Source organism: Herbaspirillum sp. C7C8, assembly GCF_022627875.1.
GTDB lineage: Bacteria > Pseudomonadota > Gammaproteobacteria > Burkholderiales > Burkholderiaceae_D > Herbaspirillum.
Window position 1 is genome coordinate 115,344 of sequence record NZ_JABXGG010000011.1, and the last position, 57,671, is coordinate 173,014.

A 57,671-nucleotide genomic window follows, 5' to 3' on the forward strand; every position below is an offset into this window, starting at 1 on the left:
CCACCGATGGCGTCAAGGCCGCCGCCGATGCCTTGCGCAACCGCGATTTCCAGGGGGCCATCGAACTGTCTGGTGGCGCCATGCTCAAGCTCTATACCGATGCGCACGCCACACTGGCACAACTGATGGACTTGCAGCGCACCGTGGGCCGCGAGCTGCATGAACAGGCACAGCAGCGCTACCAGACCTTGCTGGTCGTGATGGGCGTGACGATGGGCGCCGGTCTGATCGTGGCACTGCTCATGGGCGTACTGCTGGTACGGGCCATTTCACGTCCCCTGCAGCGCGCCGTGAAGGTGGCGCAGGCGGTGGCAGCGGGCGATCTCACCCAGCAGATCGAGGTACACAGCCAGGATGAAACAGGCCAGCTGATGCAGGCGCTGCGACAGATGAACGAAAACCTGCAGGGCATCGTGGGCCAGGTGCGTCTGAGTACGGACACCATCGCCACGGCCTCCAGCGAGATCGCGCAGGGCAACCTCGACCTCTCCTCGCGCACCGAGCAGCAGGCTGGTGCGCTGGAAGAAACCGCCTCCGCCATGGAGCAGCTGACCTCCACCGTGCGCCACAACGCCGACAACGCCCAACAGGCCAAGGAACTGGCGCAGTCCGCCTCCGCAGTGGCGGTGCGCGGCGGGGAAGTGGTGCGTCAGGTGGTCGATACCATGAGTTCCATCAACCACTCGTCCAGCAAGATCGTCGACATCATCAGCGTGATCGATGGCATCGCCTTCCAGACCAACATCCTGGCCTTGAATGCCGCCGTGGAAGCGGCGCGCGCCGGTGAGCAGGGGCGCGGGTTTGCGGTAGTGGCCTCGGAAGTGCGCTCGCTGGCCCAGCGTTCGGCAGCGGCCGCCAAGGAGATCAAGGTCTTGATCGATGATTCGGTGACCCGCGTGGGCAGTGGCAGCGCGCTGGTGGCGCAGGCCGGCCAGACCATCGATGAGGTCGTCAGGAGCGTGCAGCGCGTGAGCGAAGTGGTCACCGACATCAGTGCGGCCGGACAGGAGCAGAGCCAGGGCATCGAGGAAGTCAACAACGCCATCACCCAGATGGATGAGACCACGCAGCAGAACGCCGCCTTGGTGGAGCAGGCCGCAGCGGCGGCCCAGTCGATGCAGGAACAGGCGGCACGGCTGACCGAGGCGGTCAGCGTGTTCCGCTTGGGAGGCGCGGTGGTGACCGGCGCAGCGGCATCGCCGGCGCTGGCATCACGCACGGCTGTCACGGGGGCGGCACCGGCAGCGGTCGCCTTGCCGGGTACGGGTGGCTTGCTGCTTCGCTGACAGACCTGTTACAGCGTCTTACCGTACCGGCAAGGTTTTCCAACCTTGCCGGTACAGTGATCAATTTCCAACCAGTACAGTCGTATCAACTGTCCAGGGCCACATCCTCGGACGCCGCCGAACGGGTGCCCGGCAAGGGCGGGTTGCTCTTGCCGTGATAGGCGAACACGGCCGAACACTTGACCTGTTCGCTATCGTTGCGCCCGGCGGCATGGAACAGGCCGCTATGGAACAGCACGACGTCACCGGGCTCCAGTGACAGCGCGATCCCTTGTGCAAACAGGGCCTGGTTGGCCGGCACGTCCGGGCGCAGGAAATCGAGTTCGTCCATCTGTTGCGGCTGCAGCTTGAGCTTGTGTGAACCGGGGATGAACTTGAGTGCGCCGTTTTCCGGTGTTTCCGCGCCTAGCGCCAGCCACACCGAAATCAGGTCATTGCGCGGGAAGGACCAGTAGCGGATGTCGCGATGCCAGCCGGTGGCGGTGCCGAAGGCCGGATGCTTGGTCATGATGCAGTTGTGATGCGCCAGGGTGAGGCACACCGGTTCCTCGAACAGTTGATGCAGCATGGCCACCAGTTGCGCATCGGCAGCCCATTCGCGGTACACCGGATCCCGCTGCCAGGCTGCGCGCAGACGGCGGGCGGTACGGCCTCCTTCGGCTTCCAGCGAAACGGGAGCGCCTTCGTAGCCGACCTCGGCCTCATACTCCAGCGGGGCGACGGCACGTTGCAGATGATCCTGGGTGACGGCGAGCAGGCGCTCGCGCAGGGCGTCAGGGACCATGCCCTTGAGCAGGAGATAGCCCTGTTCGCGGAAGAAGGCGACCTGGGCGGGTGACAGCGGGTTCGACATGATGGACTTTCGGGGTTGCACGGCCGCCCGTCCATGACGGACGGGCCAGCCTTCATTGTGCGCCGGATGGCGACCAGGTGCATGACTGTATGCCATGGCCGGCGCAGCGCAAGATACAGATGCGCGCCATTTCTGTATCGTTTGCGCGGGCGCAATTCCGGACTTCTTTTTTACTTCGACTTCTTCTTCAGCAGCGGGCCCAGGTACTTGCCGGTGACGCTGGCAGGATTCTTGGCCACGTCCTCAGGCGTGCCTGCGGCGACGATGCGGCCACCGCCGGCCCCCCCTTCGGGACCGAGGTCGATGATCCAGTCGGCGGTCTTGATGACGTCCAGATTGTGCTCGATGATGGTCACCGTATTGCCCTGGTCGCGCAGGCGATGGATCACCTTGAGCAGCAGGTCGATATCGTGGAAGTGCAGGCCGGTGGTCGGTTCATCCAGGATGTAGAGCGTGCGGCCGGTATCGCGCTTGGACAGTTCCAGCGACAGCTTCACGCGCTGCGCCTCGCCCCCCGAGAGGGTGGTCGCGCTCTGGCCCAGCTTGATGTAGCCCAGGCCCACATCGAGCAGGGTCTGCAGTTTGCGGGCGATCAGCGGCACGGGTTTGAAGAATTCGTGCGCGTCTTCCACCGTCATGTCGAGGATCTCGGTGATGTTCTTGCCCTTGTATTGCACTTCCAGTGTTTCGCGGTTGTAGCGCTTGCCGTGGCAGACATCGCAGGGCACGTACACGTCCGGCAGGAAGTGCATTTCCACCTTGATCACGCCATCGCCCTGGCAGGCTTCGCAGCGGCCACCCTTGACGTTGAAGGAGAAGCGCCCGGCGCTGTAGCCGCGTTCCTTGGCCATGGGCACGGTGGCGAACAGGTCGCGGATCGGCGTGAACAGGCCCGTGTAGGTGGCCGGGTTGGAGCGCGGCGTGCGGCCGATCGGTGCCTGGTCCACGGCGATCACCTTGTCGAAGTGTTCCAGTCCGCCGATGGCTTCGTGCTCGGCCGGTTCGGTCTGCGAACCGTACAGGTGGCGTGCTGCCGACAGGTACAGCGTGTCATTGACCAGCGTCGACTTGCCTGAACCGGATACCCCGGTCACGCAGGTCAAGAGACCCACCGGCAGTTCCAGATCGACATTCTTGAGGTTGTTGCCGGTGGCACCGGTGATGGTCAGCATGCGCGATTCATCGCAGGGCGTGCGCTTCTTGGGCACGGCGATTTCCAGCGAGCCGTTGAGGTACTTGGCGGTCAGCGACTTCTTGTTCTTGAGGATGTCCGGCAGCGAACCATGGGCGATCACGTCGCCGCCATGCACGCCCGCGCCGATGCCCATGTCGACCACGTAGTCGGCGGTGCGGATGGCGTCTTCGTCGTGCTCCACCACCAGCACGGTATTGCCGATGTCGCGCAGGTGCTTGAGGGTTTCGATCAAGCGATCATTGTCGCGCTGGTGCAGGCCGATGGAGGGTTCATCGAGCACATACATCACGCCGGTCAGGCCCGAGCCGATCTGCGAGGCCAGGCGGATACGCTGGGCTTCGCCGCCCGAGAGCGTGTCGGCGCTGCGTTCCAGCGAGAGGTAATCGAGACCGACGTTGTTGAGGAAGGTCAGGCGCGAGACGATTTCCTTGATGATGCGATCGGCGATTTCCTTCTTGGCGCCGGTCAGCTTCAGGGTCTCGAAGAAGGACAGGGTCTCGCGCAGCGGCGTGGCGGCGACTTCGTAGATGGCACGCTGCTGCTTGCCGCTGCCCACCTTCACATAGCGCGCTTCCACCCGCAGGCGGGCGCCGTGGCAGGACGGGCACTGCTTCTCGTTGATGAACTTGGCCAGCTCTTCCTTGACCGCCATCGAATCGGTTTCGCGATAGCGACGCTGCAGGTTGTTGACCACGCCTTCGAAGGTATGCTCCTTGACCACGGTGCGGCCACGCTCGTTGACGTAGGCGAACGGAATGGTCTGGCGGCCCGAGCCGTACAGCACCACTTGCTGTGCCTTGTCGTCGAGCTGCTCGAAGGGCACATCGAGGTCGAAATCATAGAAGGCGGCGATGCTGGTGAGCATCTGGAAGTAGAACTGGTTGCGGCGGTCCCAGCCCTTGATGGCGCCCGAGGCCAGCGACAGGTTGGGGAAGGCGACGATGCGCTTGGGATCGAAGAACTCGATATGGCCCAGGCCATCGCATTCGGGGCAGGCACCCATGGGGTTGTTGAAGGAGAACAGGCGCGGCTCCAGCTCCTGCAGCGAATAGCCGCAGATGGGGCAGGCGAACTTGTTGGAATACAGGTGTTCCTTGCCGCTGTCCATTTCCAGCGCAATGGCCCGGCCATCGGCCAGGCGCAGCGCGGTTTCGAAGCTTTCGGCCAGGCGCTGCTTGATCTCCGCCTTGACCTTGACGCGGTCGATGACGACGTCGATGGTGTGCTTCTCGGTCTTCTTCAGCTTGGGCAGCTCGTCGACTTCATAGACCTTGGCCGTGCCGGTGCCGCTCTGGATGCGGAAGCGCACGAAGCCCTGGGCCTGCATCTCTTCGAACAGGTCGGCATGCTCGCCCTTGCGGTTGGCCACCACCGGGGCCATGATCATCAGCTTGGTGTCTTCCGGCAGGGCCAGCACGGCATCGACCATCTGCGAGACCGACTGCGCCTCCAGGGGATGCTCGGGGTGGTCGGGGCAGTAGGGCGTACCGACGCGGGCGTACAGCAGGCGCAGGTAGTCGTGGATCTCGGTGACGGTGCCCACGGTGGAGCGCGGGTTGTGCGAGGTCGCCTTCTGTTCGATGGAGATGGCCGGGGACAGACCTTCGATCATGTCCACATCGGGTTTTTCCATCAGTTGCAGGAACTGGCGCGCATAGGCTGACAGCGACTCCACGTAGCGGCGTTGCCCCTCGGCATACAGCGTATCGAAGGCCAGCGAGGACTTGCCCGAACCGGACAGACCGGTGATGACGATGAGCTTGTTGCGGGGGAGGTCTAGGTTGATATTCTTGAGATTGTGCGTGCGCGCGCCGCGAATGCGAATTTCTTCCATGGATGCCTTCAGCTAGGGGTTGCCTGCCCCCGCATGCGATGACGCCTTGTGCGGAGCAGCGATGGGACAACATGTAACTATAACAGGACTGCGAAGGGCCGGCAGGCAGGGCTGCAGCGGCAGAAAACGCATGTGGGCATGGATCGGCAGATTCAAAGCGCGACAGTGCAACAAGCCCGGACGTGTAGCGCCAATGCCGCAGGAAATCGCAAGCGGCAGGTTTTCGGCGATGGATGCAGGACATGAAAGCACATCAATCCCGCCAGCCGGGAATGAATCGGCCTTGCGCTGCTGCCGGTGGGCGGGACTATCCTGTTACCATAATGCTTTTGCCTCGCAGTCCGGCTCCCATGTCGAGCCGGGCGCCGCCAACGCCAGCCACGAACCGTATGTCCCACCACACCCGTTCCACCGCACAGCCCGAAAAATCCGGCATGTCGCGCGCCGAGGTGCGCGCCAGCGTTTCTCTTGCCTCCATTTTTTCCTTGCGCATGCTTGGCCTGTTCCTGGTCCTTCCGGTGTTTGCGGTGCACGCACACAGCCTGCCCGGCGGCGACAGCGACACCCTGGTCGGCATCGCCCTGGGCATCTATGGCCTGGCCCAGGCCTGCGGGCAGATTCCCTACGGCATCGCCTCCGACCGCTACGGACGCAAGCGCATCATCGTCATCGGCCTGCTGCTGTTCGCCCTGGGCTCCTTCGTGGCCGCTGGTGCGCACAATGTGCTGTGGTTGCTGATTGGCCGTGCGTTGCAGGGCTCGGGGGCGATTTCGGCGGCCATCACTGCCTTCATCGCCGATTCCACCCGGGAGGAACATCGCACCAAGGCCATGGCGATGGTGGGCGCTTCCATCGGGGTGACCTTTGCCGTCTCGATGGTGGCCTCGCCGCTGCTCTACAAGTCCATCGGCATGGGCGGCATCTTCGGCCTGACCGGCATCCTGTCGCTGATCGCCATCGTGGTGGTGATCTGGGTGGTCCCGGCCGCGCCGATGGTGCAGGCGCGTCGCGTTCCCCTGGCCGAGGTCTTGCGCCATGCCGAACTGCTGCGGCTCAATTTCGGCGTCTTCACGCTGCACCTGACCCAGGTCGCCATGTTCATGGTGGTGCCGGCGGCCCTGGTGCAACTGGCCGGCATACCGCTGGGGGAACACTGGAAGATCTATCTGCCGGTGGTCCTGGCCTCCTTCGTGCTGATGCTGCCCCCCATCATCGTGGCCGAGAAATATGGCCGCATGAAGCCAGTTTTCGTCGGCGCCATCAGCCTGATGCTGCTGGTGCAGCTGGGCTTCTGGGCGGTGCTCTCGCATCCCCTGGCGCGGGTGTGGATGCTGGTGGCGCTGCTGTTCCTGTTCTTCGTGGCCTTCAATATTCTGGAGGCGGCCCAGCCTTCGCTGGTGTCGCGCATTGCGCCGCCGGCAGCCAAGGGCGCGGCGCTGGGCGTCTACAACACCTTGCAGGCGCTGGGACTGTCCTGCGGCGGGGCGCTGGGCGGCTGGCTCAAACAAAATGTGGGGAATTCCGCCGTATTCCTTCTCTCAGCCGCCCTCACGCTGACCTGGCTTATAATCGCGGCTAACATGAAAAACCTGCCGCGCCGCGCTGCGCAGGCGGCGGGTGCAACAGCCTAAACGTATTCAGGAGAAACAATGGCATCGGTCAACAAAGTCATCATCGTCGGCAATCTCGGGCGCGATCCGGAAACGCGCTACATGCCCAACGGCGAAGCCGTCACCAACATCGCCGTCGCCACGACCGAAAGCTGGAAGGACAAGAACACCGGCGAAAAGAAGGAGCTCACCGAATGGCACCGCATCACCTTCTACCGCAAGCTGGCTGAAATCGCCGGCCAGTACCTGAAGAAAGGTTCGCAGATCTACGTCGAAGGCCGCCTGCAGACCCGCAAGTGGCAGGACAAGGAAGGCGTGGAGCGCTATACCACCGAAATCATCGCGGACACCATGCAGATGCTGGGCGGCCGTCAGGGTGCCGGCGGCGGCAGTGGCGGCATGGATGAAGGTGGTTATGGCGGCGGTGGCGGCAGCTACGGCGGCGCTGCGCCGCGCCAGAGCGCCGGCGGTGGCGCAGCAGCTGGCGGCGCACCGCGCCAGCAGCCGGCCCAGCGCCCGGCAGCGAACTTCTCGGATATGGATGACGATATCCCGTTCTGAACGGACCTCGTTTTCTGGCACCCGACAGTCGACAGGCTCGCTTCCCTTGGGAGCGGGCCTTTTACTTTGCAGGTCCCGCTCACTGACATTTCTCGTTGAGCCCCGCCCGGTGTGGAAATACGCTCACCTGGTGCCACTGTCCCTTGTTCTGATACTCATACCGATACAGCCGGAAGCGCGGCGCCGCCTTGGCGCCGCTGGCCGTAAAACTGATCGGCCCGCTCAGGCCCGCATGGCGCATGCCGCGCAAGCTGGCGGCGATCCGTTCGCCATCGGTCGAGTTGTTCTGCAGGATGGCTGCGGCCAGCATGCTGGCGGCGTCATAGGCATAGTAGGAGTAGGGACTGGGCGCCTCCCTGAACCGATTCACATACGTCTGGGTAAAGCGTTTCCAGCGCGGGCAATGTTCGGGCGCCAGTTCATATTCCAATACATACGCCTGTGGCAGGGCGGCCTGGCCGAATGACAGCGTGGATGCGCCGCCCACCAGCAGCATCCGGGCCTGCAGCCCGGCGCGCCGGACCTCCTCCACAAAAGCCGACGCCTGCGGAAACAGTGCCAGGAACACGATCACATCGGCCTGAAACTGGCTGGCCGCCTTGATGGCGGCGTTGAAGTCGGTGCTGCGGCGCCCGACCAGATAGCGGGTGGTCGTCAGTGCAGGCTGGTTGACCAGGCGGGTCGTCAGTTCATCGGTAAGTGCATTGCTGTAGGCCGAATCGTTGTGGATCACGAAGATCCGTTTCCCTTTCAGCGTGTTGACCACCACCTCGGCCATCGTCGCGCCCACGTCGGCGGTACCGCCGACCACCCGGAACGGCATGCGGTGGCCCTGGCTGGTCCACTGGCTGGTGCCGGCCGTAAAGCCGATCTGCGGGACGCGGGCCGCCTCGTAGAGTTCGGCCGCAGCCATGGCCGCATCGCTGCTCCATGGGCCGATGACGCCGGCGACTTTTTCCTTGATGAAGTAACGGGCGACGTTGACTCCGAAATTGGCGGTCCCCTGATCATCCTGGGCCAGCAGGCGGAAACGATAGGAAGATTTCTTCCTGGCCGCCAGGGCATTGGCATCCTCGATGGCCAGCTCAGCCCCATGCCAGGCACTCTGCACAATGGGTTGCGTCAGCCAGGCACTCAATCCCAGCGTCACCGGCCTGAGCTCTTCGGCGCCAGCGGGCGCAATCGTCCGCGGCAGCAGGAAGACGAGCAAGGCCGCCCTCCTCACGATGTTTCTCCACATCTCATCCCCCTTGGTCCGGCTGGACCGGTAGCGCCCCGTGTTCTTGTGGTGTTCTTGCCTGCCTGCGCAGGTACCAGATCAAAAATATACACATCCCTGTGCACTTGAACCATGCGCCAGCACAGCTTCCTTCCACTATTCCCCTCCGCGCCTTCTCTGGCAGGCCGGCCGCCCGGCTTTGTGGCGTCCCGTCACAGCGGCGTCAATCAGGAAAATCCTTGTTTTTTCAAGCAAAAAACGCCGAGCTCATCATTGAATTTTTCTGAGTCGCCAAATATATTTAAAAAACCGATTTAGGCATTTTGTTGTCATTTTTAATCAAATTAATTGAATTGGGATTTCGTGGCAGCCGACGGCAAGCCGCCGCGCCCCGACAGTAGCCGTAGCGTGCCCCTGCTGGACCTGATGCGCCAGGCCGGCTTCACCGAGGCCGAGCTGGCAAAGCTGGCCGAGGCCAAGGCCAATTCGGACGCCCTGGTCAAGACCGAGACCGTGGCCATGAACATGGTCAAGGGCCTCTACGAAGATGCGCAGGGCAACTTCACCAGGCGCGCTGAACCCGACCTGGCACAGGCGCGCCAGCTCATGCACGACCATGCCTATCACGTCAACAAGGCCAGGATCATGCGCCCGGTCGACCAGTTCTTTGCCATGCTCGATGCACGCACCCTGGCGCAGGTCGAGCAGGCCCAAGCCCATTCGGCAAGGATGGCCATGATCTTCTACACCCTCATCGGCGTGGCGCTGGTGGTGCTGGCCTGTACGCTCATGCTGGTCTACAAGGCCATCCGGGATCCGCTGGCGCATGCCGCCATGGTGGCGCGTCAGGTGGCGCAGGGCGACCTGACCGCCGAGATCCAGGACAACATCCGGGGCGAGACCGGCGAATTGCTGGACGCGCTGCGCAGCATGCAGGCCGGCCTGCAGACCATCGTCACCGATGTGCGCGACGGCGCCTACCGCATCGACAATTCGGCCACCGAGATCGCTGCCGGCACGCTGGACCTGTCCACCCGCACCGAGCAGCAAGCCAGTTCGCTGGAAGAGACCGCCTCCTCGATGGAAGAGATCACCTCGACCGTCAAGCAGAACGCCGGCAATGCCCGGCTGGCCAGTGAACTGGCCAGCGCCGCCTCAGCGGTGGCACAGCGCGGCGGGGTCGTGGTTTCCCAGGTGGTGGAGACGATGGGGGCCATCAATGCCTCGTCGAGGAAGATCGTCGACATCATCGGCGTGATCGATGGCATCGCCTTCCAGACCAACATCCTGGCCCTGAACGCGGCCGTCGAAGCGGCCCGTGCCGGCGAGCAGGGGCGCGGCTTTGCGGTGGTGGCCAGCGAGGTGCGCAGCCTGGCGCAACGCTCGGCGGCGGCCGCCAAGGAAATCAAGGAACTCATCGACAACTCGGTCAGCAAGGTCGATGCCGGCAGCACCCTGGTCAACCAGGCCGGCAGCACCATGGACGAAGTGGTCAGCAGCGTGCAGCGGGTCAACGAGATCATTGCCGACATCAGTTCGGCCAGCCAGGAGCAGTCTGCCGGCGTGGAGCAGGTGCAGCAGGCGATCAGCCAGATGGATGACGTGACCCAGCAGAATGCCGCCCTGGTGGAGCAGGCCTCGGCCGCCGCCGAGTCGATGCAGGGGCAGGCGCACAAGCTCAGCGAACTGGTCGGGGCGTTCAAGACCAGGGCGGTCCCAGGCGCGCTGGCGACGTACTAGCGGGGCCGCGCCCGTGCCCACCGGGAGGGGGCTGGAGGGCGATATGAAGCAGCGTTCAGGCGGGTGCCGACAATGCGGGCAGGTCAGGCGCCCGGTCTGCGCGAGGATGAAGCTTCTGGCGATTTTCCGCGACCGCTCGTTTCATCTCGGCCAGCGCAACCGGAAGCAGGCACCGCCCAGGGAGGAGGCCTGGCAATCGGCCGTGCCGCCATGTGCGCTGGCAATGGCGCGGACCACCGCCAGTCCCAGCCCGCTGCCTTTGGCGGCGACCTGTTCCTCGCGCGGCCCGCGCTGGAAGGCATCGAAGATGCGCTGGGCATCGGCGGCTGCCAGCCCCGGCCCGCTGTCTTCCACCTGCAGGCAGTGCTGGCCATCCAGATCCGAGGTGGTGATGCGCAGGGGGCCAGGGGTGGCATGTTGCAGGGCGTTTTCCAGCAACGCCAGCAGCGCCTGGCGAATGCGCACCGGGTCGCAGAGCGAGGCGTGCGCACGGAGGTCGAGGGTGAGGGTGAAGCCCTTTTCTTGCAGTGCCGACTCGCAGGCCTTGAGTACCGTCATGATTTCCTGGCGCAGATCGGTCTGCTGCAACTGGATGCGCAGGTGACCGCTCTCGGCCAGACCGACGATGCGCAGGTCCTCGATGAGCCGGCCCAGTCCTTCCACCTGCACCAGCAGGCTGGCAAAGAGTGCCGGATCGGGCTGGAACACGCCATCGGCCAGGCCCTGCAGACGACCGCGCAGAATCGTCACCGGGGTGCGCAGCTCGTGCGCGATGGCGGCGTTCCAGAAGATGCGTTCCTGCTGTACCCGCTCCAGGCGTTCGGCCATGGCATTGAAGTCGCTGATGAGTTGCGAGGCTTCATCCAGCGGTTGCCGGTCCGCCGCCGCGCGCGCGGCCAGGTCGCCCTGCGCCACCCGGCGCAGACTGGTGGCCACCGAGTTCAGGGGCGTGAGGATACGACGCGACAGGCGCATCGCTACCCACACTGCGATGGCCACGCCGATGAGCGTGGTCACCACGATCCAGCCCCATTCGACCGGCGAGGGCAGCCAGCTATCCGGCGCCGAAGCCGCCGTGGGCAGGAAGATGAACAGAGTCGAATAGAAGGCGTAGGAGCCCAGCAGCACCATGAGCATGATGCTCAGCGCCAGGATGGCGATGGAGCTGATGATCTGGCGCGCCAGGCCCTTGCCGCGCCAGAGCGTCAGGAGATCGATGCCGGGTTTCATGGCTGGCCTCGTTGCGATGTCACTCAACTGCCCTGCTGGAAGCGGTAGCCGACCCCGCGAATGCTCACCGGAATGCCGCCAATGTTCAGGTCTTCCAGTTTCTTGCGCAACTTGCTGACATGGCTGTCCACGGTGCGTTCCAGGGTATCGCCCTCGGGCAGGCAGGTGGCCAGCAGTTCAGCGCGGCTGAACACGCGGCGCGGGGCGCGCGCCAGTTGCGCCAGCAGCTTGAATTCGGTCAGCGTCAGCACCAGCGTGTGGCGCACACCATCGATCTCGGCCACCACCTCGTGCTGTTCGAAGTCGATCACGAACGGCGGCACCCGCAGGATGCGCCGGTCTTCCCTTTCCTCGCGCGGCAGGCTGCGTCGCAGCACCGCTTCCACGCGCGCCACCACCTCGGCCGGATTGAAGGGCTTGACCACGTAATCATCGGCGCCGATGCGCAGGCCGGTGAGCTTGTCCACGTCCTGGTCGAGCGCGGTGAGCAGGATGACCGGCGTGTTGTCGCGCTGCCGGATCTGCGCCAGCACCTGCCAGCCGTTGACCTGCGGCATCTGGATATCCAGCAGCACCAGGTCCGGCTTGAGCGAAAGATGCAGTTCCAGCGCCCGCGTGCCATCGGCGGCATGCACGCTGCGCATGCCGCTGCGGGCCAGGTAGGCGGCGAGGATGTCGGCGATCTCGGGTGCGTCCTCGGCGATGAGGATCAGCGCGCCCGTGGCCGGTGCGGCCTCGCTGGCTTTCGGTTGGATTGCCGCCATTCTTGCCTTCTCCATCAAAACTCCATCGTTGTACCGCGCAAACCTCACGCGCATGGCCCAGACTCCGCCTTCGCTCGCGATTGTACTGTCGGGCAGCCCGCGCGGCAAAAATGCCAGGGGTGACCGACAGGTGCTGTCCTTCGCGTGTTTCCCCCGATGGAGTTCCTGCATGCCTCGCTTCTTTATCGACCGCCCCGTCTTTGCCTGGGTGGTCGCGCTGTTCATCGTGCTCTTCGGCGTCATCGCCATGAGCCAGTTGCCCATTGCCCGCTATCCCTCCGTGGCCCCGCCCAGCGTGACAATCAATGCCACCTATCCGGGCGCCACGCCGCAGACCATGAACGATGGCGTCATCAGCCTGATCGAGCGCGAGCTCTCGGGCGTGAAGAACCTGCTGTATTTCGAATCCTCGGCCGACACCTCGGGCAGTGCCCAGATCACCGTGACCTTCAAGCCCGGTACCGATCCGGAACTGGCCCAGGTCGACGTACAGAACAAGCTCAAGGCCATCGAAGCCCGCCTGCCACAGGCGGTGCGGCAGAACGGCGTGAGCGTGGAGTCGGCGGCCTCGGGCTTTCTGCTCATGGTCAGCCTGACCTCGACGGATGGCCGCTATGATGAAATTCGTCTCAACGATTATCTGGCCCGCAACATCGTCGAAGAACTGCGCCGCGTGGATGGCGTGGGGCGTGTGCAACTGTTCGGTGCCGAGCAGGCCATGCGCATCTGGATCGATCCCTTCAAGCTCAATGCCTACGGACTGTCCGTAACAGATATCAGTACAGCGATCAGCCAGCAGAACGCACAGATCGCTCCCGGACGCCTGGGCGATACGCCAACTGTACCGGGCCAGCAGATCGCCGTTCCCCTGACAGTACAAGGACAGTTGCAGTCACCGGACCAGTTCGCTGCCATCGTGCTCAAGGCCAAGCCCGATGGTTCGCGCGTACTGCTGGGGGATGTGGCCCGGGTCGAACTTGGGGCGCAATCCTATGCCTTCGCCAACCGTGAAGACGGCAAGCCTGCGGGCGTGGCCGCCGTACAGCTCTCGCCCGGTGCCAACGCGGTACGAACGGCCGCGGCGATCCAGGCACGCATGGAAGAACTGCGCCCCAGCCTGCCGCAGGGCATGCAGTTCTCGTTGCCTTACAACACGGCCCCCTTCGTCAAGATCTCGATCCAGAAAGTGGTGCAGACCCTGATCGAGGCCATGGTGCTGGTGTTCCTGGTGATGTACCTGTTCCTGCAGAACGTGCGCTATACCGTCATCCCGGCCATCGTCGCGCCCATCGCGCTATTGGGCACGCTGGCCGTGATGCTGGTGGCCGGCTACTCGGTCAACGTGCTGACCATGTTCGGCATGGTGCTGGCCATCGGCATCATCGTCGATGACGCCATCGTGGTGGTGGAAAACGTCGAGCGCATCATGGTCGAGGAGGGCCTGGGTCCGCGCGAGGCCACCATCAAGGCGATGGGGGAGATCACCGGTGCCATCATCGGCATCACGCTGGTGCTGACCGCCGTCTTCATTCCCATGGCGCTGGCCGGGGGATCGGTGGGCGTGATCTACCGGCAGTTCTCGCTGGCCATGGCGGTATCGATCCTGTTCTCGGCTTTCCTGGCGCTGAGCCTGACACCGGCCCTTTGCGCCACGCTGTTGAAACCGGTCGCCCCCGGCCATCACGACAAGCGCGGCTTCTTCGGAGCCTTCAACCGTGCCTTTGCACGCCTGACGCGCCGCTATGAATCGCTGCTGGGCCGCGTGATCGCGCGCGGGCTGCGCATGATGCTGCTCTATGGGGCGCTGTCGCTGTTGCTGGTGCTGGGTTTGCGGGCGCTGCCCTCGGCTTTCCTGCCGGAGGAAGATCAGGGCTATTTCATGACCAGCTTCCAACTGCCGGCCGATGCCACCACCGAGCGCACCGCGCGCGCAGTGGATCAGTTCGAACGCTATCTGAAAACGCGCCAGGATATCGGTGCCAACCTGTCAGTGCTGGGTTTCGGTTTCTCCGGTTCCGGTCCCAATGCGGCGATGGCCTTCACCGAACTGAAGGACTGGAAGGCGCGCAAGGGTTCCACCGCAGCGATCGAGGCCCAGCATGCGCAGGCGGCCATGGAGCAGGGCGTGGACGGCATGGTGATGAGCCTGCTGCCACCGGCCATCGAGGAACTGGGCAATTCTTCCGGCTTTGCCATGCGTCTGCAGGATCGTGCCAATCAGGGATATGCCGCGCTCAAGGCGGCCGAGGCGCAACTGCTGGCGCTGGCTGCAAACAGCGACAAGCTCACAGGCGTCTATTCGGATGGCCTGCCTTCGGGCGCCAGCCTGCATCTTGAGGTGGATCGCCAGAAGGCGGCCGCACTCGGGGTGTCGTTCGCCAGCATCAGCGACACGCTCTCGGCGGCGGTGGGTTCTCTTTATGTAAATGATTTCCCCAATGACGGTCGCATGCAGCAGGTCATCATCCAGGCCCAGGCCCGTTCCCGTATGCAGATCGAGGACGTGATGAAGCTGCATGTGCGCAACCAGAGCGGCGGCATGGTGCCGCTGTCCGAGCTGGTGCAGGCGTCCTGGCAGGTGGTGCCTACGCAATTGCAGCGCTACCAGGGCTTCCCGGCGGTGCGCATTTCCGGCAGTGCCGCAGCGGGCGTGGCCAGTGGTGATGCCATGGCCGAAATGGAGCATCTGGCCCGCCAGTTGCCGCCCGGCTTTGCCGTGGCATGGACCGGGCAGTCGCTGCAGGAACGCCTGTCGGCGGCGCAGGCGCCGATGCTCATGGCCTTGTCGATGCTGGTGGTGTTTCTGGTGCTGGCGGCCTTGTATGAGAGCTGGCGCATTCCCCTGTCGGTGATGCTGGCGGTGCCGCTGGGCCTGGTCGGCGCGGTGGCGGCCGTGATGTTGCGGGAGATGCCCGATGACGTCTTCTTCAAGGTCGGCATGATTACCGTCATCGGGCTCTCGGCGAAGAATGCCATCCTGATCGTCGAGTTCGCGCGCCAGCTGCATGTCGAAGGCGCCGGCCTGGTGGAGGCGGCGGTCAAGGCTGCGGTGCTGCGGCTGCGTCCCATCCTCATGACCTCGCTGGCCTTTGCCCTGGGCGTGGTACCGCTGATGCTGGCCTCCGGCGCCAGCGCCGAGACGCAGCGTGCCATCGGCACGGGCGTCTTCGGCGGCATGATCAGCGCCACGCTGCTGGCGGTGCTGTTCGTGCCCTTGCTGTTCGTGCTGGTGGTGGGGGCTGGGCGCCGCCGTAGCGGCTGCGTGTTTCGTGGATGAGCTGCGGAGCCGGTCTGCGTTGCTCGCTCCGTTTCCGACAGCAGAAAACAAAAAAGGGCCCATCTTGCGATGGACCCTTTTTTTACTACATATGGTGCGGCTGGCAGGAATCGAACCCACGACCCCTTGGTTCGTAGCCAAGTACTCTATCCAGCTGAGCTACAGCCGCGAAAGAACGAGATTATAAGGAGCTTTTCAAAAAAGTACAAACATTTTTTCCTCGCCCTGCAAAAAATCTTTTCCGCCGCACTTCAATAGACTTCCCGTGCGGCAAACGGATGGTATTGGAACAACCAGGTTTCACTCAGCGCCTGGCCCTGATGGCGCAGGAACAGGCGCAGTTCGACCGGCTCCTCGCCGCTGGCCGCAAGATCGAATTGCGCGCGCCAGTGGCCGGGCACGCCATTGGGCAGGGCTTCGGTATAGACATAGGAAATGCTGCCGCGCGAGGCCGTGATGACCGCTTCCGGCTTCACGCCAAAGGGCAGGGCAGCCAGCGGCGGGCCCTTGAACTCGACCATGAACTTGCGTACCTGCGGCGGGCGCGGTTGGCCCGGCTGGCCGCCGCGTCCCAGGCGCGTGGCCACGCAGCGCGCCAGCGGGGTCGGGAAGGGTTCGTCGTGCTGCCAGTAGAGACGATAGCGCAGGCGATACGCGTCCCCCGCCCGCGCTGGCGCCTTGGGCACCCACATGGCGACGATGTTGTCGTGGATTTCGTCATCGGTGCGCAGCTCGATCAACTGGACTTCGCCCTCGCCCCAGTCGCCCAGGGGTTCCACCCACAGGCTGGGGCGGCGTTCGTAGTGCACGCCGTCGAGGTAATGATCAAAGTCGCGGTCCCGCTGCAGCAGGCCGAAGCCGCGCAGGTGCCGGTCGCTGAAGGCCGATGACACCGTGCGCGGCGGATTGTTGAGCGGTCGCCACAGGTGTTCGCCCGCGCCATTCCAGATCGCCAGTCCGTCCGAGTCATGCACCTCCGGCCGCCAGTCCGCGCCGGTACCCTTCACGGTCTCCGAAAACCAGTACATCGAGGTGGCCGGTGCCAGGCCCAGTCGCGCCACGTCACGGCGCAGGAACAGGGACTTGTCGATGTCCATGTTCACGCCGCCGCCCTGCTTGCGCTGCATGGCGAAGCGATAGGCGCCGGTGATGCTGGGGCCATCGAGCAGGGCGTACACCACCACCGTATCACTGCCGGCGGTGCCGGGCTCAAAGAAGAATTGCGTGAAGTCGGGAAATTGCTCGGGCCGGTCAGCCTGGGCCACATCGATGGCGATGCCGCGCGCCGACAGACCGTACTGGTACAGATCCCCGATGGCACGGAAATAAGAGGCGCCGAGGAAGGCCACCCAGTCATTGCTGCGCCAGTCCTTGAGCTGCTGGTCGGCCAGGCGACTCTCCTGGAAACGGAAACCGGCAAAGCCGCTGTCGGGCGGCAACTGGTGGGCGGGGCTGTCGGCGGGCATGTCGAAGTAGTCATCGCGGTAAGACACTTCACGGGACTGGACCGGTACAGTGCCATCGCCCTGACCAGCAAGGATGAACATCCGTACCGGTACACGGAAGAACTTGCCGAGATGGAAGAAGGTCACCGGAAACGCGCCGGGCCCCTGGGCGAAGAGCGCATCTGCGGTCTTGAAACGGATCTGGCCATGCGCCTCGTAGTCAATGCGGTCCAGCACCGCAGCCGGTGCGGCGGGCGGGGCTTGATAGGGGGTGCGGGCCATGTCGCGTGCGCGGGCGATGAGCGTGTCGAAGGAAAACGGCTGCGCGCGACCCAGGCGCAAGCCCTGCGCCGCCAGCGCGCGCGGTGAGAGGCCGAGGGCGGCCAGCGCCGAGGCGGCACTGGCGGCGGCGAGGAAATGACGGCGGCTGGGCATGCGGTGTTCTCCTGTGAGGCGCTCGCGGGGTGGGGCGAACTCTACAGAGTCGGTGCGAACCGGCTTGGTTCCGCCCATGAAAAAGCCCGCTGCAGGTGCAGCGGGCTTGAAGGGATACAGGAATACAGGGATACAGGGATACGCATTGCGGCGGGCAGGATCTGCCCGTCCGCGCCGATCAGTATTCCCAGAACATCTTCTGGATTTCCTTGGTGTCGGTGGTCTTGGTCAGGGCCAGCATCAGCAGGATGCGCGCCTTCTGCGGGTTGAGCGTGTCGGAGACCACGAAGTCCAGCTTGTCGTCGTCGGCTTCGCCGTTGCGCGCCACGATGCCCTGGCCGACGCGGCTGGAACGTACGATCACCACGCCCTTCTTGCGGGCTTCGGTCAGCGACGGCACCACGGTGTTGTTCAGGCTGCCGTCACCCACGCCGGCGTGGATGATGCCCTGTGCGCCAGCGGCCACGAAGGCGTTGAGCGCGATCGGATTCATGTTGGCGTAGCCGTAGACGATGTCCACTTGCGGCAGCTTGTCCAGGTTCATGATGTCGAAGGGCGTGTCGACCGTGTTCTTGCGGGTGGACTGGCGATAGAAGTAAGGCTTGCTGCCCTGGATGTAGCCCAGGAAGCCCAGTTCCGGCGTCTTGAAGGTGTCCATGGTGGAGGTGTTGGTCTTGGTCACTTCACGGCCAGCGTTGATCTGGTCGTTCAGGGTCACCAGCACGCCCTTGCCGACGGCTTCCTTGGAGCCGGCCAGCAGCACGGCGTTGTACAGGTTGATCGGGCCGTCGGCGCTGATGGCGGTGGAGGGACGCATCGCGCCCACGATCACCACCGGCTTGCGGCTCTTGACCACCAGGTCCAGGAAGTAGGCGGTCTCTTCGATGGTGTCGGTGCCGTGGGTGATGACGATGCCGTCCACGTCACTCTGCGCCAGCAGGGTGTTGACGCGCTTGGCCAGCTTGAGCCAGGCGTCGTTGTTCATGTTCTCGCTGGCGATCTGCATGACCTGCTCGCCGCGCACATTGGCGACCTTCTTCAGTTCGGGAACGGCGGCGATGAGCGCATCCACGCCGACCTTGGCCGCGGTGTAGCCGACGGTAGTGGTGCTGGTGGCGCCAGTGCCGGCGATGGTGCCGCCGGTGGCCAGGATGACGACGTTGGGGAGTTGTTGTGCTTGCGCGGCAGCGGCTGCGGCCAGGCAGAGCAGGACCAGCATTTGCTGGAAGATTTTTTTGATGAACATGTGTGCCTCTGAACGAGTAGTTGAATTATTTTTTTATTAGTTTTATGGGATGCCCTGCAAAGATGTCTCACGTCTTGCCGCGCGATGTCATCCCCGCAAAAGCGCCGACACGATAGCACCAGCTCGCGTGGCAATCAAAGGTTTTTTTATCGGATGAGAAAGCCGCATGGCTAGCGGCTTTGCGGCAGTGTTTTACGCACATTTGGTGCGTTTTTATGACTTGACAGCAAGCGAAAGAAGAAAATCGACTCGCAACTGACGGCGCGCTGACACCCCTGCCGGGGCGGCGCGGGAAGCAGGCGCGAAGGGCGGCCAGTGCAGAGGAAAAAATAAGTAAATCGCGCGGAAGAAGCTGGACGATATCACCGAATCCGCGAGCGGCAAAGCCGGACAAGCGCGACATTGTCCTGCCTGATCCCGGGATGGGAAGGCCGCATGGAATCCTGCGCTCTCAGGTAAGATGGTGCTGCGCACAAGCAGAACCCATTTCGATGAATGACCGGCCCAACCGGCCGCGCCGCTGCCGCGCATTGGCTTTCAGACCGTTGCGGCGCGCGGCAATGATGGAGAATCATGATGTTTGCCACAGAAAAATTCACCAACCCCGAAGCCGCCTATGCGCGCGTGCTGGCAATCTACGAGCACAACACGGCCATCCTGCGCGATGCCTTCCGCCAGTTTTCCAGTGGCCAGGCAATGCCGCAGCGGGTCCGTGCCTGTTATCCCTTCGTGCGCATCACCACCGAGAAATCCACCCACACCGATACCCGCCAGTCCTTCGGTTTCGTGGCCGGCCCCGGCTGCTACGAGACCACGCTCACGCGCCCCCAGCTGTTTCATCAGTACCTGCTCGCGCAGTTCAAGCTGGTGCTGCAGAACCATGACGTACCGCTGGAAGTGGGCGTAAGCGAGCTGCCGATCCCGGTGCACTTTGCCTTCCCCGAGGGGATCCACGTGGAGGGCAGTCTCGATCCGGAACATCTGCGCACGCTGCCCGACTGGTTCGATCTGCCCGATCTGGCAACCATGGATGACCGCATCGCCAATGGCACCTATGAAGTGGACAACGGCGCCTGGCGCGAAGGACCGCATCCGCTGGCGCTGTTCACCGGTCCGCGCATCGATTACTCGCTGCATCGCCTGCGCCACTATACGGCGACCTCGCCGGATCAGTTCCAGCGCTACGTGCTCTTCACCAACTATGCCTTCTATGTCGATGAATTCGTGCGCCTGGGCCGACGCCTGATGGAGCCGACCGACGATCCGGACGAGCTGGCCTATCGCCGCCAGTACACTGCCTTCGTCGAGCCCGGTAATGTCACCACCTGGAGTGCCAACCAGACCGGTACAGTGACCAGGCCAGTTTCCGGGGTGGCACCGGCACGGCAGCCGCAGATGCCGGCCTATCACCTGCAGCGCGCCGATGGCAGCGGCATCACCCTGGTCAACATCGGCGTGGGTCCGTCCAATGCCAAGACGGTTACCGACCACGTGGCGGTGCTGCGTCCGCATGGCTGGCTGATGCTGGGTCACTGCGCCGGGCTGTCGGCTTCGCAGCGCATGGGCGATTACGTGCTGGCCCATGCTTATGTGCGCGATGATCACGTGCTCGATGATGACCTGCCGCTGTGGGTGCCCATCCCCGCCCTGGCCGAAGTGCAGCTGGCCTTGCAGGATGCGGTGGCCAGCATCACGCGGCTGGATGGCTATGAGTTGAAGCGCATCATGCGCACCGGGACGGTGGCTTCGGTCGATGACCGCAACTGGGAGCTGCGCGACCATCGCATGCCGCTGCTGCGCTTCTCGCAGAGCCGCGCCATCGCGCTGGACATGGAAAGCGCCACGGTGGCGGCCAACGGCTTCCGCTTCCGGGTGCCCTATGGCACGCTGCTGTGCGTCTCCGACAAGCCGCTGCATGGCGAAATCAAGTTGCCCGGCATGGCCAATACCTTCTACGAGCAGCGGGTGGCGCAGCACTTGCAGATCGGCATACGGGCACTGGAGCTCTTGCGCAACAACGGCATCGAACAGCTGCATAGCCGCAAGCTGCGCAGTTTTGCGGAGCCGGCGTTCCGCTGATCGCCACGCCGTCGCCAGCGCTTGCGTTACCAGCGACAACGCCCGCGACAGAAGATGTCGCGGGCGTTTTTGCCTGGCGGTACAGGAAGATCAGCGCGGCAGCCGATGCGTGATCGTCAGGCGATAGTAGAGTCCGGCGCCGATCAGCAGGGTCAGCGCCGCCACGCACAGCGAGGGCGTGAAGGAGCCGCTGCCGTGTACCAGAGCCGTAGCCAGTGGCGGACCTGCGATCTGGCCGATGCCATAGGCGGCGGTCATCAGGGCCATCAGGCTGCTGGCCTGCTCGCGGCGCAGGCGGCGTGCCTCGCGCATGCCAAACAGCGTGATGGCCGTGAAGGGCAGGCCCAGCAGCAGGCAGCTCAGCGCAAAGCCGGGTGCGCTGGGGAAGAGGATGGAGACCAGTACCCCTGCGGCCTGCATCAGGTAGGCTCCGGTCAGCAGCAGGCGCTGGTCACCCTGCACCGATAGCCGGGTGGCGCTGAAGGCCCCGGCGGCGACCGACAGCCCGAAGATGGGCCAGAAGTAATCCGGCCACACCGAGCCCGGCAGCGCGTGGCGCGCGATCACCGGCAGGAAGGTCGCGGTGATGATGTAGCCGAATCCGGCGATGCCGTAGGCAATCACCTGGATCAGCACTTCACGCTTCTGGCTGGGCGATTCGGGCGCCGACGCATGGGCCGCAGGGCCGTCATGGGGATGCACATTGAGTCCATGCCCGGCATCGAAGCTGAAGGACTTCCACACCAGTGCCGTGAGACCCAGCGCGATTACGCCGAAGGCGATCCAGCCACCGGCGGCCAGCCAGCCGGCAGCGATCATCGGGCCCGAGAGCAGGCCGGTCAGTGCAATGCCCAGGCCGGGGCCGCAGAAGATCACGCCGCCCAGTTCGGGGCGGCCCAGTTGCGTGAGCTGTTGCAGGCACCAGCCGGCGGTGTAGACGAACACATAGGCGCTGGCCACGCCCGAGAGAAAACGCATCCACAGCCAGGCCCAGTCCTGATGCAGTACACCCATGCCCAGCGTGAGCAGGATGGTCACCACCAGACCGGCACGCAGCATGGCCACGCCGCGCTTGCTGCGATGGAAGGCACACAGCATGGCACCGGCGAAGTAGCCCAGATAGTTGGCCGTGGCCAGCCAGCCGCCCATCTGCAGCGAAAGACTGCCCTCATGCAGCATCATCGGCAGCAGGGGCGTGAAGGCGAAGCGGCCGATGCCCATCGCCACCGATAGCGCCACCATGCCGGACAGGCAGACTTTCCAGGCCAGCGCATGGAGGGAGGTGGCGGGGCGGGTGGCGGCGGGCTGGGTCATGGGCAGGTGCAAAGACATGGAGGTGAACAGGGGTCTATGCTATCGTCTTTCGGTCATTCCAAAAAATGAATAATCGGGATGACTTCATCTTGATTCAAGAACATCCATCGAGAACCTCGCCCGGAGCATCCCATGGAACTGGCCGAACTGGAAATCTTTCGCACCGTCGTCGCCGAGGGCGGCGTGACCCGTGCCGCCGAGCGGCTCAATCGCGTGCAATCCAATGTCACCACGCGCATCAAGCAGCTGGAAGAGTCCGTCGGGGTGCCGCTGTTCGTGCGGGACCGCCGCCGCCTGGTGCTCACGGCGGCCGGGGAAGCATTGCTGGACTACGCCGAACGCATCCTGGGCCTGGTGCAGGAGGCGCGCGAGGTGGTAGCGCCCCAGAATCCGCGCGGACGCCTGCGCATCGGTTCCATGGAAAGCACGGCGGCCAGCCGCCTGCCGGCACCCCTAGCCGAGTTTCACCAGCGCTGGCCGGAGGTGCGGCTGGAGCTCTCCACCGGTCCGACCGATGTGCTCATCGCCGGGGTGCGCGCCTGCAAGCTCGATGCCGCGCTGGTGGCCGGGCCCATCGATGATCCGGCCTTCTCGGCCACCCCGCTCTACAAGGAAGAACTGCTGCTGGTGACGCCGCGCAGCCATCGGCGGGTGCGCTCGCCAGAGGATGTGATGCTCGATACCCTCATCGTCTTCGAGCAAGGCTGCGCCTACCGCCGCCATGCCGAAACCTGGTTCGCCAGCCATGGCCGCAGCCGTGATCTGGCACCGGTGCGCACGCTGGAACTGGCGTCCTATCACGCCATTCTGGCCTGCGTGGCGGCAGGCGCCGGGGTGGCCGTGGTGCCGCGCTCGGTGATCGCCATGCAGATGGAGCCGCACGGTTTTGCCACGCATTCGCTGGGCCGCGATGGTCGCGTCACCACTTACCTGGTCAGTCGGCGGGAACGCGGCTCTGCCGCCTTTCTGGCCTTGCGGGCTTTACTTGCGGCAAGTGTTTGATATATTGGATTCATGCCGCATTGATCTAACATGTAGTTCCTAGCACCAAATATGTTCGCTGATGCAGCATATGAAGAGGGTGTAACGATTTGTAAAAACGGCTGCGACGGCTGGGCTATTTCCCTATATTGAAGTTCCCCCTCCATTCTCCCCCCCGAGAATGGGATTTACCCCACGGCTCGCAAGGGACGTGGGGTTTTTCTTTTGTCCCGGCGCTTTTTCTCCCATTCCGAACACTGCATTTCTCGTCATTTACGACATCGCCAGCCTGAACTTTAGCTCGGCAAGCGGGAGGGTTTTGATATGCACCATGGTGCATATATTTTGCTCTCTGTCCGTCGTCGTATCGTCCGCGATACCGGGCGACATCATGGATCGTTCTTGTGCCTGCCGGTGGGGCGAGGCGGGGTGCTGCCCACGATCAGGTTGCCGCGTGCGGCCGACTGGATCGCCAGCACGGCGGGATGGCTCAGCCTGCGCTCGACCGAGATCGCATAGAACTGTTCGCGGATGGCCTCGGTCTTGCCGATTTCCAGCAGTCCGTACTGCTTGCGGATCTGCCCGGCGATGGCCGTGGGGGCGGCGAAGATGCCCGCACCGGCGTCGCCGAAGGCCAGCAGCAGGGCGCCATCGTCAAATTCACCCGTGATCTGGGGGCGTATGCCTTCCTTTTCGAACCAGCGCAGCAGGCGTGGCCGTACCGCTGCATCTTCGCCCGGCATCAGGAAGGGCGCACCCTCCAGGCTGCGCGGAAAGCCCTTGCGGTAGCGCCGCGCCAGCTCGGGTGTGGCGAAGAAGCTGGTATCGCATTCGCCCAGCAGGTGATGGTAGCCGCGCACGTCCACATTGGGCGGCATGGGACTGTCGGCGATGATGATGTCCAGCTTGTGGATGGCCAGGTCGGCCAGCAGGACGTCGAGCTTGCCTTCGCGGCAGATGATGCGGATCGGATCCTGCATCGCCAGCGCACTTTCCAGCAGCAGGTAGGCGATCGCCTTGGGGACCGCATCGGCCACGCCCACGCGCAATTGCAGGGTGCGTCCACCGGGGCGCAGGCGCAGCGCTTCTTCCAGCTCCTCGCCCAGGCTGAAGATGCGTTCGGCGTAATCGAACACCATGCGGCCTTCGTCATTGAGTTCCAGCCGCCGTCCGACCCGCTTGAAGAGCTTGTAGCCCAGCGATTGCTCGAACAGGCTGATCTGGCCGCTGATGGTCTGCGCCGTCAGGTGCAGGCGCTCGCTGGCGCGCGCTACACCGCCGGTCTTGGCGACGGTCCAGAAGTAGTGGAGATGCTTGTAGTTGAGGCTGGCCATGGGATGCGTCCTGGTTCCGGGGTGTTGTCGATACTTCGGTTTTCCCGAAGGATTATCTCAAAATATTCGAATTTTCATTCATTCCGGTTTGGCCTAAAGTAGCGCCTTGTCAGGTGCGGTTGGGAGTTGTCGCCGTGCCGGGCATCGTTGCCAACACTGGAAGAAGGAGAAGCCTGATGAAATGTCCCGTCTGTACATCTCACAACCTGCTGATTTCGGAACGTCAGGGCATCGAGATCGATTACTGCCCGCAATGCCGGGGCGTGTGGCTGGACCGCGGCGAGCTGGACAAGCTGATCGAGCGTTCCGCTGCCAGCCAGGCCGGCGCAGCGCTTGCCCAGTCGGCTGCGCGGGCGCCGATGCACACGCCGCCGCCCGCCCACGATGCCCGCTTCGGGCACGGCGGGCATGGATATGAATACAAGCGCAAGAAAAAGGGCTTCCTGGGCGAAATCTTCGACTTTGATTGAAGATTTTTTCCCGAAACCGATAACCGAAGCCGCTATCGGGCGGTGAACAAGAAGAGAGAGGTCTGACGTGAACGGTGTAGAAAGTTTCGCAAGCCTGCCCATGTGGATAGGTTTCATCGTCTTCGTGCTGGGGATGCTGGCGGTGGACATGTTCGCCCTGGGCGGGCGCAATGCCCACCGGGTTTCCCCCAGGGAGGCGCTGGGCTGGTCGGTGGTATGGGTGTCGCTGGCCTTCATCTTCGCCGGCCTGATGTGGTGGTATCTCGATGCCAACGTGGGCCGCGAGTTTGCCAACCAGAAGGGCGCCGAGTTCCTCTCCGGCTACCTGATCGAGAAGGCGCTGTCGGTGGACAACATCTTCGTGTTCCTGATGATCTTCAGCTATTTCGCCGTGCCGCCTGAAATGCAGCGTCGCGTGCTGCTCTACGGTGTGATCGGTGCCATCGTCATGCGCGCCGTGATGATCCTGCTGGGTGCCTGGATGATCGCGCAGTTCAGCTGGATCCTGTATGTGTTCGGTGCCTTCCTGGTCTTTACCGGCGTGAAGATGCTCATCTTTGCCGACAAGGAAGCCGACCTGGGCGACAACCCCTTGCTGCGCTGGCTGCGCGGCCACATGAAGATCAGCAACGATTATGACGGCGAGAAGTTCACCACCCGCATCAATGGCGTGCGCTATTTCACCCCGCTGATGCTGGTGCTGCTGCTGATCGAGATTTCCGATGTGATCTTTGCTGTCGACAGTATCCCGGCCATCTTCGCCATCACCAAGGATCCGTTCATCGTCTTCACCTCGAACATGTTCGCCATCATGGGCTTGCGGGCGCTGTACTTCCTGCTGGCCGATTCGGCAGAGCGCTTCCACCTGCTCAAGTACGGCCTGGCCCTGGTGCTGTTGTTCGTCGGCGGCAAGATGCTGGCCTCCTACTGGTTCCACGTGCCGGTGCTGGTGTCGCTGTCCATCGTCGGTGCCATCCTGGTGGTTTCCATCATCGCCAGCCTGGTCCTGAGCAAGGACAAGGGCAAGGAAAAGATCGCGAACTGATTGCGTCTTGCAAGAAATTCAACGTGGGGCTTGACCGGCTGGAGCAATCTGGCCGGTTTTTTTATGCGCGCATGAAGCATTCTTCCATCGATGCCAATTGAGCATCATGCGTTTATTGGGGACGGAGTGAATTAGAATGTCTGCTCCATTCACCGGTTTGCAGCGTCTGCCATGGCCCGCCTTCCCCGACTCGTCGTTCCGCACCAACCCCATCACATCATCCAGCGCGGCCATGATGGCCTGGTGGTCTTCCGCGATGCGGATGACCATGTGGCCTTCCTGGGCTGGCTCAAGGAGGCCGCCAGGCAATTCAAGGTGGCGGTGCACGCCTATGTGCTCATGCCCGACCACCTGCACCTGCTGGCGACGCCCTCCGATGACCAGGGGCTGGCACGGATGATGCAATGGATAGGGCGCCACTACGTCCCGTATTTCAACCAGAAGCATGGACGCAGCGGCACGCTGTGGCAGGGGCGTTACCGCGCCACCGTCATCGATGCCGAGCTCTACCTGCTGGCGGTCTGCCGCTACATCGAGCTCAACCCCGTGCGCAAGGGCCTGGTGGCCAGTCCCGGGGAGTATCCGTGGTCCAGCTACATGCACCATATCGGCGCCAGGCAGGATGGGTTGATCACCGATCATCCTCAGTATTGGTCGATTGGCAATACCCCCTTCGATCGCGAGATCGCCTATCGCCAGCTCACCGAAGAGGGACTGGCGCGCGCCGAAGTGGAGCGCATCACCGATGCCACGCTCAAGGGTTGGGCGCTGGGATCGGAGGATTTCAAGCAGTCCCTGGAGCGCCAGACACACCGGCGCGTCAGCCCGGCCAAGCGGGGACGTCCCGCCACTGTTCGTATTGCGGGTGAGACAGATGAAGTATCCGCACAGCAAGAATCGTGAATTTTAAAAAATAAGTCTTTTAAATCAATGACTTGAATTCGCTTTCCTTTACTATGTCCCCAATTTAAAAATCCTGAAAATATTGTGGATTTAAATTGCACTCAGACCCTAATTATTTTCATTGAACTATTGGGTGCAGTGCACTATTCTTCAAATCCTTACTGTCAATGTGGTGGAGTTCCGTTATGCACGCGCAAGGCCTTTACGACCCAGCAAATGAACATGACGCCTGTGGCGTCGGTTTCATCGCCCACATCAAGGGCAAGAAAACCCATTCCATCGTTGACCAGGGTTTGCTCATTCTGAAGAACCTGGACCACCGGGGTGCTGTCGGTGCCGACCCGTTGATGGGTGACGGTGCCGGTATCCTGATCCAGATCCCCGACCAGTATTACCGTGAAGAGATGGCCAGGCAGGGCGTGGACCTGCCGCCGCCCGGTGAATACGGCGTGGGCATGATCTTCCTGCCCAAGGAAAACGCTTCCCGCATTGCCTGTGAACAGGAAATCGAACGCGCGGTGCTGGCCGAAGGCCAGATCGTGCTGGGCTGGCGCGACGTGCCGGTGGACCGCGACATGCCGATGTCGCCCACCGTGCGTGAAAAAGAACCGGTGATCCGCCAGATCTTCATCGGTCGTGGTCCGGACGTGATGGTCACCGATGCGCTGGAACGCAAGCTCTATGTGATCCGCAAGTCCTCCGGCCACGCCATCCAGGCGCTGAACCTCTTGCACGGCAAGGAATTCTTCGTGCCCTCGATGTCGGCACGCACCGTGGTCTACAAGGGCCTGCTGCTGGCCGACCAGGTCGGCGTGTACTACAAGGACCTGCAGGACGAGCGCTGCGTCTCGGCCCTGGCCCTGGTGCACCAGCGCTTCTCCACCAACACCTTCCCGGAATGGCCGCTGGCCCACCCGTACCGCCTGATCGCCCACAACGGTGAAATCAACACCGTCAAGGGCAACTTCAACTGGATGCGCGCCCGCGAAGGCGTGATGCAGTCGGCCGTGCTGGGTTCGGACCTGAAAAAGCTGTTCCCGCTGATCTATGAAGGCCAGTCCGATACCGCCAGCTTCGACAACGCGTTGGAACTGCTGGTCATGGCCGGCTATCCGCTGCCGCAGGCGATGATGATGATGGTCCCCGAAGCCTGGGAAAATCACACTTCGATGGACGACAACCGCCGCGCCTTCTACGAATACCACGCCGCCATGATGGAGCCGTGGGACGGCCCCGCTGCGCTGGCCTTCACCGACGGCCGCCACATCGGCGGCACGCTGGACCGCAACGGCCTGCGTCCGGCACGCTACATCGTCACCGATGACGACCTGGTGGTGATGGCTTCCGAATCCGGCGTGCTGCCGATTCCCGAATCCAAGATCATCCAGAAGTGGCGCCTGCAGCCGGGCAAGATGTTCCTGATCGACCTGGACGCCGGCCGCATCATCGACGACAAGGAACTGAAGGACACCTACGCCAACGCCAAGCCCTACAAGCAGTGGATCAACTCGGTGCGCGTCAAGCTGGACGAGTTGAAGGAAGAGCCGCGTCAGCCTTCTTCGCCGTTGAAGCTGCTGGACCTGCAGCAGGTCTTCGGCTACACCCAGGAAGACGTCAAGTTCCTGATGGCCCCCATGGCCAGCGGTGGCGAGGAAGCCATCGGCTCCATGGGCAATGACTCGCCGCTGGCGGTCATGTCCAACAAGAACAAGCCGCTCTACAACTACTTCCGCCAGCTGTTCGCGCAAGTGACCAACCCGCCCATCGATCCGATCCGCGAAGCGCTGGTCATGTCGCTGGTGTCCTTCATCGGTCCCAAGCCCAACCTGCTGGACACCAACAACATCAACCCGCCGATGCGCCTGGAAGTGTCGCAGCCGGTGCTGGACTATGACGACATCGCCAAGCTGCGCAACATCAGCGCGCACAGCGGCGGCAAGTTCAAGTCCTACGAACTGAACATCTGCTACCCCGTCGCCTGGGGCAAGGAAGGCATCGAAGCCCGCCTGGCCTCGCTGTGCGCCAAGGCCGTCGATGCGGTCAAGTCGGGCCACAACATCCTGATCATCTCGGACCGCAAGGTCGATGCCGACCAGTTGCCGATCCCGGCACTGCTGGCCACTTCGGCCATCCACCAGCACCTGGTCAGCAAGGGCCTGCGCACCTCCACCGGCCTGGTGGTGGAAACCGGCTCGGCCCGCGAAACGCACCACTTCGCCCTGCTGGCAGGCTATGGCGCCGAAGCGATCCACCCGTACCTGGCGATGGATACGCTGGCCGATCTGGCCAAGGGTCTGCCGGGCGACCTCTCGCCCGAGAAGGCCATCTACAACTTCCAGAAGGCAGTCGGCAAGGGCTTGCTGAAGGTCATGTCCAAGATGGGCATCTCGACCTACATGTCCTACTGCGGCGCGCAGATCTTCGAAGCCATCGGCCTGTCCAAGGCCCTGGTGGACAAGTACTTCAAGGGTACCGCCTCCAACGTCGAAGGCATCGGCGTGTTCGAAGTGGCCGAAGAAGCGCTGCGCCTGCATACCGCTGCCTTCAGCGCCGACCCGGTGCTGGCCAACGCACTGGATGCCGGTGGCGAATACGCCTTCCGTATCCGTGGCGAAGAGCACATGTGGACGCCGGACGCGATCGCCAAACTGCAGCACTCGACCCGTTCGAACAGCTACAACACCTACAAGGAATACGCCCAGATCATCAACGACCAGTCCAAGCGCCACATGACGCTGCGCGGCCTGTTCGAGTTCAAGATCGACCCGTCCAAGGCGATCTCGATCGATGAAGTGGAACCGGCCAAGGAAATCGTCAAGCGTTTTGCCACCGGTGCCATGTCGCTGGGCTCGATCTCGACCGAAGCCCACGCCACGCTGGCCATCGCCATGAACCGTATCGGTGGCAAGTCCAACACCGGCGAAGGTGGTGAAGACGTCAACCGTTATCGCAACGAGTTGAAGGGCATCCCCATCAAGCAAGGTGCGACCCTGGCGTCGGAAATCGGCAAGGAACACATCGAAGTCGACATTCCCCTGCTGGAAGGCGACTCGCTGCGTTCGCGCATCAAGCAGGTGGCGTCGGGCCGTTTCGGCGTCTCCGCCGAATACCTGATCTCGGCCGACCAGATCCAGATCAAGATGGCCCAGGGCGCCAAGCCCGGTGAAGGCGGCCAGCTGCCCGGCCACAAGGTCTCGGAATACATCGCCAAGCTGCGCGTGTCGGTGCCGGGCGTGGGTCTGATCTCGCCGCCGCCGCACCATGACATCTACTCCATCGAGGATCTGGCCCAGCTGATCCACGACCTGAAGAACGTCAACCCGCGCGCATCCATCTCGGTCAAGCTGGTCTCCGAAGTGGGTGTCGGTACCGTCGCTGCCGGCGTGGCCAAGGCCAAGTCGGATCACGTGGTCATCGCCGGTCACGATGGCGGTACCGGTGCTTCGCCGCTGTCCTCGATCAAGCACGCCGGTTCCCCGTGGGAACTGGGCCTGGCTGAAACCCAGCAGACCCTGGTCCTGAATGGCCTGCGCAACCGTATCCGCGTGCAGGCTGACGGCCAGATGAAGACCGGCCGCGACGTCGTCATCGGCGCCATGCTGGGCGCGGACGAATTCGGTTTCGCCACCGCACCGCTGGTGGTCGAAGGCTGCATCATGATGCGCAAGTGCCACCTGAACACCTGCCCGGTGGGCGTGGCCACGCAAGATCCGGTGCTGCGCGCCAAGTTCTCCGGCAAGCCGGAACACGTGGTCAACTTCTTCTTCTTCATCGCCGAAGAAGCACGCCAGATCATGGCGCAACTGGGCATCCGCAAGTTCGATGACCTGATCGGCCGTGCCGACCTGCTGGACCGTTCCAAGGCAATCGCGCACTGGAAGGCCAAGGGCTTGGACTTCAGCCGCATCTTCCATCAGCCCGAGTCGAAGCTGCCGGTGTACCACACCGACGTGCAAGACCACGGCCTGGACAAGGCGCTGGACCACAAGCTGATCGCACAAGCGAAGATCGCGCTGGAGAAGGGCGAGAAGGTCTCCTTCATCTCCCCGATCAAGAACCTCAACCGCACCGTCGGCGCCATGCTCTCGGGTGAAGTGGCCAAGCGTTACGGCGACGAAGGCCTGCCGGACGACACCATCCACATCCAGCTGCAAGGCACCGCAGGCCAGTCCGCTGGCGCCTTCCTGGCCAAGGGCGTGACCCTGGACCTGGTCGGCGAAGGCAACGACTACGTCGGCAAGGGCTTGTCGGGCGGCCGCATCATCGTGCGCCCCAACACCGAGTTCCGTGGCCGTGCCGTGGACAACATGATCTCCGGCAATACCGTCCTGTACGGTGCCATCAGCGGCGAAGCCTTCATCAACGGCGTGGCCGGCGAGCGTTTCGCCGTGCGCAACTCCGGCGCCACTGCGGTGGTGGAAGGCACGGGCGACCACGGTTGCGAATACATGACCGGTGGCACCGTGGTGGTGCTGGGCAATACCGGCCGCAACTTCGCTGCCGGTATGTCGGGTGGTATCGCCTACGTGTATGACCCGGAAGGTGATTTCGCCGGCAAGTGCAATACCTCGATGGTCAGCCTGGAGAAGGTCTTGTCCGACACCGAACAGGAGCAGACCCTGGGCCGCAACATCTGGCACAGCCTGCTGCGTGGTGGCGAACGCCAGACCGACGAAGCCATCCTGCGCGGCTTGATTGAACGCCACTTCAAGTACACCGGCAGCACGCGTGCGCGCTACCTGCTGGATAACTGGGCGGCGTCGCGCGCCAAGTTCGTCAAGGTGTTCCCGACCGAGTACAAGCGTGCGCTGGCCGAACTGGCCGCCGCTGCCGAAACGAAGAAGGAAAAGGTCGCCGCCTGATTTTCAGCCAGGCATCGATCGGACTAATCAATCAAGCACGCCGGCGGGCGTGGCGCCAGCCAGAGTGAGAGCGCAGCCCGCCGCATCCTTAGCGAGAATGTGAGAGGAAAATGGGAAAAGCAACCGGTTTCATGGAGTACCAGCGCCTGAAAGAGGCCAGCGAGGCACCTGCCGCGCGTACCAAGCATTACAAGGAATTCGTCCTGCACCTCAGCGACGCCGACGCCAAGATTCAGGGCGCGCGCTGCATGGACTGCGGCATCCCCTTCTGCAACAACGGCTGCCCGGTCAACAACATCATTCCCGACTGGAATGATCTGGTCTATCGCGGCAACTACAAGGAAGCCCTGGACACCCTGCACCAGACCAACAACTTCCCCGAGTTCACCGGTCGCATCTGCCCGGCACCCTGCGAAGCTGCCTGCACCCTGGGCATCAACAATGACGCCGTGGGCATCAAGTCGATCGAGCACTTCATCATCGACAAGGGCTGGGAAAACGGCTGGGTCGTGCCGCAACCTGCTGCGGTCAAGACCGGCAAGAAGGTCGCCGTGGTCGGCTCCGGTCCTGCCGGCCTGGCCGCTGCCCAGCAGCTGGCGCGCGCCGGTCACGACGTGACCGTGTTCGAGAAGAATGACCGCGTCGGCGGCCTGCTGCGTTATGGCATCCCCGACTTCAAGATGGAAAAGTCGCACATCGACCTGCGCGTGGAACAGATGAAGGCCGAAGGCGTGAGCTTCCGCACCGGCGTTTTCGTCGGCAAGGAATTCCCCGAGACCGTCAACAACTGGTCCAAGGAAACCGTCACTCCCGAAGAACTGAAGAAGGAATTCGATGCCGTCGTCATCGCCGGTGGTGCAGAGTCCCCGCGTGACCTGCCGGTGCCGGGCCGCGAGCTGAAGGGCGTGCATTTCGCCATGGATTTCCTGCCGCTGCAGAACAAGGTCAATGCCGGCGACAAGCTCAAGAACCAGATCATGGCCACCGGCAAGAACGTGGTCGTCATCGGCGGTGGCGACACCGGCTCCGACTGCGTCGGTACCTCCAACCGTCATGGTGCGGCTTCGGTGACCCAGTTCGAACTGATGCCGCAACCGCCGGAGTCCGAAAACAAGCCGCTGGTCTGGCCATACTGGCCGATCAAGCTGCGCACCTCTTCCTCCCACGAGGAGGGTTGCGCACGTGACTTCGCAGTGACCACCAAGCGACTGGAAGGCAAGGGCGGCAAGGTCGAGAAGCTCATCGCTGCGCGCGTCGAGTTCAAGGACGGCAAGATGGTCGAAGTGCCCGATTCGGAATTCGAGATCAAGGCTGACCTGGTGCTGCTGGCCATGGGCTTCGTCTCGCCGGTGCAGCAGGTACTGGATGCCTTCGGCGTCGAGAAGGATGCGCGCGGCAATGCCAAGGCCACTACCGATGGCGAAGGCTGCTACAAGACTTCGGTGGACAAGGTCTTTGCGGCCGGTGACATGCGTCGTGGCCAGTCGCTGGTGGTGTGGGCGATCCGCGAAGGTCGCCAGTGCGCACGTGCAGTCGATGAGTTCCTGATGGGTTCTTCGCTGCTGCCGCGCTGATGCACTTGGCTGCCCCGGCGATGTGCGCCGGATGTTTCATATGATTTATATGTTTTATATGATTTATATGGTTTAAAAAGTAGTGCAGAAAGTTTGTGTGACTCTGGACCCGGAACGACGCAAGTCGGTCCGGGTTTTTTTTCGTCCCCCGGCCAGCGTCCCATGCGGTGCGGCGGCGCGTGTAAAATGGCCCATCGCCGCACGTCGGCACCACTCCTACGCACATCGCAATGGCAACTCCGATCCGTTATAGCATCACGTCCCTCGATCCAGCTTCCCACCTTTACGACGTCAGCATCACGGTCGATGCGCCGGCCGCCGACGGGCAGGTGTTCTCGCTGCCGGCCTGGATTCCGGGCAGCTACATGATCCGCGAGTTCGGCAAGAACATTGTGCAACTGCGTGGTCAATCCAATGGCCGCAAGGTGGCAGTGAAGAAGCTGGACAAGCACACCTGGCAAGCCGCGCCCTGCAAGGGCGCGCTCACGCTGCACTATCAGGTGTATGCCTGGGACTTGTCGGTGCGCACGGCCCACCTGGACCGTACGCATGGCTTCTTCAATGGCACCAGCGTCTTCCTGGCCGCGCATGGTTTCGAGGATGGTGAGCAGGTGGTCGATATCGTCCGTCCGGAAGGGGAGGACTTCAAGCGCTGGCGCGTGGCCACGGCCATGCCGGAACTCAAGGCCAAGCGCTATGGTTTCGGGACTTACGTCGCACCGAACTACGATGCACTGATCGATCATCCGGTAGAAATCGGTGACTTCGCATTGGCCACCTTCCAGGCCCATGGCGTGCCACATGATGTGGTCATCACGGGCCGCGTCCCCAATCTCGACATGGCTCGCCTGTGCGACGACCTCAAGAAGATCTGCGAGGCCCAGATCGCCTTCTTCGAGCCGCGCAGCAAGCGTGCGCCCATGGATCGCTACGTCTTCATGACGCTGGCCGTGGGCGATGGCTACGGCGGTCTTGAGCACCGTGCATCGACCGCACTGATCTGCTCGCGCGCCGACCTGCCGGTCAAGGGCAAGCCGGAGCAGACCGATGGCTACCGCACTTACCTCGGCCTGTGCAGCCATGAGTATTTCCACACCTGGAACGTCAAGCGCATCAAGCCCGCAGTGTTCGCTCCCTACGACCTGCGCCAGGAAAACTATACTTCGCTGCTGTGGCTCTTCGAGGGTTTCACCAGTTATTACGACGATCTGTTCCTGGTGCGCACCGGTGTCATCGATATCGACAATTACCTCAAGCTGCTCGGCAAGACCGTCACCGGCGTGTTGCGCGGGACCGGGCGCAAGAAGCAGAGCGTGGCCGAGTCCAGTTTCGATGCCTGGGTGAAGTATTACCGCCAGGATGAGAATGCCAGCAATGCCATCGTCAGCTACTACACCAAGGGTTCGCTGGTGGCGCTGGGACTGGACCTGACCATCCGCGCCCAGACCCGTGGCCGCCGCTCGCTCGATGATGTGATGCGCGGACTGTGGGTACGCTATGGCCGCGACTTCTACGACGGCAAGCAGCAGGGCGTGCCGGAAGACGAGATCCTGGCCATCATGGAAGAGTTGAGCGGCGCTGACCTCAAGCGTTTCCATGACCGTCACATCCGTGGCACCGAGGACGTGCCGCTGGAGGATCTGCTGCCTGCCTTCGGCGTGGCCTATGAAGCCAGCCTGCCGGCCGATGCCAGACCGTGGCTGGGTGCGCGTATCGGCAAGGAAGGGGGCGATGCCAAGCTGGCCGCCGTGTATGAAGGCGGGCCGGCGATGCAGGCCGGGCTGTCGGCGGGCGACCGGCTGGTGGCCATCGATGGCCTGCGCGTACCGGCCTCGGGACCGGACGGTTTGCTGGCCCGTTATCGCCTGAACGACACCGTGCGTGTCCACGCCTTCCGTCGTGATGAACTCATGGAGTTCGGCGTCAAGCTCAAGTCCGATAGCGCGCCGCAGGTCAGCCTCAAGACGCTGGCCAAGCCGGTGGCGGTGCTGCGTCTGCGCAAGGCCTGGCTCAACAGTAGTAAATAATTTGCTGATGTTGCGCCGGTCCGCATCGGGCGGCGCACTTTTGGCGTCCTGCCATTTCCGCTTGTTTTGAAAAGTTGCGGTGAGGAAAATCTCCTGTAAGATGAGAATACCGCAGAGCTTGCGTTGCGCATAAGACCACTGGCCAATCAGGCACAGGCTGCACGCCTTCTCTGTTTTTCGGGCTGACCCACGACGGCCCGTCATTTCATCCACAAGGAGAGGTATGAGTATCCTGGAGTTAAGTCTGATCGTGGCCGTCGCGGCCATTCTGCTGCTGGTTCTGATCATCGCCATCACGCTGCGCCGCGTGGTGCCGACCAACATGGTCCACATCGTGCAGACCTCGCATTCAAGCACCCCCTACGGACGCGGCAAGCCCGCCGGCAATACCTACTACGCTTGGCCTAGTTGGGTGCCCAAACTAGGCATCACGGTGACCGAATTCCCCGAGAGCATTTTCCAGGTCGCGCTGAACAACTACGAAGCCTATGACAAGGAGCGTCTGCCCTTCGTCATCGATGCCGTGGCCTTCTTCCGCGTCGACAATGCCGAGACGGCGGCGCAACGCGTAGCTACCTTCGATGCCTTGCACACCGATCTCAAGGCTGTGCTGCAGGGCGCGGTGCGTCGCGTGCTGGCCACCAATGCGCTGGAAGACATCATGCAGTCGCGCGCCGAACTGGGCGCGCAATTCACGATGGAGGTACAGGAGCAAATCTCGCAATGGGGCGTGCTGCCGGTGAAGACCATTGAATTCATGGACCTGCGCGACGCCAATGGCAGCACCGTCATCAACAACGTGATGGCCAAGGAAAAGTCGCGCATCGAGATGGAAAGCCGGGTCAAGGTCGCCGAAAACCAGCGTCAGGCAGAGCTGGCCGAGATTGATGCCAAGCGGACCGTGGAAGTGCAGCGTCAGGATGCGGCCCAGCAGATTGGCTTGCGTACGGCGGAAAAGGAAAAGCAGGTCGGTATCGCCAACGAGCAGGCCCAGCAGGAAATCAAGGCCGCTGCCAAGACCACCACCGAGCGCGACATGGATGTGAAGAAGGTGCAGGAAGTACGCGGCGCCGAAATCGCACGCGATGTGGCGGCGGTGCGGGCCGAGCAGGAGAAGCAGGTGGCGGTGGTCAATGCGGATGCCCAGAAGCAGGTGCAGGTCATCAATGCTGACGCCCAGAAGCAGGCGGTCACCACCCGGGCCGAGGGTGACCTCGCCGCTGCGCTCAAGGAAGCCGATGGTGTGCGCGCACGTGGTGAGGCCGCCGCCGCCGCCGAGCAGGCCATGCTGATGGCGCCCGTGACCACGCAGATCCAGCTGGCCAAGGAGATCGGTGCCAATGCCGGTTACCAGCAATACCTGATCACTATCAAGCAGGTCGAAGTGGGACGTGACGTCGGTATCGAAATGGCACGCGCCATGCAGCATGCGGACCTGAAGGTGATCGCCAATGCCGGCGACATGCAGCAGGGCGTGGCCAAGTTGGGCGACCTCTTTACGCCTGCCGGCGGCACCAAGCTGACCGGTATGCTCGCCGCCCTGAGCCAGACGCCGGAGGGCAAGCAGTTCCTCGATCACGTGGCGCCGCTGCTGGCCAAGGGGGGCACTACCGGCGCGCTGGTCGGGGCCGCGACCCGGAATCCTGCGGCGGCAGCATTGGCCGGTGAGGCCGCAGAAAAATGAAGGGAAAGAAGTGGAGAGAAGAGAAGCTTGATATCGAGTCAGCTCATCTCCCCGCATCTAGAACGCATCTCACGCCTATTTATGAAATGGGTTCTAGCATCAGAGCCCGTTAACGAAAAAACCCGCCAACGCAAATTGGCGGGTTTTTTCTTGCAGCGGAAAAAGCGAATTACTTGGCTTCTTCAGCGCCGCCTGCAGCAGCTTCACCTTCAGCAGCCACTTGACCAGCCGGCACGGTGGCGGTGGCGATGGTCAGGTTTTCCTGGGTCACGGCGGTCACGCCGTTGGGCAGCTTCAGATCAGCCAGGTGGATCGATTGACCGACATCCAGCTTGGCCAGGTCGACTTCGATGAACTCAGGCAGGTTCTTCGGCAGGCAGGTCACGTCCAGTTCAGCAGCCACGTGGCTGATGATGCCGCCGTGCAGCTTGACGGCCGGCGAGACTTCAGCGTTCACGAAGTGCAGGGGCACCTTGGTGTGCAGCTTCTGGGAAGCATCCACGCGTTGGAAGTCAACGTGCAGGACCAGTTGCTTGAACGCGTGGACTTGGAAGTCACGCAGCAGCACTTGCTCGACCTTGCCGTCGATTTCCAGGTCCAGGATGGACGAGTGGAAGGTTTCCTTCTTCAGGGCGTGGTACAGCGCGTTGTGGTCAACAGCGATGTTGGTCGGTGCAGCGGTGCCACCGTAGACGATACCCGGGGTTTGACCCGCGCGACGCAGGCGGCGGCTCGCTCCGGTGCCCTGTTCATTACGCGGAAAGGCGATGACTTTCATTTGATAACTCCAATGTTGGCGGAGCTCGTCGTGGAATCATTCCATGGACGGTTGCCCCGTGAGATAAATATTCCCCGCGACCAGGGAATACGAAAAAACCTCGCTACGAAAAAACGCAGCGAGGCGAATGCAAAATCTTATTCAGCAAACAGCGACATCACCGAGTCACCCTTGGTGATGCGCTTGAAGGTCTCGGCCAGCAGGTCGGCGCAGGTCAGCTGACGCACCTTCGGGCAGCCGCGTGCAGCTGGCGACAGCGGAATGGTGTCGGTAACGACCAGTTCATCCAGCGGCGAATTGGCGATGCGATCGATGGCCGGACCCGACAGCACGGGGTGCGTACAGTAAGCCACGACCTTCTTGGCGCCACGTTCCTTCAACACTTCAGCTGCCTTGGTCAGGGTGCCGGCGGTATCGACCATGTCATCCATGATGACGCAGTTGCGGCCTTCGACTTCACCGATGATGTTCATCACTTCGGAGACGTTGGCCTTCGGACGGCGCTTGTCGATGATGGCCAGGTCGCAGTTCAGGCGCTTGGCCAGCGCACGGGCGCGCACCACGCCGCCGACGTCGGGCGAAACGACCAGCAGGTCGTCGTAGTTCTTGTTGACCAGGTCACCCAGCAGGATAGGCGAGGCGTAGATGTTGTCCACCGGGATATCGAAGAAGCCCTGGATCTGGTCTGCGTGCAGATCCATGATCAGGACGCGCTCGACGCCGGCTTCCTGCAGCATGTTGGCCACGACCTTGGCCGAGATGGCAACCCGTGCCGAACGCGGGCGGCGGTCCTGGCGGGCATAGCCGAAGTAGGGGATGGCGGCGGTGATGCGACCGGCCGATGCGCGCTTCAAGGCGTCGACCATGATCATGATTTCCATCAGGTTGTCATTGGTCGGTGCGCAGGTGGACTGCAGCACGAAGACGTCCTTGCCGCGAACGTTTTCATTGATCTCGACCATGACTTCGCCGTCGGAGAACTTGGAAACGTTGGCCTTGCCCAGCGGGATACCGAGTTTCTCAGCGACGCCGCGCGCCAGTTCGGGGTTGGCGTTGCCCGTAAAAACCATCAGGTTCTCAAGTGCCATGTGGGTATCCCTGAATGCAATCGTTAAAAAGTCGAAAAGCCGACAATGCTTGACTTGTTCGGTCTCACATTGACGGCTTATTTTTCTGACTGGACCCGGGCCTCAATGAAAGGCCTGTCCGAATTAAATGGCAGGGGAACAAGGATTCGAACCTTGGAATGCCGGAATCAAAATCCGGTGCCTTAACCAGCTTGGCGATTCCCCTACGCAACTTGCTGTTTGCCGTGCCGGCGCGCTCATCATCAGGCGCTGCGTCTTCGTCAAACCAATTCTCAATTTCAATTCTTTATCACGACTGCACTAAATGGGCGAGAGGATGTTCCTGCATCGCTTTGGCTTTCCAGCCGATCCAGCGCGAAGGCAACTGCTTGAGCACTTCGTCTGCCTCATGTTCGTGTTCGAATGCACAAAACACACAGGCGCCAGATCCGGTCATCCTTGCACTCCCGAATTTGCCCAGCCACTCGACTGCCGCTGCCACTTCGGGGAAATGCGCACTTGCCACCATTTCCAGATCGTTCTTCCCGAAGCTGGAAGCAACTTGTTTCGTCGCATCAGGAAAGTCCGTTATTCTGACGGGTTGCGTATCCCTTGTCAACAACTTTGAAGAAAAAATTATCGAAGTTGGAACAGATACGCCCGGTTCGATCACCACATACCAGCAATCTGCCGTACGCAGTGCCGACAATTCTTCGCCCACACCTTCGGCGAAAGCATTGCGACCGAACAGGAAGAAGGGAACATCGGCACCCAGCTTCAAGCCCATCTCCATCAGCGAGGCGCGATTGTAGCCGCATTTCCATAGATGATTCAAGACCAGCAGCGTCGTGGCCGCATCGGAAGAACCGCCACCGACACCGCCGCCCATGGGCAGCAGCTTGTGCACCGTGATGTCGGCGCCCAGGTGCTGCTGGCCGCTGGCCTGGCGCAGCAGGTGCGCGGCGCGGATGACCAGGTCGGATTGCTCGGGCACGCCGGCGACCTCATTGGTACGGCGGATCTGCCCATCCTCACGCAGACTGAAGTCGAGCGTGTCGCAACGGTCGATGAGCTGGAAGGCCGATTGCAGCAGGTGATAGCCGTCCGCACGACGACCGGTCACGTGCAGGAACAGGTTGAGCTTGGCCGGCGCCGGGCAGGCGGTGAGGGTGGTGGTCATGCTTGGTACGGATTCTTCAGTTGAGGAGCGGGCTGGATGAAGGGCTGGGGCTCGGGGCTCTCAGGGTTTCTTCCAGCCGTCTATGGCGATGCGGATCGCCACCTTGCCGGCCTGCGTGGTATTGCGGGTCAGGTCGATGCGCTTGGGCCGCGTCTGGCCGCTGGCGGCATCGCTTTCCCAATTGGCATAGGTGACGCGCCAGCCATCACGGGTGGTGAAGCTGGCGTCGTTCTCGCCCGCCCTGGCCACGAAGGGCTTGCCGTTGGCATCGATGCCGCTGCCCTGCAGCCACTGGCGCATGCCGGAGACCGGCAGCGGCCAGCCCAGCGATTGCGCGGCCAGCGCATCCACATCGGCGGCCACCTGCGGTGCTCGGCCCGACTGCACCAGCGTGGCGATGCCGGGCTTGACGTTGATGGTGGCCACCGTCTGGCCCAGCGGCGAGAACATCTCCAGGTTCAGCTCCTGTGGGGTCTGCTTCCAGAAGAAGCTGCCATGCAGGGATTGCGGACGCTCATCCTGTTCGTACTGTACCGAGATACGGCCATCGATCTCGATGCTGCTCTGGTAGGCCGGTGCGGTCGCGCCAGGGGAGACCGCATCCCGTGATGCCGTGGCGCAACCGCCCAGCAGAGCGACCAGACAGAGGGCTGCCCCCCTCTGGAAAGCGCGTGTTTTGCTCATAACTTCACATTCAGACGCGCCAGCGTGCTTTTCAGGACTTCATTGCCAGGTTCCTTGAGGCTGACTTCGCGCCAAATCTTGCGCGCTTCGTCCTGCTTGCCATTGGTCCACAGGACTTCACCCAGGTGCACGCCGATCTCCACATCCGCCCGCAAGGCATAGGCGTGGCGCATCTGGGTCTCGGCCTCCTGCATGCGGCCCAGGCGGAACAGCACCCAGCCCAGGCTGTCGGCGATGAAGGCATCGTCCGGTGCCAGGTCGGCGGCCTTCTGGATCAGCTCCAGCGCTTCGGGCAGACGGATGTTGCGATCGGCCAGCGAGTAGCCCAGGGCATTGTAGGCATGCTGGTTGCCCGGTGCCAGCTGCATGACGCGGCGCAGCTGCTTTTCCATCTCGTCGTACCGGCCCAGCTTTTCCAGGACCATGGAATAGTCATAGAGCAGGTCGGTATTGTTGGGGAAGCGCTGCAGGCCGGCCTTGAGCACGTCGGCCGCTTCCTGGTTGCGGTTGGCATCGCGCAAGAGGCTGGACTCGGCCAGCATCAGCTGCAATTGCTCGCCGTCGTTGGTCGATTCGGCCTGGGCATCTTCCAGCGCCTTGCGGGCGCCTTCGATGTCGTTCTTGCGGGCCAGCAACTGGGCGCGTCGCACCTGGATGTTGACATAGCCATCGGTTCCCGGCTCGGCCTGGTCCAGATAGCGCAGGGCCGAATCCAGGTCACGCCGCTCCTCGGCGATGCGCGAGAGCAGCAGCAGCGCCTGGCTGGGGTCGCGGTCTTCCTCGGGCTGGGCCGAGAGTACCTGCAGGTAGCGCTGCAGATAGTATTCGGCATCCTTCAACTGATCGGTCTGGGCCGAGAGCACACCCAGGGCGAACAGGGTGGTGGCGTCTTCGCTGTCTTCCTTCAACAGGGTCTCGAACTGGCTGCGGGCCTTCTTGTAGTCCTTCTGCTCGACCAGGCTGCGCGCATAGGCGACCCGCACTTCGCGGGCATCGGGATACTTGCGCAGGAAGTCCGTCACCAGCCTGGTCGCATCCTTGTTGTTGGAGGCGACCTGGGCGGCGGTGAGCACGGCCAGTTCCGAATCGGGCTTGATCTTCATGGCGGCAGCGGCTTCGCGCTGGGCGGTGCTGCCATCGCCCATGCTGAAGGCGCCCTGGGCCAGGGCCAGGTGGGTTTCCATCAGATCGCCGTAGGGCTTGCTGATATTTTGCAGGATGGTGTAACCGGCCTGTTTGTCCTTGGCGCGGGACAGCAGGCGCTGGATCTGTAGCAGCATCGGGCCGCGCGCCTGCGGGGCGGCGTCGGCCAGGCGCTGGTTCAGCAGCGGCTCGATCTCGTCGATGCTGTCCGAGAGCATGATCAGACCCAGGTAATTCTGCAGGGCTTCATCCGAATGCGGGGCCAGTTCGGTCCACAGGCGCACGGCCACCAGGGCTTCGCTGGGCTGGCGCGCGGCCACGGCCATTTCGGCGGCGCGCTTGGCCAGGCGCGGGTCGCGCGTCTGCTGGGCAGCCGCCAGCATGGTCACGTAGGCCGATTGCCACTGACCGCGCTGGAAGGCGATCTCGGCGGTCAGCACTTTGTAGAGAATGTCCTCGCTCAGCGCTACGGCGGGCAGCGCGTCTTCCTGCGGCTGGACCTTGGCCTTGGCCGCCTTCTTGCGATGGGCAGCCTTGGCCGAAGCCGTCTTCTGGTCCTGGGCCGCCTGGGGGTTCTCCTTGTCGCCGGGCTGCTGGAAGCTTGAACAGGCAGTCAGCAGCAGGGAACTGGTGAGGAGGGCGATGGTTTTTTTCAAGATGTCATCCTGACGATTCGAAGAGGTTCGATTTTACGCGCAACAACCGTGGCGTTGCTGACCGCGCCGATAGCGCAGTGTAATCCATCTTTGACATCCATCTTTGACAAGCTTCTGCACACAGGTTGCACGCAGATTGCACAGGAGGCTTCAGGTCTTGATTTCGACAAGTGCATTATCATATGCAGCTTCCTGCTCGTCCTCGGGATCACCGCGATCCGCAAGCCCATGCCTGAATTACCAGAAGTCGAAGTCACCCGCCGCGGGGTCGCCCCCCATCTGGAGGGGCGGACCGTCAGCGGCGTCGTGCTGCGCCATACCGGCCTGCGCTGGCCCTTCCCTGCGGGACTGCATGCGCTCCTGGCCGGGCGCGTGATCCGCAGCACCGGCCGGCGCGGCAAGTATCTGCTGATCCATTTCGACCATGGCACGCTCATCGTGCATCTGGGCATGTCCGGCCATCTGCGCATCCTGCCGCCGGGCATCGCACCGCAAAAGCATGACCACTTCGATCTCGAAGTCGGCGGCCAGGTCATGCGCATGACCGATCCGCGCCGCTTCGGCGCCATCCTCTGGCACGACCTGGCCGATGGCGACATCGAGGAGCACCTGCTGCTGCGCGGCCTGGGTGTGGAGCCGCTGGAAGAGCAGTTCAGCGCCCGCGCACTGTTCAATCAGACGCGCGCACGCAGCGCCCCCATCAAGCAGGTGCTGCTGGCCGGCGACATCGTGGTCGGCGTGGGCAATATCTACGCCTCCGAAAGTCTCTTCAAGGCGCGCATCCATCCCAAGACGCCTGCCGGCAAGATCAGCCTGGTGCGCTACGAACGTCTGGCCGAGGCCATCCGCGAGACGCTGGCGGCGGCCATCGAGCAGGGCGGCAGCACGCTGCGCGACTTCATCGCGGTCAACGGGCAGTCGGGTTACTTCCAGCAGAATTATTTCGTCTACAACCGTACCGGCGAACCCTGCCGCATCTGCGCTGCGCCGATCCGCCAGATCAAGCAGGGCCAGCGCTCCACCTTTTATTGCGTGAGTTGCCAGAAATGAAGGGACTCGTCCAACCGCGCGGCAAGCAGGCGGCTGCCGGCCAATCCGCCGCCGCAGAATATGAAGACCCCTCCTTTTCGGCGGCAGTCATCGCCTGGCAGAAGCAGCATGGCCGTCACAAGCTGCCCTGGCAGAACACGCGCGATGCCTATCGCGTGTGGCTCTCCGAGATCATGTTGCAGCAGACCCAGGTGGCTGCCGTCATTGCCTATTACCAGCGGTTCCTGGAACGCTGCCCGGATGTCTTCACACTGGCTGCCGCACCGTCCGAAGACGTGATGGCGCTCTGGAGCGGCCTGGGCTACTACACCCGCGCGCGCAACTTGCACAAGTGTGCGCAGCGCGTGGTGGCCGAATACGGTGGACGCTTTCCCGACGATCCCGACCTGCTGGCCGACCTGCCCGGCATCGGTCGCTCGACGGCGGCGGCCATCGCTGCCTTTTCCTATGGTCGGCGCGCGGCCATCCTCGATGGCAACGTCAAGCGCGTCTTTGCGCGGGTGTTCGGCATCGATGGCTATCCCGGTGCCAAGCCCATCGAAGACCAGCTCTGGCTGCGTGCCGTGGCACTGCTGCCCGATGAGCATATCGAGTCCTATACCCAGGGTCTGATGGACCTGGGCGCGACCCTGTGCGTGCGCGGCAAGCCGGCCTGCCCGCGCTGCCCGCTGGCCACACGCTGCGTGGCGCTGGCCGAGGACCGCGTGAGCGAACTGCCGGTGAGCAAACCGAAGAAGGCCGTGCCGGAAAAGGAAACGGTGATGCTGGTCATCACCCAGGGAGAAGACGTGTTGCTGGAGCAGCGCCCCGACAGCGGTATCTGGGGCGGTCTGCTGTCCCTGCCGGAAATCGGCGTGGGCAATGCCGAACACTTCGACACCGCCGTGCGCACGCTGGTGGCGCCCTATGGTGAACTGGACGGCTGCCGCAAGCTGCAACCGTTCTCGCACGTCTTCACGCACTTCAAGCTGCATGTCGCACCCTTCCAGGTGGCGCTGAAGCACCGTAGCCATGGCATCGCCGAGCGCGGCCTGGTGTGGTACCCGGCGCGCAAGCTGGCCGGTGCGCCCTTGCCGGCGCCGGTCAAGAAACTCTTGCTGGGGGTCTTGCGGTCGGATGATCTCCTGGCCACTACCTGAACAGTTCACCTGACAGTCGTGCTCCCGCTACCTGACACTTCAGTGTCGAGCTGCTGACAGTTCAGCAGCGCGCGCCTGTCAGTTCAGTTGCCGATGCCTGCACACCACCTGTTCAGTGGCGCGGAAGTGACTGGCCAGTTGTTCGGCCAGATAGACCGAGCGATGCTGGCCACCGGTACAGCCGATGGCGACCGTGAGATAGCTGCGGTTGTCATTCTTGAAGGAGGGCAGCCACTTTTCGACGAAGCCGCGGATGTCGTTGAACATGTCGGCCACCTCCGGGTCGGCGGCCAGGAAGTCGATCACCGGTGCATCGCGCCCGGTCAGCGGGCGCAGCTCGGCGTCGTAGTGCGGGTTGGGCAGCATGCGCACGTCGAAGACCAGGTCGGCATCCAGCGGCAGGCCATGCTTGAAGGCGAAGGATTCGATCAACAGCGTCAGCGGCGAGCGTTCCAGATCCACCAGTTCCTTGATCCAGCGGCGCAGCTTGTTGGAACTGAGCTGCGAGGTATCCATTACCAGGCCGATGTTTTGCAGGTCGCCCAGCATTTCCTTTTCCACCGCAATGCACTCGGTCAGAGTCAGGCGATCGGCCGGATTGCGGCCCGGCAGCAGGCGATGCGACAGCGGATGGCTGCGGCGGGTCTCGGAGAAGCGGGTGATGAGGGTTTCGTCGGAGGCGGTCAGGAAGACCACCTTGACATCGTGACCATCGGCGCGCAACTGCTCGATGTCAGTGCGCAGGGTGGCCAGGGAGTCGGCACTGCGCGCATCGGTGGCCACGGCCAGCATGCTGGCGCCTTCCCGGATGCGGGTGCGCACCAGGTCGCACAGCAGCGAGGGCGGCAGGTTGTCGACGCAGAAATAGCCGGCGTCTTCCAGCACGTGCAGTGCTACCGATTTGCCGGAGCCGGAAATGCCGGTGATAAGAACGATTCGCATGGCGCCCATCATAACGCATCGTCCGTGCATGCGTGGCGACAGGAAGATGACAAACGCGCCGGACAATTTTTCTCGGTTGGCGGGAAATGCCCGTCGGGCGGGCATTTCCGGGGGGCGGCTTATTCGCCGTTCATGGCGCGGCGCTGGCGTTCGATGAATTCCTTCAAGGTATCGATGCCGCGCAGTTGCAGGATGGTATTGCGCACGGCAGCTTCCAGCAGCACCGCGATGTTGCGGCCGGCCGCAACCGGAATGACCACCTTGCGGATGGGCAGGCCCAGCACTTCTTCGTATTGCGCATCCAGCGGCAGGCGTTCGTAGTTTTCTTCCAGCGTGCTGCGGCGGACCAGGTGCACGATCAACTTCAGGCGCATCTTGCGACGCACGGCGGTCTCGCCAAAGATGGCCTTGATGTCCAGGAGGCCCAGACCGCGCACTTCAAGCAGATTGGCCAGCAGCGGCGGACAACGACCCTCGATCATGTTGGGGGCGATGCGGGCGAACTCCACCGCATCATCGGCCACCAGGCCATGGCTGCGTGAAATCAGTTCCAGCCCCAGTTCGCTCTTGCCCAGGCCGGATTCCCCGGTGATGAGCACGCCCACACCGAGCACATCCATGAACACGCCGTGCATGGTGATCTGCTGCGCCAGTTTCTTGGACAGATACACGCGCAGGTAGTCGATCACCTGTGCCGCGGGCAGCGGCGTGGAAAACAGCGGGATGCTCTTTTCGTCGCATACCGCCAGGATATCGGGCGGGGTCGACAGGCCCTGCGCGATGATGAAGGCAGGCGGTTCACCGGCCACCAGCTCGGCCGTCTGGTAGGCGCGCGAGGTGTTGGACAGACGGTTGTAGTACTCGATTTCCTGATGGCCGAAGACTTGCAGGCGACCCGGGTGGATCAGGTTCAGGTGGCCGACCTGGTCCGAGGCCGAGACGGCATCGCCCGAGATCAGCCGTTCGCCGCCGGGGAAACCAGCAAACCAGCCCAGTTGCAGGGACTCTCGGTTTTCTTCGTACAACTGCTGAATCGACAACGCGGAATAGTTGGGCATGGAGATCCGGATCTGCAGACAGGGTGGGATGCGGCAAGGCCGCCGGGGGGATGCAGCGGGGCTGCGTCGACCTCAGCCGGCTTTTTCCATCGAAGTCTGCCAGGTCACGATGCGGGCATGCACCACGGCGGGATCGGACTCGATGGTCAGTTCGTTGCGGAAGGCATCATCGGAAAACATCTCAGCGATTTCCGAGAGGATTTCCAGATGTTGTTGCGTCACATTGTCAGGAATGAGCAGGAACACCAGCAGCTTGACCGGTTGGCCATCGGGCGACTCGAAGGGAATCGGCGCGGCCAGGCGCATGAACAACGCCAGCGGTGCCTTCAGGCCCTTGATGCGACCGTGCGGCACGGCCACGCCATGACCCAGTCCGGTCGAACCGAGACGCTCTCGTGCGAACAGGTTTTCGGAAACGGTGGAGCGGGCGATGCCGCTGTTGTTTTCGAAGGTCAGGCCGGCTTGTTCGAAAGCTCTTTTTTTGCTGGAGACTTCCAGATCCAGAACCACGTTTTCTGGAGACAGGATTTTTGCGAGATTAGTCATGACGCTCAAGGAATTGCTACGGACTGAAGCTTTGAGCAGGATTATAGGCTTCTTTGCCGATGGCGTAAGGCTTTGAAAGCGCTGAACAGGAGGGGATTTCGGGCAGAGAACCGTGAATTGCCGCGAGTTGTTGACTGAAGGTCGATGATTGTTGGCAACACCTGCCTCAATGGACAGGATGCCGTGATGCTTGGTGACAAAGTGCGCGCCGGGGCTGCGATGAGGCGGTCCGGCGCGCAGGTGGCACATGCTGGCTTTACATTTCGATGCGGCCGAAGATCAGCAGCACATCGCCGTTGTTCTTGTTGGCCGACAGGCGCGGCACGTAGGCGAACATGATCTTGCCCTTGCGGGTGCCGATGGAAGCCAGCGGCAGCGGCACCGGGAAGGGCACGCTGTGGAAGTAATCCTGGCGGCTCATCAGCATGGCGGTACCGCCCAGGCCCAGTTCCAGCCCGGTCTTGGCGATCGGAAACACCCATTCATAGGCGTAGCCGGCCATGTATTGCGGATGACGGTGCGAATCCTTGAGGACGAAGCCGTACAGGGATTCATCATTGCCCTGCTCGTTGCGCAGGGTCTTGCCATAGCCCAGGCCCCAGGCGTGCTCGTTGAGCTCATTGAGCTTCTCGCGGGTATAGGTGCTGCGGCCATGATGGGCCACGCCGGACAGGTAGATGGCGCCATCGCCCTGGTCCCAGATGTTGGCGGCGTGGTCCTTGGTTTGTTGCCAGAGGCTGTCCTGGTTGCCTTCGGCGTGGGCGGCAGGCGCCACGGCCAGGGTGGCGGCACACAGGAGCGTCGCTTGACGCAGCATCGCGCCAAAAGTGAAGGAGGCGGCCTGGCGCCGGGGCTGGGGGGTGATTTTCATGATTGTGATGAACGGAAATGCAAAAAAACGCGGCGACCGGGAAATGACGCAGGAACGGATGAAGACGAGTCTGGGCGACCGGAAAGGCGAGTCGCTCACCAGCTCATCCGCAAAGGATGGACAGACAGGATGGCAAAAATATCCCGCAAAATGCGTCTTGCTGAAAAGCAAAATGTTACCAAATCACAAGAGCCATCGCTATCGCCGAAAGACGACGATCTGGCCTCCGGTAGGATCTGGTAACAATTTGCTGACGCTGTGCGGCGTGCGGGCCGCTGCGAGCAGGGGCCTTACTGGCGCGCGTTGCGCAATTGCGAAGGCTGCTTGGCGCTGGAGAAATTGCTGCGCCAGGGGTTGATGTCCAGTCCGCCGCGCCGGGTGTAGCGGGCATAGACGGCCAGCTTCTGCGGTTTGCAGTAGCGCAGGATGTCGGTGAAGATGCGTTCCACGCATTGCTCGTGGAATTCATTGTGTTCACGGAAGCCGATGATGTATTTCAGCAGCCGCTCCTGGTCGATGGGTGCGCCCACATACTGGATCTGCACGCTGCCCCAGTCGGGCTGGCTGGTCACCGGACAGTTGGACTTGAGCAGGTGCGACACCAGGGTCTCTTCCACCGTGGCTTCCTCCGTATTGGCGCGCAGCAGGCTGCCATCGGGATGGGCGCCCGTAGTGGTCGGTTCGATTTCCACATCGAGGCGGTCCAGCAGCAGGCCCGAGAGTTCGCCGAACTGCAACTGGCCGAACTGCGACGATTCCGTCAGCGTCACCTGCACGCTGGCACCCGCGGCGGCCGAGAGATCGGTGCGCAGCTTTTCAACCAGCTGCTGGGCACTTTCCAGACGTTCCTGATTGAATGAATTCAGATAGAGCTTGAAGGACTTCGATTCGATGATGTTGGGCGAATCGGCCGGCACCATGAAAGTGGCGATGGCAATCTGGGGTTTGCCGCGCAGGTTCAGCCAGGAGATTTCATAGGCGGTCCAGAAGTCGGCACCGAAGAAGGGCAGGGTACCGCTGATCTGCAATTCGGCGCGCTTGGGCGCGCGCGCAATCGGGAACAGCAGGCTGGGGTCGTAATGGGTCGGATATGCCGAGCTCTTGCCCAGGGGCGAGCTTTCCGGCGTATGGCCGACGATGGATGCGGACGGGGTGGTATGGTCCATGTGAATACTCCTGCGGTGCTGCGGGTGACGTTCTGTGATGTTGCCGCCGCGCGCCGTTGACAGGGCGCGCGGCGTCGGCGTTGATCAGCCGAGGAAGAGCTTGTACAGCGGGTTCTTGGTTTCGTCCCAGTGGCGATAGCCCAACTGGGCCAGGAAGGCGCGGAATTCCTTCATTTCCTTCTTGGGCACTTGCAGGCCGATCAGGATGCGGCCGACATCGCCGCCCTGGTTGCGGTAGTGGAACAGGCTGATGTTCCAGCCGGGGTTCATGCTGGAGAGGAACTTCATCAGCGCGCCCGGACGCTCCGGGAATTCGAAGCGATAAAGCAACTCATCGCCCGCCAGTTCACTCTTGCCACCGACCAGGTGACGGATGTGGACCTTGGCCAGCTCATCATGGGTCAGATCGAGCACGCCAAAACCGGCCTTCTCGAAATTGCGCGCGATCTTGCCGGCCTCGTCCGCTGCCGAGACCTGGATACCGACGAAGACGTGCGCTGCCCTGGCATCGCTGATGCGGTAGTTGAACTCGGTGACGTTGCGCGGTCCCACGGTTTCGCAGAAGCGGCGGAAGCTGCCGCGTTCTTCCGGAATGGTGACGGCGAAGACGGCTTCACGGGCCTCGCCGTTGTCGGCCATTTCGGCCACGAAGCGCAGGCGGTCGAAGTTCATGTTGGCGCCGCAGGCGATGGTGATCAAGGATTCGCCCTTGATCGGCTTCTTGCTGGCCTTTGCGCGCTCCACGTACGCCTTGGCACCGGCCACGGCCAGTGCACCGGCGGGTTCGACGATGCTGCGGGTATCCTGGAAGATGTCCTTGATGGCGGTGCAGACGGCATCGGTGTCGACGATGATGATCTCGTCCACCAGCTCCCTGGCGATGCGGAAGGTTTCTTCACCCACCAGCTTGACGGCCGTGCCGTCCGAGAACAGGCCCACGTCCGGCAGCGCCACCCGGCGGCCGGCCTTGAGGCTGCGGGCCATGGCGTCGGAGTCGGTGGTCTGCACGCCGATGATCTTGATGTCCGGGCGCACCGCCTTGACGTAGGAGGCCACGCCCGCGATCAGACCGCCCCCGCCGATGGCCACGAAGATGGCGTGGATCGGTTCCGGGTGCTGGCGCAGGATTTCCATGCCCACCGTGCCCTGACCGGCGATCACGTAGGGATCGTCGAAGGGGTGCACGAAGGTCAGTTTCTGTTTCTTTTCCAGCGTCAGCGCGTGTTCGTAGGCATCCGTGAAGGAATCACCGAAGAGCACCACTTCGCCGCCGCGCGCCTTGACGGCATCGATCTTCACCTGCGGGGTGGTGGTGGGCATGACGATCACCGCCCGGCAACCCAGGCGCGCTGCGGAAAGGGCCACACCCTGGGCGTGGTTGCCGGCCGAGGCGCAGATGACGCCGCGCTTCAGTTGCGGCGGACTCAGGTGGGCCATCTTGTTGTAGGCGCCGCGCAGCTTGAAGCTGAACACGCTCTGCATGTCTTCACGCTTGAAGTAAATTCGATTATCAATCCTTTGCGACAGCGTATTCGCCAGTTCCAGCGGGGTTTCTTGGGCGACGTCGTAGACGCGGGCGGTCAGGATCTTTTTCAGATAATCGTTACTCATGTTGGTCATCAGTGAAGTGAAGTCAGGCGAGCAGCAGCGGGTTCAGGCGCGGTCATATCGCAATCAGGTAAAGGAAATAAAGGCTGGGTAAGCCGCTTGGGGTTCCCCGTGGGCCAGGCTGGCTGGTCGCCGGTCCGGGCCAGGGGAACTGGGCATTATAAGGGAGCCGGGCCAGGCAAGGCCAAGCGCGCAAGGTCAAGGGGATATTCGAGGAGAGATATGAATGTTTCTCCCATTCTTGAAATCAAGCACTGCGGCACCAGCTAGAATGCACCCTGCGCCATTCAACCGGGCTTGACGGATGGCAAGTTTCCTCCCTGGCTGCGGCCAGTTCTCCACCTACCTGCCATCTGCATGATCGAATCCGCCGTTCTCTGGCTGCTCAACATCCTCGCCATTCCCACTGTGGGCCTGACCTCGGTATTCCTGATCAGCTTCATTTCGGCCACCTTGCTGCCACTGGGTTCGGAACCGGCGGTCTTTGCCGTCATCAAGGCCAGTCCGGAGATGTTCTGGCCGGTGATTCTGGTGGCAACCTTCGGCAATACCCTGGGCGGCATCGTCGATTACTGGATGGGGTATGGGGCCAAGCAGGCTTTCGCCAAGGAGCGCGCCTCGCGCTGGTTCCACTGGCTGGAACGCTTCGGCGCCAAGACCATGCTGCTGGCCTGGCTGCCCGGCATCGGCGACCCCATCTGCACCCTGGCCGGCTGGCTGCGCCTGCCATTCTGGCCTTCGGTGTTCTATATGGCCATCGGCAAGTTCATCCGCTATGTGCTCATGACCTGGCTGCTGCTGAACGTGCCGGACGGGTTCTGGCACAAGCTGGGGGCCTGGTTGGCGTAGATTTTCGAGAAAGATGAAGGAAAAGGTGCCGCAAGGGCGCCCCGGCCGGTTTTCAGACAGGCAGGTGAATCATCCTGCCAAAGTCGGGACCAGGCTCTCGACCAGGCGAATGGCCAGGAAGGTCGCCGTCACGCCCAGCACGGCCAGGTGGCGGGTCTTGAGCTTCACGGCCAGGCCGGTATCTTCGTTGAGAATGGCAGTGTGCATGGTGATCTCCTTGCTAAGTCGTCCAGGCCCGGGTCAGGCCTTGCATTGGGCATAGTCGGCCAGGGTGAGGGCCAGGTTTTCCAGGAATTCGGTCATCAGGGTCTGCAACATGGGGTCCTCCTTGAGGGGATGGGGTCAGGGCATGTCCCTGATGGCTGTGTGGATGAGATGAATTATAGATTTTTACAATCAAATTATAGAAATTGATTGTATTTATAAATTCAATTGGGGGAGCCTATCGCCGCCCGGGGCTTTGCAGACCTGGCCGAAACCCGGGGCCGGGCATCGCGAGTTTTGCCAATAGGCTAAAATGCACCTCCGGCAGCAGATTTACCTCATACATCGATGAACGCCCCCGCACAGATCCAGGCTTTGCTTACAGACGCGCCGCATGGCGCCGCGACCCCGCGCTTGCGCGAAATCCCTTACAACTACACTTCCTTCTCCGATCGCGAGATCGTGATCCGGTTGTTGGGCGAAGCCTCCTGGTCCCTGCTGGACGAGCTGCGCGGCAAGCGCCAGACCGGCCGTTCGGCGCGCATGCTGTATGAAGTATTGGGCGATATCTGGGTGGTCCGCCGCAATCCCTACCTGCAGGACGACCTGCTGGACAACCCCAAGCGCCGCGCCGCCCTGATCGAGGCGCTGAACCATCGCATCAACGAAGTCGACAAGCGCCGCCTGGCCACCGATCTGGCCGAATCCGGCGACGCCGAGGCCCAGCGCCGCAGCGCCAGCGTGGAAGCCTTGCTCAAGGCGGCCAAGAAGGCCATTGGCGACTTCGCCGAAGAATTCCGCCAGACCTACGATTTGCGCCGCCGCGCCACCAAGGTGCTGGGCCGCTATACCGCCCGCGACAACATCAAGTTCGACGGCCTCTCGCGCGTCTCGCACGTGACCGACGCCACCGACTGGCGCGTCGAGTACCCCTTCGTGGTGCTGACCCCGGACAGCGAAGACGAGATGGCCGGCCTGGTCAAGGCCTGTATCGAACTGGGCCTGACCATCATCCCGCGCGGCGGCGGCACCGGTTATACCGGCGGCGCCATTCCGCTCACGCCCCTGTCGGCTGTCATCAATACCGAAAAGCTGGAACAGCTGGGCGCGGTCGAAATGACCATGCTGCCCGGCGTGGACAAGCCCTACGCCACGATCTATTCGGGCGCGGGCGTGGTCACCAAGCGCGTCTCGGATGCGGCTGAAAAGGCCGGTTTCGTGTTCGCCGTGGACCCGACGTCTGCTGAAGCCTCGTGCATCGGCGGCAACGTCGCCATGAACGCCGGCGGCAAGAAGGCCGTGCTGTGGGGCACCGCCCTGGACAACCTGGCCAGCTGGCGCATGGTCGATCCGCAAGGCGACTGGCTGGAAGTGACCCGCCTGGACCACAACCTGGGCAAGATCCACGACGTGGAAGTGGCGCGCTTCAAGCTGGAGTGGTCGCATCCCGGCGAAAAGGGCCAGAAGACCGAAGTCTTCAAGACCGAAATTCTGGAAATCTCCGGCAAGAAATTCCGCAAGGAAGGCCTGGGCAAGGACGTCACCGACAAGTTCCTCTCGGGCCTGCCGGGCGTGCAGAAGGAAGGCTGCGATGGCCTGATCACCTCGGCCCGCTGGATCCTGCACAAGATGCCCAAGCAGACCCGCACGGTCTGCCTGGAATTCTTTGGCCAGGCGCGCGATGCGATTCCCTCGATCGTCGAGATCAAGGATTACCTGGACGCCGAAACCAAAAAGGGCGGCGCCATCCTGGCCGGCCTGGAACATCTGGACGAGCGCTACCTGCGCGCGGTCGGCTATGCCACCAAGTCCAAGCGCGGCGTGCTGCCCAAGATGGTGCTCATCGGCGACATCGTAGGTGACGACGAAAACGCCGTCGCGGCCGCCGCCTCGGAAGTGATCCGCATGGCCAACAACCGCGTGGGCGAAGGCTTCGTGGCCGTGAGCCCGGAAGCGCGCAAGAAATTCTGGCTGGACCGCTCGCGTACCGCCGCCATCGCCAAGCACACCAACGCCTTCAAGATCAACGAAGACGTGGTGATTCCGCTGAACCGCATGGGCGAATACACCGACGGCATCGAGCGCATCAACATCGAACTGTCGATCAAGAACAAGCTGCAACTGCTGGCCGAACTGGACAGCTTCTTCGTCAAGGGCAACCTGCCGCTGGGCAAGAGCGATGACGCCGAGGGTGACGACATCCCCGCCGCCGAAATGCTGGAAGACCGCGTCCACCAGGCCGAAAGCCTGCTGGAACAGACCCACGCACGCTGGTCCTACCTGCTGGCCAACCTGGACAAGCCGCTGGGCGACGCCAAGGGCGAACTGGCCGCGCTGGGCCTGGAAAAGATGCTGCCGGTGTTCGAGCAGCGCCTCATCGACCAGCCCGAAGCCGCTGTCTTCCACGTGGTGCAGGATCGCACCGTGCGCATTTCCTGGAAGCAGGAAGTGCGTGCGCAACTGCGCCAGATCTTCTCGGGCGCGGCCTTCAAGCTGATCCTGGAAGAATGCCAGGCCATCCACAAGCGCGTGCTGCGCGGCCGCGTCTTCGTGGCGCTGCACATGCACGCGGGGGATGGCAACGTGCACACCAACATCCCGGTCAATTCCGACCACTACGAAATGCTGCAGGATGCCCACGTCGCCGTGGCGCGCATCATGAAGCTGGCCCGTTCGCTCAATGGCGTGATCTCGGGCGAGCACGGCATCGGCATCACCAAGCTGGAATTCCTGACCGAAGACGAGATCGGCGAATTCCGCGAATACAAGAAGCGCGTGGACCCCGAAGGCCGCTTCAACAAGGGCAAGCTCCTGAACCTGCCCGGCATGGAAGCCGACCTGTCCAACGCCTATACGCCGTCGTTCGGCCTGATGGGCCACGAGTCGCTGATCATGCAGCAGAGCGACATTGGCGCGATTGCCAGCAGCGTCAAGGACTGCCTGCGCTGCGGCAAGTGCAAGCCGGTCTGTTCGACCCACGTGCCGCGTGCCAACCTGCTGTACTCGCCGCGCAACAAGATCCTGGCGACTTCGCTGCTGGTGGAAGCCTTCCTTTATGAAGAGCAGACCCGCCGTGGTGTCTCCATCAGGCATTGGGAAGAATTCGAGGACGTGGCCGACCACTGCACGGTGTGCCACAAGTGCGTCACGCCTTGCCCGGTCGATATCGACTTCGGCGATGTCTCGATGAACATGCGCAACCTCTTGCGCAAGATGGGCAAGAAGTCCTTCAATGCCGGCACCAATGCGGCCATGTTCTTCTTGAACGCCACCGACCCGGCCACCATCAACGCCACCCGCAAGGTGATGACGCAGTGGGGCTTCAAGGCGCAGCGCCTGGGCAACGACCTGATGAAGAAGTTTGCGAAAAAGCAGACCCAGAAACCGCCCGCCACCGTCGGCAAGCCGCCGGTGAAGGAACAGGTGATCCACTTCATCAACAAGAAGATGCCGGGCAACCTGCCCAAGAAGACCGCGCGCGCCTTGCTGGATATCGAGGATGACAAGATCGTCCCCATCATCCGCAATCCCAAGACCACCACGGCCGATACGGAAGCGGTGTTCTACTTCCCGGGTTGCGGTTCGGAGCGTTTGTTCTCGCAGGTCGGTCTGGCCACGCAAGCGATGTTGTGGAACGTGGGCGTGCAGACGGTGCTGCCGCCGGGCTACCTGTGCTGCGGCTATCCGCAGCGTGGTACTGGCGACTTCGAAAAGGGCGAGAAGATCATCACCGACAACCGTGTGCTGTTCCATCGCATGGCCAATACGCTGAACTACCTCGACATCAAGACCGTCGTGGTCTCCTGCGGCACCTGCTACGACCAGTTGCAGGGCTATGAATTCGAAAAGATCTTCCCCGGCTGCCGCATCATCGACATCCACGAATATCTGCTGGAGAAGGGCGTCAAGCTCGAAGGTGTGACCGGTACCCGCTACATGTACCACGACCCCTGCCACAGCCCGATGAAACAGCAGGATCCGCTGAAGACCGTCAACTCGCTCATCACCACGGTGGACGCGCAGAAGATCGAGAAGAACGATCGCTGCTGCGGCGAGTCGGGCACCTTCGGTGTCTCGCGTCCGGATGTTTCGACCCAGGTCCGCTTCCGCAAGGAAGAGGAAATGAAGAAGGGCAGCGACAAGGTCCGCGCCGATGGCTTCACCGGCGACGTCAAGATTTTGACCTCCTGCCCGTCCTGCTTCCAGGGTCTGTCGCGCTACAACGAGGATGCCGGCACCACAGCCGACTACATCGTGGTCGAGATGGCGCGTCATCTGCTGGGCGAGAACTGGATGCCGGAATACGTCGAGCGCGCCAACAATGGCGGCATCGAACGCATCCTGGTGTAAGCGGAGGCGCTGACGATGAGCCAGATTCCTGCCTGCGAATTGTGTGCCGGTGACGGCGGCGAAGTGCTGTGGCGCCATCCCGAGTTCCGGGTGGTGCTGGTCGATGAGCCGGATTACCCGGGCTTCTGCCGTGTGATCTGCAATGCGCACGTCAAGGAAATGACCGACCTCGCCCCGGCGCAGCGCACCCGCATGGCCAATGCGGTGTGGGCGGTCGAGGCCGCACAGCGCGAAGTGATGCAGCCCGAGAAGGTCAACCTGGCCACGCTGGGCAACATGACGCCGCACGTGCACTGGCACGTGATTCCGCGCTTTACCGATGATCGTCATTTCCCCAGCCCGGTCTGGGCCGAGCCACGCCGTGCGGCCGATGCTGCCAGCCTCGACGCGCGTCGCGCGCTGCTGCCGCAATTGCGCGAAGCGGTGCGCCAGCAGCTCGATGCAGCAGGTCTGACGGCCTGATCTGCAAGCTACTGCGCAAGCCCGGCCTGGACAGCTCCGGCCGGGTTTGCATTTCTTCTTACGAATTTCAAGGGAGAGCCCATGAGCGCCCCGTCTTCTCCGGTTCCGGTGTCCTTCAAGGTGCGCAAGCGCTCGCGCGTGGTCGAAGTCGAGTTCGATGATGGTGTGATGTTTTCCTTGCCCTTCGAACTGATGCGCGTCTATTCGCCTTCGGCCGAAGTGCGCGGCCACGGGCCGGGTCAGGAAGTGCTGCAGACCGGCAAGCGCGATGTCGAGATCCACGGCATCGAACCGGTCGGCAACTACGGCGTCAAACCGCTGTTCTCGGACGGCCATGCCAGCGGCATCTTCACCTGGGATTACCTCTACCAGCTCGGCCGTGACCAGGCCGCGATGTGGGAAGCCTATCTGCAAAAGCTGGAAGCGGCCGGCTTCACGCGCGACAGCGGGCGCGATCATCAGCCCGAGGCCAGCGGTGGCCATGCTTGTGGCCATGCGCACTGAACTGCGCTGATCCGTAGCGCCTCCTGCTGATCCAGGGCAAGCTCTGCGCGGGCCCGTCTCTTATAATGTCGTCTTCATTGTTACAGGCCCAGCCATGACCAACACCACCCATTTCGGTTACGAAACCGTCAAAGAAGAAGAGAAGGTCCGCAAGGTCGCGGAAGTGTTCCACTCCGTCGCTGCCAAGTACGATGTGATGAACGACTTCATGTCGGCGGGCCTGCACCGCATCTGGAAAGCCTTCACCATCGCCCAGGCCGGCGTGCGTCCGGGCTTCAAGGTGCTCGACATCGCCGGTGGCACCGGTGACCTCTCCAAGGTCTTCGCCAGGCAGGCCGGTCCGAGCGGCGAAGTCTGGCTCACCGACATCAATGAATCCATGTTGCGCGTGGGCCGTGATCGCCTGCTCAACAAGGGCATCGTCACGCCCACCATGCTGTGCGATG

The 57,671-nt window shown here is 62.7% G+C and carries 43 protein-coding genes and 2 tRNA genes (2 of these 45 cut by a window edge); 21 read left to right on the forward strand and 24 right to left on the reverse strand.

The features are described 5' to 3' along the window. Nucleotides 1-1,286, forward strand: the 3' portion of a protein-coding gene (locus HWE01_RS14430; protein WP_008332134.1) for a methyl-accepting chemotaxis protein. Its footprint begins 370 nt before the window's first position; the window shows 1,286 of its 1,656 coding nt (coding positions 371-1,656); its start codon lies off the left edge, out of view; its stop codon occupies nucleotides 1,284-1,286. A gap of 85 nt (nucleotides 1,287-1,371) precedes the next feature. On the opposite strand, the gene HWE01_RS14435 is transcribed toward HWE01_RS14430, so the two are convergent. Then, the gene (locus HWE01_RS14435; protein WP_008332133.1) at nucleotides 1,372-2,139 is read right to left on the reverse strand and encodes a phytanoyl-CoA dioxygenase family protein; all 768 of its coding nucleotides are present in this window, start codon (nucleotides 2,137-2,139) and stop codon (nucleotides 1,372-1,374) included. 170 nt (nucleotides 2,140-2,309) lie between these two features. After that, a complete protein-coding gene (gene uvrA, locus HWE01_RS14440; protein ID WP_008332131.1) occupies nucleotides 2,310-5,168 on the reverse strand; it encodes an excinuclease ABC subunit UvrA in 2,859 nt (952 codons plus the stop codon). 389 nt (nucleotides 5,169-5,557) lie between these two features. On the opposite strand from uvrA, the gene HWE01_RS14445 reads away from it, so the two are divergent. Next, nucleotides 5,558-6,799 carry an MFS transporter gene (locus HWE01_RS14445; protein ID WP_241822167.1) on the forward strand — a complete coding sequence of 414 codons (1,242 nt, stop codon included), beginning with the start codon at nucleotides 5,558-5,560 and terminating at the stop codon, nucleotides 6,797-6,799. A gap of 18 nt (nucleotides 6,800-6,817) precedes the next feature. Further along, the gene (ssb, locus tag HWE01_RS14450) at nucleotides 6,818-7,339 is read left to right on the forward strand and encodes a single-stranded DNA-binding protein (protein WP_241822168.1); all 522 of its coding nucleotides are present in this window, start codon (nucleotides 6,818-6,820) and stop codon (nucleotides 7,337-7,339) included. A gap of 79 nt (nucleotides 7,340-7,418) precedes the next feature. On the opposite strand, the gene HWE01_RS14455 is transcribed toward ssb, so the two are convergent. Beyond that, a complete protein-coding gene (locus HWE01_RS14455) occupies nucleotides 7,419-8,549 on the reverse strand; it encodes a branched-chain amino acid ABC transporter substrate-binding protein (protein WP_241822169.1) in 1,131 nt (376 codons plus the stop codon). Nucleotides 8,550-8,906: 357 nt separating this feature from the next. On the opposite strand from HWE01_RS14455, the gene HWE01_RS22870 reads away from it, so the two are divergent. Beyond that, on the forward strand, nucleotides 8,907-10,298 hold the full coding sequence (locus HWE01_RS22870) for a methyl-accepting chemotaxis protein (RefSeq protein WP_283817517.1): 1,392 nt from the start codon (nucleotides 8,907-8,909) through the stop codon (nucleotides 10,296-10,298). 141 nt (nucleotides 10,299-10,439) lie between these two features. On the opposite strand, the gene HWE01_RS14465 is transcribed toward HWE01_RS22870, so the two are convergent. Both HWE01_RS14465 and HWE01_RS14470 read right to left on the reverse strand, forming a co-directional pair. After that, on the reverse strand, nucleotides 10,440-11,528 hold the full coding sequence (locus tag HWE01_RS14465; RefSeq protein WP_241822170.1) for an ATP-binding protein: 1,089 nt from the start codon (nucleotides 11,526-11,528) through the stop codon (nucleotides 10,440-10,442). A 23-nt stretch (nucleotides 11,529-11,551) separates the two neighbouring features. Next, on the reverse strand, nucleotides 11,552-12,292 hold the full coding sequence (locus tag HWE01_RS14470) for a response regulator (protein WP_050978128.1): 741 nt from the start codon (nucleotides 12,290-12,292) through the stop codon (nucleotides 11,552-11,554). Between the two features lie 169 nt (nucleotides 12,293-12,461). On the opposite strand from HWE01_RS14470, the gene HWE01_RS14475 reads away from it, so the two are divergent. Beyond that, on the forward strand, nucleotides 12,462-15,569 hold the full coding sequence (locus HWE01_RS14475; protein WP_241822171.1) for a multidrug efflux RND transporter permease subunit: 3,108 nt from the start codon (nucleotides 12,462-12,464) through the stop codon (nucleotides 15,567-15,569). A 92-nt stretch (nucleotides 15,570-15,661) separates the two neighbouring features. Here the strand turns inward: HWE01_RS14475 and HWE01_RS14480 are convergent. The 4 genes from HWE01_RS14480 to HWE01_RS14495 form a co-directional block, all read right to left on the reverse strand. Then, nucleotides 15,662-15,738, reverse strand: a tRNA-Arg gene (locus HWE01_RS14480). A gap of 82 nt (nucleotides 15,739-15,820) precedes the next feature. Beyond that, complete coding sequence (locus HWE01_RS14485) at nucleotides 15,821-17,449, reverse strand: OpgD/OpgG family glucan biosynthesis protein (protein ID WP_241822172.1); 1,629 nt, start codon at nucleotides 17,447-17,449, stop codon at nucleotides 15,821-15,823. Nucleotides 17,450-17,627: 178 nt separating this feature from the next. Beyond that, nucleotides 17,628-18,695, reverse strand: a complete 1,068-nt coding sequence (locus tag HWE01_RS14490) for a type II asparaginase (RefSeq protein WP_241822173.1) — start codon at nucleotides 18,693-18,695, stop codon at nucleotides 17,628-17,630. A gap of 67 nt (nucleotides 18,696-18,762) precedes the next feature. Further along, a complete protein-coding gene (locus tag HWE01_RS14495) occupies nucleotides 18,763-19,098 on the reverse strand; it encodes a hypothetical protein (RefSeq protein ID WP_241822174.1) in 336 nt (111 codons plus the stop codon). Between the two features lie 173 nt (nucleotides 19,099-19,271). On the opposite strand from HWE01_RS14495, the gene HWE01_RS14500 reads away from it, so the two are divergent. Further along, complete coding sequence (locus HWE01_RS14500) at nucleotides 19,272-20,774, forward strand: AMP nucleosidase (RefSeq protein WP_034351263.1); 1,503 nt, start codon at nucleotides 19,272-19,274, stop codon at nucleotides 20,772-20,774. Between the two features lie 90 nt (nucleotides 20,775-20,864). Here the strand turns inward: HWE01_RS14500 and HWE01_RS14505 are convergent, their stop codons facing one another. Beyond that, nucleotides 20,865-22,088 (reverse strand): YbfB/YjiJ family MFS transporter, encoded by a 1,224-nt coding sequence (locus HWE01_RS14505; RefSeq protein WP_241822175.1) that lies wholly within the window; start codon nucleotides 22,086-22,088, stop codon nucleotides 20,865-20,867. Between the two features lie 132 nt (nucleotides 22,089-22,220). Here HWE01_RS14505 and HWE01_RS14510 point away from each other — a divergent pair, with 132 nt between their 5' ends. Next, complete coding sequence (locus HWE01_RS14510; protein ID WP_241822176.1) at nucleotides 22,221-23,090, forward strand: LysR substrate-binding domain-containing protein; 870 nt, start codon at nucleotides 22,221-22,223, stop codon at nucleotides 23,088-23,090. Between the two features lie 368 nt (nucleotides 23,091-23,458). Here the strand turns inward: HWE01_RS14510 and nhaR are convergent, their stop codons facing one another. Beyond that, nucleotides 23,459-24,403, reverse strand: coding sequence for a transcriptional activator NhaR (nhaR, locus tag HWE01_RS14515; protein ID WP_241822177.1), 945 nt, complete (start codon nucleotides 24,401-24,403; stop codon nucleotides 23,459-23,461). Nucleotides 24,404-24,579: 176 nt separating this feature from the next. Here nhaR and HWE01_RS14520 point away from each other — a divergent pair, with 176 nt between their 5' ends. The 7 genes from HWE01_RS14520 to HWE01_RS14550 all read left to right on the forward strand — a co-directional run bounded on the left by HWE01_RS14520 (nucleotide 24,580) and on the right by HWE01_RS14550 (nucleotide 36,968). Next, nucleotides 24,580-24,873 (forward strand): TFIIB-type zinc ribbon-containing protein, encoded by a 294-nt coding sequence (locus HWE01_RS14520; RefSeq protein WP_241822178.1) that lies wholly within the window; start codon nucleotides 24,580-24,582, stop codon nucleotides 24,871-24,873. Between the two features lie 67 nt (nucleotides 24,874-24,940). Then, nucleotides 24,941-25,918 carry a TerC family protein gene (locus tag HWE01_RS14525; protein WP_299535003.1) on the forward strand — a complete coding sequence of 326 codons (978 nt, stop codon included), beginning with the start codon at nucleotides 24,941-24,943 and terminating at the stop codon, nucleotides 25,916-25,918. A 171-nt stretch (nucleotides 25,919-26,089) separates the two neighbouring features. Continuing rightward, the gene (locus HWE01_RS14530) at nucleotides 26,090-26,821 is read left to right on the forward strand and encodes an REP-associated tyrosine transposase (protein WP_034351001.1); all 732 of its coding nucleotides are present in this window, start codon (nucleotides 26,090-26,092) and stop codon (nucleotides 26,819-26,821) included. A 185-nt stretch (nucleotides 26,822-27,006) separates the two neighbouring features. Then, complete coding sequence (locus tag HWE01_RS14535; protein WP_241822179.1) at nucleotides 27,007-31,683, forward strand: glutamate synthase-related protein; 4,677 nt, start codon at nucleotides 27,007-27,009, stop codon at nucleotides 31,681-31,683. A gap of 110 nt (nucleotides 31,684-31,793) precedes the next feature. Next, the gene (locus tag HWE01_RS14540; RefSeq protein WP_241822180.1) at nucleotides 31,794-33,257 is read left to right on the forward strand and encodes a glutamate synthase subunit beta; all 1,464 of its coding nucleotides are present in this window, start codon (nucleotides 31,794-31,796) and stop codon (nucleotides 33,255-33,257) included. A gap of 230 nt (nucleotides 33,258-33,487) precedes the next feature. Continuing rightward, nucleotides 33,488-35,284, forward strand: a complete 1,797-nt coding sequence (locus HWE01_RS14545) for a M61 family metallopeptidase (protein WP_241822181.1) — start codon at nucleotides 33,488-33,490, stop codon at nucleotides 35,282-35,284. A 223-nt stretch (nucleotides 35,285-35,507) separates the two neighbouring features. Beyond that, the gene (locus tag HWE01_RS14550; protein ID WP_008332045.1) at nucleotides 35,508-36,968 is read left to right on the forward strand and encodes an SPFH domain-containing protein; all 1,461 of its coding nucleotides are present in this window, start codon (nucleotides 35,508-35,510) and stop codon (nucleotides 36,966-36,968) included. 169 nt (nucleotides 36,969-37,137) lie between these two features. Here HWE01_RS14550 and HWE01_RS14555 read toward each other — a convergent pair whose 3' ends face one another. The 6 genes from HWE01_RS14555 to HWE01_RS14580 form a co-directional block, all read right to left on the reverse strand. Further along, entirely contained in the window at nucleotides 37,138-37,746 is a 609-nt protein-coding gene (locus HWE01_RS14555) for a 50S ribosomal protein L25/general stress protein Ctc (protein WP_008332044.1), read from the reverse strand. A 137-nt stretch (nucleotides 37,747-37,883) separates the two neighbouring features. Next, nucleotides 37,884-38,834 carry a ribose-phosphate pyrophosphokinase gene (locus HWE01_RS14560; RefSeq protein ID WP_008332043.1) on the reverse strand — a complete coding sequence of 317 codons (951 nt, stop codon included), beginning with the start codon at nucleotides 38,832-38,834 and terminating at the stop codon, nucleotides 37,884-37,886. A 128-nt stretch (nucleotides 38,835-38,962) separates the two neighbouring features. Beyond that, nucleotides 38,963-39,039 (reverse strand) — tRNA-Gln (locus tag HWE01_RS14565). Nucleotides 39,040-39,123: 84 nt separating this feature from the next. Then, complete coding sequence (gene ispE / locus HWE01_RS14570; RefSeq protein ID WP_008332042.1) at nucleotides 39,124-39,993, reverse strand: 4-(cytidine 5'-diphospho)-2-C-methyl-D-erythritol kinase; 870 nt, start codon at nucleotides 39,991-39,993, stop codon at nucleotides 39,124-39,126. Between the two features lie 60 nt (nucleotides 39,994-40,053). After that, nucleotides 40,054-40,677, reverse strand: a complete 624-nt coding sequence (gene lolB, locus HWE01_RS14575; protein WP_241822182.1) for a lipoprotein insertase outer membrane protein LolB — start codon at nucleotides 40,675-40,677, stop codon at nucleotides 40,054-40,056. Further along, nucleotides 40,674-42,476 carry a tetratricopeptide repeat protein gene (locus tag HWE01_RS14580; protein ID WP_241822183.1) on the reverse strand — a complete coding sequence of 601 codons (1,803 nt, stop codon included), beginning with the start codon at nucleotides 42,474-42,476 and terminating at the stop codon, nucleotides 40,674-40,676. The genes lolB and HWE01_RS14580 overlap by 4 nt, the downstream gene beginning before the upstream one ends. 228 nt (nucleotides 42,477-42,704) lie before the next feature. On the opposite strand from HWE01_RS14580, the gene mutM reads away from it, so the two are divergent. After that, nucleotides 42,705-43,526, forward strand: a complete 822-nt coding sequence (mutM, locus tag HWE01_RS14585; RefSeq protein WP_241822184.1) for a bifunctional DNA-formamidopyrimidine glycosylase/DNA-(apurinic or apyrimidinic site) lyase — start codon at nucleotides 42,705-42,707, stop codon at nucleotides 43,524-43,526. After that, nucleotides 43,523-44,665, forward strand: a complete 1,143-nt coding sequence (gene mutY, locus HWE01_RS14590) for an A/G-specific adenine glycosylase (protein ID WP_241822185.1) — start codon at nucleotides 43,523-43,525, stop codon at nucleotides 44,663-44,665. Before mutM ends, mutY begins: the two co-directional genes overlap by 4 nt. 78 nt (nucleotides 44,666-44,743) lie before the next feature. Here mutY and rapZ read toward each other — a convergent pair whose 3' ends face one another. From rapZ to ilvA, 6 genes are all read right to left on the reverse strand, one after another. Further along, on the reverse strand, nucleotides 44,744-45,607 hold the full coding sequence (gene rapZ, locus HWE01_RS14595) for an RNase adapter RapZ (RefSeq protein WP_034351259.1): 864 nt from the start codon (nucleotides 45,605-45,607) through the stop codon (nucleotides 44,744-44,746). A gap of 119 nt (nucleotides 45,608-45,726) precedes the next feature. Beyond that, nucleotides 45,727-46,665, reverse strand: a complete 939-nt coding sequence (hprK, locus tag HWE01_RS14600) for an HPr(Ser) kinase/phosphatase (RefSeq protein WP_008332035.1) — start codon at nucleotides 46,663-46,665, stop codon at nucleotides 45,727-45,729. 72 nt (nucleotides 46,666-46,737) lie between these two features. After that, nucleotides 46,738-47,211, reverse strand: coding sequence for a PTS sugar transporter subunit IIA (locus HWE01_RS14605; protein WP_008332033.1), 474 nt, complete (start codon nucleotides 47,209-47,211; stop codon nucleotides 46,738-46,740). A gap of 256 nt (nucleotides 47,212-47,467) precedes the next feature. Continuing rightward, nucleotides 47,468-48,082 (reverse strand): hypothetical protein, encoded by a 615-nt coding sequence (locus tag HWE01_RS14610; RefSeq protein ID WP_175344376.1) that lies wholly within the window; start codon nucleotides 48,080-48,082, stop codon nucleotides 47,468-47,470. Nucleotides 48,083-48,372: 290 nt separating this feature from the next. Further along, the gene (gene queF, locus HWE01_RS14615) at nucleotides 48,373-49,248 is read right to left on the reverse strand and encodes an NADPH-dependent 7-cyano-7-deazaguanine reductase QueF (protein ID WP_241822186.1); all 876 of its coding nucleotides are present in this window, start codon (nucleotides 49,246-49,248) and stop codon (nucleotides 48,373-48,375) included. An 84-nt stretch (nucleotides 49,249-49,332) separates the two neighbouring features. Continuing rightward, nucleotides 49,333-50,868, reverse strand: coding sequence for a threonine ammonia-lyase, biosynthetic (gene ilvA / locus HWE01_RS14620; protein WP_008332027.1), 1,536 nt, complete (start codon nucleotides 50,866-50,868; stop codon nucleotides 49,333-49,335). A 345-nt stretch (nucleotides 50,869-51,213) separates the two neighbouring features. Here ilvA and HWE01_RS14625 point away from each other — a divergent pair, with 345 nt between their 5' ends. After that, nucleotides 51,214-51,705 (forward strand): YqaA family protein, encoded by a 492-nt coding sequence (locus HWE01_RS14625; protein WP_008332025.1) that lies wholly within the window; start codon nucleotides 51,214-51,216, stop codon nucleotides 51,703-51,705. A 69-nt stretch (nucleotides 51,706-51,774) separates the two neighbouring features. Here the strand turns inward: HWE01_RS14625 and HWE01_RS14630 are convergent, their stop codons facing one another. Beyond that, entirely contained in the window at nucleotides 51,775-51,912 is a 138-nt protein-coding gene (locus HWE01_RS14630) for a hypothetical protein (RefSeq protein WP_241822187.1), read from the reverse strand. 345 nt (nucleotides 51,913-52,257) lie between these two features. Between HWE01_RS14630 and HWE01_RS14635 the strand changes: the two genes are divergently transcribed. From HWE01_RS14635 to ubiE, 4 genes are all read left to right on the forward strand, one after another. Then, the gene (locus tag HWE01_RS14635; RefSeq protein WP_241822188.1) at nucleotides 52,258-56,259 is read left to right on the forward strand and encodes a DUF3683 domain-containing protein; all 4,002 of its coding nucleotides are present in this window, start codon (nucleotides 52,258-52,260) and stop codon (nucleotides 56,257-56,259) included. Between the two features lie 15 nt (nucleotides 56,260-56,274). Beyond that, on the forward strand, nucleotides 56,275-56,721 hold the full coding sequence (locus tag HWE01_RS14640) for an HIT family protein (RefSeq protein ID WP_241822189.1): 447 nt from the start codon (nucleotides 56,275-56,277) through the stop codon (nucleotides 56,719-56,721). Nucleotides 56,722-56,802: 81 nt separating this feature from the next. Next, nucleotides 56,803-57,225, forward strand: a complete 423-nt coding sequence (locus HWE01_RS14645; RefSeq protein WP_008332017.1) for a gamma-butyrobetaine hydroxylase family protein — start codon at nucleotides 56,803-56,805, stop codon at nucleotides 57,223-57,225. Nucleotides 57,226-57,319: 94 nt separating this feature from the next. Further along, nucleotides 57,320-57,671, forward strand: the 5' portion of a protein-coding gene (ubiE, locus tag HWE01_RS14650) for a bifunctional demethylmenaquinone methyltransferase/2-methoxy-6-polyprenyl-1,4-benzoquinol methylase UbiE (RefSeq protein WP_008332016.1). Its footprint extends 383 nt past the window's final position; the window shows 352 of its 735 coding nt (coding positions 1-352); it begins with the start codon at nucleotides 57,320-57,322; its stop codon lies off the right edge, out of view.

Coding starts and splice junctions, on each gene's coding strand:
- HWE01_RS14605 (WP_008332033.1), bottom strand. CDS start 47,211: ATGACTAATCTCGCAAAAATCCTGTCTCCAGAAAACGTGGTTCTGGAT.
- HWE01_RS14560 (WP_008332043.1), bottom strand. CDS start 38,834: ATGGCACTTGAGAACCTGATGGTTTTTACGGGCAACGCCAACCCCGAA.
- HWE01_RS14645 (WP_008332017.1), top strand. CDS start 56,803: ATGAGCGCCCCGTCTTCTCCGGTTCCGGTGTCCTTCAAGGTGCGCAAG.
- HWE01_RS14495 (WP_241822174.1), bottom strand. CDS start 19,098: ATGTCGCGCTTGTCCGGCTTTGCCGCTCGCGGATTCGGTGATATCGTC.
- HWE01_RS14485 (WP_241822172.1), bottom strand. CDS start 17,449: ATGCCCAGCCGCCGTCATTTCCTCGCCGCCGCCAGTGCCGCCTCGGCG.
- HWE01_RS14635 (WP_241822188.1), top strand. CDS start 52,258: ATGAACGCCCCCGCACAGATCCAGGCTTTGCTTACAGACGCGCCGCAT.
- HWE01_RS14435 (WP_008332133.1), bottom strand. CDS start 2,139: ATGTCGAACCCGCTGTCACCCGCCCAGGTCGCCTTCTTCCGCGAACAG.
- HWE01_RS14505 (WP_241822175.1), bottom strand. CDS start 22,088: ATGACCCAGCCCGCCGCCACCCGCCCCGCCACCTCCCTCCATGCGCTG.
- HWE01_RS14520 (WP_241822178.1), top strand. CDS start 24,580: ATGAAATGTCCCGTCTGTACATCTCACAACCTGCTGATTTCGGAACGT.
- HWE01_RS14540 (WP_241822180.1), top strand. CDS start 31,794: ATGGGAAAAGCAACCGGTTTCATGGAGTACCAGCGCCTGAAAGAGGCC.
- HWE01_RS14555 (WP_008332044.1), bottom strand. CDS start 37,746: ATGAAAGTCATCGCCTTTCCGCGTAATGAACAGGGCACCGGAGCGAGC.
- HWE01_RS14640 (WP_241822189.1), top strand. CDS start 56,275: ATGAGCCAGATTCCTGCCTGCGAATTGTGTGCCGGTGACGGCGGCGAA.
- ssb (WP_241822168.1), top strand. CDS start 6,818: ATGGCATCGGTCAACAAAGTCATCATCGTCGGCAATCTCGGGCGCGAT.
- HWE01_RS14630 (WP_241822187.1), bottom strand. CDS start 51,912: ATGCACACTGCCATTCTCAACGAAGATACCGGCCTGGCCGTGAAGCTC.
- mutM (WP_241822184.1), top strand. CDS start 42,705: ATGCCTGAATTACCAGAAGTCGAAGTCACCCGCCGCGGGGTCGCCCCC.
- HWE01_RS14550 (WP_008332045.1), top strand. CDS start 35,508: ATGAGTATCCTGGAGTTAAGTCTGATCGTGGCCGTCGCGGCCATTCTG.
- HWE01_RS14530 (WP_034351001.1), top strand. CDS start 26,090: ATGGCCCGCCTTCCCCGACTCGTCGTTCCGCACCAACCCCATCACATC.
- HWE01_RS14535 (WP_241822179.1), top strand. CDS start 27,007: ATGCACGCGCAAGGCCTTTACGACCCAGCAAATGAACATGACGCCTGT.
- nhaR (WP_241822177.1), bottom strand. CDS start 24,403: ATGGCCAGCCTCAACTACAAGCATCTCCACTACTTCTGGACCGTCGCC.
- HWE01_RS14470 (WP_050978128.1), bottom strand. CDS start 12,292: ATGGCGGCAATCCAACCGAAAGCCAGCGAGGCCGCACCGGCCACGGGC.
- HWE01_RS14490 (WP_241822173.1), bottom strand. CDS start 18,695: ATGTTCATCAAAAAAATCTTCCAGCAAATGCTGGTCCTGCTCTGCCTG.
- HWE01_RS14465 (WP_241822170.1), bottom strand. CDS start 11,528: ATGAAACCCGGCATCGATCTCCTGACGCTCTGGCGCGGCAAGGGCCTG.
- HWE01_RS14610 (WP_175344376.1), bottom strand. CDS start 48,082: ATGAAAATCACCCCCCAGCCCCGGCGCCAGGCCGCCTCCTTCACTTTT.
- HWE01_RS14625 (WP_008332025.1), top strand. CDS start 51,214: ATGATCGAATCCGCCGTTCTCTGGCTGCTCAACATCCTCGCCATTCCC.
- ispE (WP_008332042.1), bottom strand. CDS start 39,993: ATGACCACCACCCTCACCGCCTGCCCGGCGCCGGCCAAGCTCAACCTG.
- HWE01_RS14445 (WP_241822167.1), top strand. CDS start 5,558: ATGTCCCACCACACCCGTTCCACCGCACAGCCCGAAAAATCCGGCATG.
- rapZ (WP_034351259.1), bottom strand. CDS start 45,607: ATGCGAATCGTTCTTATCACCGGCATTTCCGGCTCCGGCAAATCGGTA.
- hprK (WP_008332035.1), bottom strand. CDS start 46,665: ATGCCCAACTATTCCGCGTTGTCGATTCAGCAGTTGTACGAAGAAAAC.
- HWE01_RS14500 (WP_034351263.1), top strand. CDS start 19,272: ATGTTTGCCACAGAAAAATTCACCAACCCCGAAGCCGCCTATGCGCGC.
- HWE01_RS14510 (WP_241822176.1), top strand. CDS start 22,221: ATGGAACTGGCCGAACTGGAAATCTTTCGCACCGTCGTCGCCGAGGGC.
- HWE01_RS14475 (WP_241822171.1), top strand. CDS start 12,462: ATGCCTCGCTTCTTTATCGACCGCCCCGTCTTTGCCTGGGTGGTCGCG.
- ilvA (WP_008332027.1), bottom strand. CDS start 50,868: ATGACCAACATGAGTAACGATTATCTGAAAAAGATCCTGACCGCCCGC.
- uvrA (WP_008332131.1), bottom strand. CDS start 5,168: ATGGAAGAAATTCGCATTCGCGGCGCGCGCACGCACAATCTCAAGAAT.
- queF (WP_241822186.1), bottom strand. CDS start 49,248: ATGGACCATACCACCCCGTCCGCATCCATCGTCGGCCATACGCCGGAA.
- HWE01_RS14545 (WP_241822181.1), top strand. CDS start 33,488: ATGGCAACTCCGATCCGTTATAGCATCACGTCCCTCGATCCAGCTTCC.
- mutY (WP_241822185.1), top strand. CDS start 43,523: ATGAAGGGACTCGTCCAACCGCGCGGCAAGCAGGCGGCTGCCGGCCAA.
- lolB (WP_241822182.1), bottom strand. CDS start 40,677: ATGAGCAAAACACGCGCTTTCCAGAGGGGGGCAGCCCTCTGTCTGGTC.